Here is a 53,591-nt window from a genome sequence, read left to right on the forward strand (position 1 = left end):
AATCATCATCGGTTCGGCTCTGATGGCTCTGAACGGCCAAGACGACAACGAAATGGGCACCACTGCTGTCAAGAAGCTGGTGGAAACTCTGGACAGCTACATCCCAGAGCCAGAGCGTGCTATCGACAAGCCGTTCCTGATGCCAATCGAAGACGTATTCTCGATCTCCGGTCGCGGTACTGTTGTGACTGGTCGTGTTGAGCGTGGCATCGTCCGCATCCAGGAAGAAGTTGAGATCGTCGGTCTGCGCGACACTCAGAAAACTACCTGCACCGGCGTTGAAATGTTCCGTAAGCTGCTGGACGAAGGTCGTGCTGGCGAGAACTGCGGCGTGCTGCTGCGCGGCACCAAGCGTGACGACGTTGAGCGTGGTCAGGTTCTGGTCAAGCCAGGCACCGTCAAGCCACACACCAAGTTCGTTGCAGAAGTTTACGTTCTGAGCAAGGAAGAAGGCGGTCGTCATACTCCGTTCTTCAAAGGCTACCGTCCACAGTTCTACTTCCGTACAACTGACGTGACTGGTAACTGCGAGCTGCCAGAAGGCGTTGAAATGGTAATGCCAGGTGACAACATCCAGATGACTGTCACTCTGATCAAAACCATCGCGATGGAAGACGGTCTGCGTTTCGCTATCCGTGAAGGCGGTCGTACCGTCGGCGCTGGCGTCGTAGCCAAAGTCATCGAGTAAGTCTCTTTTAGAGTCTGCCTGATGAGTTGAAAAAGCCCCCGCTTAGCGGGGGCTTTTTTATTGGGTTGACACCTATCAGGGGCGTCTATAGAATTGCGCCTCCTTTTAACGGGCGTATTGCGCCCGGTGGGAATAGCAGCCGGAGTCTGAAATCCAATGCAAAATCAGCAAATCCGTATCAGGTTGAAGGCTTTTGACCATCGCCTGATCGACCAATCCACCCAGGAAATCGTGGAAACCGCGAAACGTACTGGTGCTCAAGTGCGTGGTCCAATTCCACTGCCTACCCGTAAAGAGCGGTTCACCGTTCTGGTCTCCCCGCACGTCAACAAAGACGCGCGTGACCAGTACGAGATCCGTACTCATAAGCGCGTTCTGGACATCGTCCAGCCAACGGATAAAACCGTTGATGCACTTATGAAGCTCGATCTTGCGGCCGGTGTGGAAGTGCAGATCAGCCTCGGCTAAGACTCGGTCTTAGTCGTGTAACGCTCTGAAATGGGCGGCCATAGCGGGTGAAAGCCCCGTACACTCATGAGGTTTACAACATGACTATTGGTGTAGTCGGTCGTAAATGCGGTATGACCCGTATTTTCACCGAAGAAGGTGTCTCCATTCCGGTCACGGTCATTGAGATCGAGCCGAATCGCGTCACCCAGTTCAAAACTGAAGAGACCGATGGCTATCGTGCAGTGCAAGTCACTGTCGGCGAGCGTCGTGCTTCGCGTGTAACAGCTGCTCAAGCTGGCCACTTCGCCAAGGCGAACGTTGCCGCTGGTCGTACCGTACTGGAATTCCGTCTTGAAGAAGGCGAGTACCAGGCCGGCGATCTGATCAACGCTGAAATCTTCGCTGCTGGTCAACTGGTTGATGTAACCGGTCAGTCCAAAGGTAAAGGCTTCCAGGGTACGATCAAGCGTTGGAACTTCCGCGGGCAAGATAACACCCACGGTAACTCCGTATCCCACCGCGTTCCAGGCTCTATCGGCCAGTGCCAGACTCCTGGTCGTGTATTCAAGGGCAAGAAAATGTCCGGTCATATGGGCGCCGAGCGCGTGACCGTGCAGTCCCTCGAAGTAGTGCGCGTGGACGCTGAACGCAATCTGTTGTTGGTCAAGGGCGCTGTTCCTGGCGCTACTGGCGGCAACGTGGTTGTACGTCCAGCAGCCAAGGCTCGCGGTTAAGGGGAAGCTGACATGCAATTAAATGTAAATGACGCTCAAGCGATCGAAGTTTCCGAACTGACATTTGGCGGCGAATTCAACGAGACGCTGGTTCACCAAGCAGTCGTGGCCTACATGGCTGGCGGCCGTCAAGGTAGCAAGCAGCAAAAGACCCGTTCCGACGTTTCCGGTGGCGGTAAGCGCCCATGGCGTCAGAAAGGTACTGGCCGTGCTCGTGCCGGTACTATCCGTAGCCCAATCTGGCGTGGCGGCGGTACCACTTTCGCAGCTCGTCCTCAGGATCACTCCCAGAAGCTGAACAAGAAGATGTATCGCGCAGCAATGCGTTCCATCCTTGCTGAGCTGGTGCGTACTGATCGTCTGGTCGTGGTTCAGGACTTCGCTGTTGAAGCACCGAAAACCAAAGATCTGCTGAACAAGCTGAACGGCATGGGCCTGACTGACGTCTTGATCGTGTCTGACGCTGTTGATCAGAACCTGTACCTGGCTGCTCGTAACCTGCCGCACGTCGATGTTCGTGACGTACAGGGTTCCGATCCGGTCAGTCTGATCGCATACGACAAGGTGTTGATCACCGTGTCGGCCGTGAAGAAATTCGAGGAGCTGCTGGGATGAACCAGGAACGCGTATTTAAAGTTCTGCTTGGCCCGCACGTTTCCGAGAAGGCTACGGTTCTGGCAGACAAGAAAGGCCAGTTCGTTTTCAAGGTTGCTACCGACGCAACCAAGCTGGAAATCAAGAAGGCCGTCGAAAGCCTGTTCAGCGTGAAAGTAGAGCGCGTGACTACCCTGAACGTTCTGGGTAAAAGCAAGCGCACTGCTCGCGGTCTGGGCAAGCGTAATGACTGGAAGAAGGCAGTTATCTCCCTTCAGCCAGGCCAAGATCTCGATTTCAGCAGCAGTGCTGAGTAAGGAAGGGGTGCATCATGGCAATCGTTAAATGCAAACCGACTTCCCCTGGCCGCCGTTTTGTGGTCAAGGTGGTCAACCAGGAGCTGCATAAAGGCGCTCCTCACGCACCGCTGCTCGAGAAAAAATCGAAGTCTGGTGGTCGTAACAACAATGGCCGTATCACTACACGTCACGTGGGTGGTGGTCATAAGCAGCATTATCGTCTGGTCGACTTCCGTCGCAACGACAAGGATGGCATCGCTGCCACCGTCGAGCGTATCGAATACGATCCAAACCGTACTGCTCACATCGCTCTGCTGCTGTACGCAGATGGCGAGCGTCGCTACATCATCGCCCCTAAAGGCGTGAGTGCTGGCGACCAGCTGATCGCAGGTGCCCTGGCACCGATCAAGCCGGGCAACGCTCTGCAACTGCGTAACATTCCAGTTGGTAGCACCGTACACGGCATCGAATTGAAGCCAGGTAAAGGCGCGCAAATCGCTCGTTCCGCTGGTGCTTCGGCTCAGCTGATCGCTCGTGAAGGTGTCTACGTGACCCTGCGTCTGCGTTCTGGTGAGATGCGTAAAGTACTGGCTGAATGCCGTGCGACCCTGGGCGAAGTCTCGAACTCCGAGCACAGCCTGCGTTCGTTGGGTAAAGCTGGTGCCAAGCGCTGGCGTGGCGTTCGCCCAACCGTTCGTGGTGTTGCCATGAACCCGGTTGACCACCCACATGGTGGTGGTGAAGGTCGTACCTCTGGTGGTCGTCATCCGGTATCGCCATGGGGCTTCCCGACTAAGGGCGCGAAGACTCGTGGTAATAAGCGTACCGACAAAATGATCGTCCGTCGTCGCAAGTAAATAGAGGGATACGACAGTGCCACGTTCTCTGAAAAAAGGTCCTTTTATTGATCTTCACCTACTGAAGAAGATCGAAGTGGCGGCGGAAAAGAACGATCGCAAACCAGTTAAGACCTGGTCGCGTCGTTCGATGATCCTGCCACAAATGGTCGGTCTGACCATCGCAGTACACAACGGTCGCCAGCACGTCCCAGTTCTCGTGAACGAAGACATGGTCGGCCACAAACTGGGCGAGTTCGCCGGTACCCGCACATACCGTGGGCACGTGGCTGACAAGAAAGCCAAGCGTTAAGGGGTAAGGAAATGGAAGTAGCCGCTAAGTTGTCGGGCGCTCGAATCTCCGCCCAGAAAGCCCGCTTGGTCGCCGACCAGATCCGCGGGAAGAAGGTGGGCGAAGCGCTCAACCTGTTGGCTTTCAGCAGTAAGAAAGCCGCCGAGATCATGAAAAAAGTGCTGGAGTCGGCCGTAGCCAACGCCGAGCATAACGAAGGCGCAGACGTTGATGACCTGAAGGTCAGCACCGTTTTCGTCAACGAAGGGCGTTCGCTGAAGCGCATCATGCCACGTGCCAAAGGCCGTGCTGATCGCATCGTCAAGCGGTCTTGCCATATCACTGTCAAGGTTGCTGACAAGTAACGGAGTCGAAGAGATGGGTCAGAAAGTACATCCCATTGGCATTCGCCTGGGAATCGTCAAGGAGCACACCTCCGTCTGGTACGCAGACGGTCGGACTTATGCGGACTACTTGTTCGCTGATCTGAAGGTGCGTGAGTATCTCCAAGACAAACTAAAAAGCGCGTCCGTAAGCCGTATCGATATCCATCGTCCGGCTCAGACTGCACGTATCACCATCCACACCGCTCGTCCAGGTATCGTTATCGGGAAGAAAGGTGAAGATGTTGAGAAACTGCGTCAGGACCTGACCAAGCAAATGGGTGTGCCTGTGCACATCAATATCGAAGAGATCCGCAAGCCGGAACTCGACGGTATGCTGGTTGCGCAGAGCGTAGCTCAGCAGCTGGAGCGTCGCGTAATGTTCCGTCGCGCTATGAAGCGCGCTGTACAGAACGCAATTCGCATTGGTGCCAAAGGCATCAAAATCCAAGTGAGCGGTCGTCTCGGCGGTGCTGAAATCGCACGTACTGAATGGTATCGCGAAGGTCGTGTGCCACTGCACACCCTGCGTGCCGACATCGACTATGCCAACTACGAAGCTCACACCACCTACGGTGTGATCGGTGTAAAGGTTTGGATCTTCAAAGGCGAAGTAATTGGTGGTCGCCAAGAAGAGCTGAAACCACAAGCACCAGCGCCTCGTAAAAAAGCTGCTAAGTAAGGGGTACGCCAAATGTTGCAACCAAAGCGTACGAAGTTCCGCAAGCAGATGACCGGTCACAACCGTGGCCTGGCATTGCGCGGTAGCAAAGTCAGCTTCGGCGAGTTCGCGCTGAAGTCTGTTGCTCGTGGTCGTCTCACCGCTCGTCAGATCGAGTCAGCGCGTCGTGCTCTGACCCGTCACGTAAAACGTGGCGGCAAGATCTGGATCCGTGTATTCCCGGACAAGCCTGTCACCAAGAAGCCACTCGAAGTTCGGATGGGTAAAGGTAAGGGTAACGTGGAGTACTGGGTTGCCCAGATTCAGCCAGGCAAAGTCCTGTATGAAATCGAGGGTGTTTCTGAAGAGCTGGCGCGTGAGGCTTTCGCCCTGGCTGCTGCAAAGCTGCCGCTCGCCACCTCCTTTGTTAAACGGACGGTGATGTGATGAAAGCGAATGAACTTCGTGAAAAATCAGCACAGCAGCTGAACGAGCAACTGCTCGGCCTGCTGCGCGACCAGTTCAATCTGCGTATGCAGAAAGCAACTGGCCAGTTGGGGCAGTCTCATCTGCTCTCGCAAGTTAAGCGTGACATCGCTCGCGTGAAAACTGTGCTCAACCAGCAGGCAGGTAAGTAATCATGGCTGAAGCCGAAAAAACTGTCCGTACGCTGACTGGCCGTGTTGTCAGCGACAAGATGGACAAAACCATCACCGTTCTGATCGAGCGTCGCGTTAAGCACCCGATCTACGGTAAATACGTTAAGCGTTCGACTAAGCTGCACGCGCACGACGAAACCAATCAGTGCCACATCGGCGACAAGGTCACTATTCGTGAAACCCGTCCGATGGCCAAGACCAAATCTTGGGCGCTGGTTGATGTTCTCGAACGCGCTGTGGAAGTCTAAGGGCTAGGGGTCGGAGAAATTATATGATTCAGACTCAATCCATGCTTGATGTGGCCGATAACAGCGGCGCTCGCCGCGTTATGTGCATCAAGGTGCTGGGTGGCTCCCATCGTCGTTACGCTGCTATTGGCGACATCATCAAAGTTACCGTCAAGGAAGCAATTCCTCGCGGTAAAGTGAAGAAAGGTCAAGTGATGACTGCTGTTGTAGTCCGCACTCGCCATGGTGTTCGTCGCGCTGACGGCTCCATCATCCGCTTTGATGGCAACGCTGCTGTTCTGTTGAACAACAAGCAAGAGCCAATCGGCACCCGTATCTTTGGGCCAGTGACCCGTGAACTTCGTACTGAGAAGTTCATGAAGATCGTCTCGCTCGCCCCAGAAGTGCTGTAAGGAGATCCGACATGCAAAAGATTCGTCGTGACGACGAGATCATCGTGATCGCCGGCAAAGACAAGGGCAAGCGCGGTAAGGTGCTCAAGGTTCTCGCTGACAACCGTCTGGTTGTTGGTGGTCTGAACCTGGTCAAGCGCCATACCAAGCCTAACCCGATGTCGGGCGTACAGGGCGGTATCGTCGAGAAAGAAGCGCCACTGCACGCTTCCAACGTCGCCATTTTCAACGGCGAAACCAACAAGGCTGACCGCGTTGGTTTCAAAGTAGAAGACGGCAAAAAAATTCGTGTCTTCAAGTCGACCCAAAAAGCGGTTGATGCTTGAACACTGCTAGGTAGAAGACCATGGCACGACTGAAAGAGATTTACCGGAAGGAAATCGCACCGAAGCTTAAGGAAGAACTTAAGCTGGCGAACGTGATGGAAGTTCCGCGCATTACCAAGATCACCCTGAACATGGGTCTGGGCGAAGCGATCGGTGACAAGAAAGTCATCGAGCACGCGGTAGCTGACCTGGAGAAGATCACCGGCCAGAAAGTCGTTGTGACTCACGCTCGCAAATCCATCGCTGGCTTCAAAGTCCGCGAAGGTTGGCCGATCGGTGTCAAAGTGACCCTGCGTCGCGATCGTATGTACGAGTTCCTGGATCGTCTGCTGTCGATCTCCCTGCCTCGGGTTCGCGACTTCCGCGGCCTGAATGCCAAGTCCTTCGACGGTCGTGGCAACTACAGCATGGGCGTGAAAGAGCAGATCATTTTCCCGGAAATCGATTACGACAAGATCGATGCTCTGCGCGGTCTGGACATTACCCTGACCACCACTGCCAAATCGGATGACGAAGGTCGCGCTCTGCTGCGTGCTTTCAAATTCCCGTTCCGCAACTGATTGGAGTAGGAAAATGGCCAAGAAGAGCATGAAGAACCGTGAGCTGAAGCGTCAGCTCACCGTTGCCAAGTACGCCACCAAGCGTGCAGCGCTGAAAGCTATCATCGTTGATCTGAACGCAAGTCCAGAAGCACGTTGGGAAGCGACCGTAGCACTGCAGAAGCAGCCACGTGACGCAAGCGCCTCGCGCATGCGTAACCGCTGCCGCCTGACTGGTCGTCCGCACGGCGTATACCGCAAGTTCGGCCTCGGCCGTAACATGCTGCGCCAAGCTGCAATGCGTGGTGACGTTCCAGGTCTGGTTAAAGCCAGCTGGTAAGCACCGTCAAAGTCTCGGTGTTCGGGATCTCAGGATCCTGACCGCCGGTGGCCTTGAAGCAGAATCAAGCCCCTTTTGGGGCTTGATTCATTTCTGGGGTATGTCTAGAATGACCGGCTCGCCTGAGCCCGTGTTTTTCATGCCCGGAGTTTCTCGGCGACACGTAGTAGCCGCAAGGCTAATTTTTTTGCATTAGGAGCGTCTAGCCCATGAGTATGCAGGACCCGTTAGCGGACATGCTAACTCGAATCCGTAATGCCCAGATGGCTGAAAAGTCCGTCGTAAGCATGCCGTCTTCCACGTTGAAGGTGGCTGTAGCAAAAGTCCTGAAGGACGAAGGTTACATCGCGGGTTATCAGATCAGCAGCGAAATCAAGCCACTGCTGTCCATCGAGCTGAAATACTTCGAAGGCCGTCCGGTCATCGAGGAAGTGAAGCGCGTTAGCCGTCCAGGCCTGCGTCAGTACAAGTCCGTCGAGGATCTGCCGAAAGTTCGCGGCGGTCTGGGCGTGTCTATCGTCTCCACCAACAAAGGTGTGATGACTGATCGTGCTGCGCGCGCTGCCGGTGTCGGCGGCGAAGTTCTTTGCACTGTGTTCTAAGGGGGGATAAGCATGTCTCGCGTCGCTAAGAACCCCGTTAAGCTGCCAGCCGGTGTCGAAGTCAAATTCGCAGGCCAACAGCTTTCGGTGAAGGGTGCCAAGGGCACTCTTGAACTGAACATCCATTCGTCCGTTGAGATCGTTGAAGAAGCCGGTGAGCTGCGTTTCGCTGCTCGCAATGGCGATCAACAGACTCGCGCAATGGCTGGTACCACTCGTGCGTTGGTAAACAACATGGTCCAAGGCGTAAGCCAAGGCTTCGAGCGCAAGCTCCAGCTGGTCGGTGTTGGTTACAAAGCGCAAGCAAAAGGCTCGGTTCTGAACCTGGCTCTTGGCTTCTCGCACCCAGTGGATTACGAACTGCCGGAAGGCATCACCGCTGAGACTCCTAGCCAGACCGATATCCTGATCAAGGGCATCGACAAGCAGCTGGTAGGTCAAGTGGCCGCCGAGATCCGCGACTTCCGTCCACCAGAGCCGTACAAAGGCAAAGGTGTGCGCTACGCGGACGAAGTCGTCCGTCGTAAAGAAGCCAAGAAGAAGTAGGGCATAGCAAATGACCGACAAAAAAGTTACTCGACTGCGTCGCGCTCGCAAAGCACGCCTGAAAATGCACGAACTCGAAGTCGTGCGTCTCTGCGTGTTCCGCTCTTCGCAGCACATCTACGCCCAGGTCATTTCGGCCGACGGCAACAAGGTCCTGGCAAGTGCCTCGACTTTGGATAAAGAACTGCGTGATGGTGCCACCGGCAACATCGACGCGGCCACTAAGGTTGGCCAGCTGGTCGCTACGCGTGCTAAAGCCGCTGGCGTCTCGCAGGTGGCTTTCGACCGCTCTGGCTTCAAGTACCACGGCCGCGTCAAGGCGCTGGCTGATGCTGCTCGTGAAGCTGGGCTGGAGTTCTAAGTTATGTCAAATAACGACCAAAAGCGCGACGAAGGCTACATCGAGAAGCTGGTTCAAGTTAACCGCGTAGCCAAAACCGTTAAAGGCGGCCGTATCTTCACTTTCACCGCGTTGACCGTGGTTGGTGATGGTAAAGGCCGTGTTGGCTTCGGCCGTGGCAAGTCGCGTGAAGTGCCTGCTGCGATCCAGAAGGCAATGGAAGCTGCTCGCCGCAACATGATCCAGGTTGATCTGAACGGCACCACCCTGCAGTACGCAATGAAGTCTGCCCATGGCGCTTCGAAGGTGTACATGCAGCCTGCTTCTGAAGGTACCGGTATCATCGCTGGCGGCGCTATGCGTGCTGTCCTCGAAGTTGCTGGCGTTCAGAACGTTCTGGCCAAGTGCTACGGCTCGACTAACCCAGTAAACGTGGTTCACGCCACTTTCAAGGGTTTGAAAGCAATGCAGTCTCCTGAATCCATTGCCGCCAAGCGTGGCAAAAGCGTCAAGGAGATCTTCTGATCATGGCTACCGTAAAAGTTACGCTGATCAAAAGCATGACCGGCCGCATCCCTAACCACAAACTGTGCGTTAAGGGTCTGGGTCTGCGTCGCATCGGTCACACTGTAGAAGTCCAGGATACTCCCGAGAATCGCGGGATGATCAACAAGGCTTACTACATGCTGCGTGTCGAGGGTTAATCGATGAAACTCAATGATCTGAGTCCAGCGCCGGGTTCCCGTCGCGAAAAGCATCGTCCGGGCCGTGGTATCGGTAGTGGTTTGGGCAAGACCGGTGGCCGTGGCCACAAAGGTCAGACCTCCCGCTCCGGTGGCACCATTGCTCCAGGCTTTGAAGGCGGTCAACAGCCGCTGCATCGTCGCCTGCCGAAGTTCGGTTTCGTTTCCCTGAAGGCCATGGACCGCGCAGAAGTGCGTCTGTCCGAGCTGGCTAAGGTGGACGGCGACATCGTCACCGTGCAGTCCCTGAAGGATGCCAACGTGATCAACCAGAACGTACAGCGTGTGAAAATCATGCTGTCGGGCGAAGTTGCTCGCGCTGTCACCATCGGAAAGGGAATCGGCGCCACCAAAGGTGCGCGTGCGGCTATCGAAGCAGCTGGCGGCAAGTTCGAGGAATAAATGGCTAAGCAAGGTGCTCTCTCTGCGCTCGGCAAAGGCGGTATGTCTGAACTCTGGGCTCGTCTGCGTTTTCTGTTCCTGGCGATTATCGTCTACCGAATAGGCGCACACATCCCGGTTCCAGGTATCAACCCGGACCGACTCGCAGACCTGTTTCGACAGAATGAGGGGACCATTCTTAGCTTGTTCAACATGTTTTCCGGCGGCGCGCTTGAGCGGATGAGCATCTTTGCACTGGGGATCATGCCGTACATTTCGGCATCGATCATCATGCAACTGATGACAGCCGTCAGCCCGCAACTGGAGCAGTTGAAGAAGGAAGGTGAAGCTGGCCGTCGCAAGATCAGCCAGTACACCCGCTACGGCACTGTCGTACTCGCTCTCGTCCAGGCCATTGGCATGTCCATTGGCCTGGCAGGGCAGGGCGTTTCGTTCACTGCTGACTTCAGCTTCCATTTCGTCGCGGTTTCCACGTTTGTGGCAGGCGCGATGTTCATGATGTGGTTGGGTGAGCAGATTACTGAGCGTGGTGTTGGCAACGGTATCTCGATGTTGATCTTCGCAGGTATCGTCGCCGGTCTTCCGAGAGCGATCGGGCAGTCTTTCGAGTCTGCGCGTCAGGGTGATATCAACATTTTCGCCCTGGTTGCCATCGGTTTGCTGGCAGTAGCGATTATCGGTTTCGTGGTGTTCATTGAGCGTGGTCAGCGTCGTATTGCTGTTCACTACGCCAAGCGTCAGCAGGGCCGCAAGGTGTTTGCTGCGCAGACCAGCCACTTGCCGTTGAAGGTGAACATGGCCGGCGTTATCCCGGCTATTTTCGCGAGCAGCATCTTGCTGTTCCCGGCTTCGTTGGGTGCCTGGTTCGGCCAGTCTGAAGGTATGGGCTGGTTGCAGGACATCTCGCAGTCGATCGCTCCTGGTCAGCCGTTGAATATTCTGCTGTTTAGTGCAGGGATTATTTTCTTCTGCTTCTTCTATACGGCGTTGATGTTCAATCCGAAAGACGTAGCGGAAAACCTGAAGAAGTCCGGTGCCTTTATTCCGGGTATCCGTCCAGGTGAGCAGTCTGCGCGCTACATTGATGGCGTTCTGACTCGCTTGACCATGTTCGGTGCTCTTTACATGACGGCCGTCTGCTTGTTGCCCCAGTTCCTGGTGGTTGCGGCAAACGTACCGTTCTACCTTGGCGGGACCTCGTTGCTGATCGTGGTCGTGGTTGTGATGGACTTCATGTCCCAAGTACAATCGCACCTCGTTTCGCACCAGTACGAATCCCTGATGAAGAAAGCCAACCTGAAGGGCTACGGCAGCGGCATGCTGCGCTGAGTAGCGTCCATAAGGTTCGAGGAGTTGGTGATGAAAGTTCGTGCATCGGTGAAAAAGCTGTGCCGTAACTGCAAGATTATTCGCCGCGAAGGTGTTGTTCGAGTAATTTGCAGCGCGGAACCGCGTCACAAACAGCGCCAAGGCTGAGTGTGATTGTGCTTTAAGCCCGGCAGCTAGTGCGCTGCCGGGTTGATTATTTGTTATTACAGCGATATTATCTCGCGCCCTATTTCTTGGCTTCCGGGGCGTAGGTAGCTGTCAATTGGAGTCCCACTGAATGGCCCGTATTGCAGGCGTCAACATTCCAGATAACAAGCATACTGTTATCTCGCTGACCTACATCTATGGTGTTGGTCGCACTACTGCGCAGAAAATTTGTGCAGTGGCTGGGGTCAACCCAGCGGCAAAGATCAAAGATCTGAGCGACGAGCAGATTGAACAGCTGCGTGGCGAAGTGGCGAAGTTCACCACTGAAGGTGACCTGCGTCGCGAAGTCAACATGAAAATCAAGCGCTTGATGGACCTCGGTTGCTATCGCGGTCTGCGTCATCGTCGTGGTCTGCCAGTACGCGGTCAGCGTACCAAGACCAACGCGCGTACCCGTAAAGGTCCGCGTAAGCCGATCCGCAAGTAATCGCCCCAGCGAATCGACAGGAATTTAATCATGGCAAAACCTGCTGCTCGTCCTCGTAAAAAAGTTAAAAAGACAGTGGTTGATGGCATCGCCCACATCCATGCTTCTTTTAACAACACCATCGTGACCATTACCGACCGTCAAGGTAACGCTCTTTCCTGGGCTACCTCCGGTGGTTCGGGTTTCCGCGGTTCCCGCAAGTCCACCCCGTTCGCTGCTCAAGTAGCTGCTGAGCGTGCTGGTCAAGCTGCGCTGGAATACGGCCTGAAAAACCTCGACGTCAACGTCAAGGGTCCAGGTCCAGGTCGTGAATCCGCAGTTCGTGCTTTGAACGGCTGTGGCTACAAGATCGCCAGCATCACCGACGTGACGCCAATCCCGCACAACGGGTGCCGTCCGCCGAAGAAGCGCCGCGTGTAATCCAGGAGATTGTAAAGAATGGCTCGTTACATTGGTCCAAAATGCAAACTCGCTCGTCGCGAAGGCACCGATCTCTTCCTGAAGAGCGGCGTGCGCGCGATCGAATCGAAGTGCAACATCGAAGCAGCACCTGGTATCCACGGCCAACGCCGCGGTCGCCAGTCCGATTACGGCACCCAACTGCGTGAAAAGCAGAAGGTCCGTCGTATCTACGGCGTTCTCGAGCGTCAATTCAGCGGCTACTACAAAGAAGCTGCTGGCAAGAAAGGCGCAACCGGCGAAAACCTGTTGCAACTGCTCGAATGCCGTCTGGACAACGTTGTATACCGTATGGGTTTCGGTTCTACTCGTGCCGAATCCCGTCAGCTGGTATCGCACAAGTCGATCAGCGTTAACGGTCAAACCGTAAACGTTCCGTCCTACCAGGTTCGTGCTGGTGACGTGGTTGCTGTTCGCGAGAAAGCAAAGAACCAACTTCGCATTGTCCAAGCTCTCGATCTGTGTGCCCAACGTGGCCGCGTAGAATGGGTAGAAGTAGACACTGAGAAGAAGTCGGGCGTTTTCAAGAACGTTCCAGCTCGCAGTGATCTGTCCGCCGACATCAACGAAAGCCTGATTGTCGAGCTCTACTCCAAGTAAGGGCTAGAAAATAGGTGCATCCATGCAGATTTCGGTAAATGAGTTCCTGACACCCCGCCATATTGATGTGCAGGTTGTCAGTCCAACCCGCGCCAAGATCACTCTCGAGCCTCTCGAGCGTGGTTTCGGCCACACCCTGGGCAACGCGCTGCGCCGCATCCTGTTGTCCTCAATGCCCGGCTGTGCAGTAGTCGAGGCCGAGATTGACGGTGTACTCCACGAGTACAGCGCCATCGAAGGCGTACAGGAAGATGTCATTGAAATCCTGTTGAACCTTAAAGGTCTGGCTATCAAGCTGCACGGTCGTGACGAAGTTACGCTGACCTTGTCGAAGAAGGGTTCGGGGGTGGTTACCGCTGCCGATATTCAGCTGGATCATGATGTCGAGATCGTTAACCCCGATCACGTAATCGCTAACCTGGCGTCTAACGGCGCCCTGAACATGAAGCTCACCGTAGCTCGTGGTCGTGGTTATGAACCGGCAGACTCGCGTCAGAGCGATGAAGACGAAAGCCGCAGCATCGGTCGCTTGCAGCTTGACTCTTCGTTCAGCCCGGTTCGCCGTATCGCATACGTGGTGGAAAACGCCCGTGTCGAACAGCGCACCAACCTGGACAAGCTGGTTATTGATCTGGAAACCAACGGTACCCTGGATCCTGAAGAGGCTATCCGCCGCGCTGCAACCATCCTGCAACAGCAGTTGGCTGCGTTCGTCGACCTCAAGGGTGACAGTGAGCCAGTGGTTGTCGAGCAGGAAGACGAGATCGATCCGATCCTGCTTCGCCCGGTTGACGATCTGGAACTGACTGTACGTTCGGCTAACTGCCTTAAGGCGGAAAACATCTACTACATCGGCGACCTGATTCAGCGCACCGAAGTAGAGCTGTTGAAGACTCCGAACCTTGGCAAGAAATCCTTGACTGAAATCAAGGACGTTCTGGCCTCCCGCGGTCTGTCCCTCGGCATGCGCCTCGACAACTGGCCGCCTGCAAGTCTTAAGAAGGACGACAAGGCGACTGCCTGATCGTCGTAATCACCGAACGTTGTGTTTGGTAAGGAATGAACCATGCGTCATCGTAAAAGTGGTCGTCACCTGAGCCGCACCAGCTCGCACCGCAAGGCCATGTTCCAAAACATGGCGGTGTCGCTGTTCGAGCACGAGCTGATCAAAACTACACTGCCGAAAGCCAAAGAACTGCGTCGCGTTGCTGAGCCGCTGATCACTCTGGCCAAGACAGATAGCCTGGCTAACCGCCGCCTGGCTTTCGACCGTACTCGTTCGAAAGCTATCGTTGGTAAGCTCTTCAACGACCTGGGCAAGCGTTACGCTACCCGTGAGGGTGGCTACCTGCGCATCCTCAAGTGCGGTTTCCGCGCTGGCGACAACGCGCCTATGGCGTACGTCGAGTTGGTTGATCGTGCTACCGGCGGTGAAGCTGTATCCGCTGAGTAAGACGGCAATATACAAAGAACCGGGCCTAGTGCCCGGTTTTTTGTGCCTGATAGAAAAGCAAAGGAACCGTTGCGGCTGGCTTCGCTATTGGCAACAGGGCAACGTTAGATAATGACTATCGACGCCCATGATTTAATAAATTTGGATACTGTCACTAACATGTTCGATACTCCTTTCCAGCCGATTAGCCGGCAGTTCGAAGACCGACCGAGGAAGATTGAGCATGAGCCAGATCAAAACGCTTACGACCGCAAGCGGCGCTCCTGTCGCCGATAACCAGAATTCTCGCTCAGCTGGCCCGCGTGGCCCGCTGTTGCTCGACGATTTCCACCTCATCGAGAAGCTTGCTCACTTCAACCGCGAGAACATCCCTGAGCGTCGTGTACACGCCAAGGGCTCGGGCGCCTACGGTACATTTACGGTAACTCGGGACATTACTCAGTACACCAGCGCCAAGCTGTTCGATTCGGTCGGTAAGCAGACACCAACGTTCCTGCGGTTCTCCACCGTGGGTGGCGAGCGCGGATCTGCCGACACCGAGCGCGATCCCCGTGGTTTTGCCCTGAAGTTCTACACCGAGGAAGGTAACTGGGACATTGTTGGTAATAACACGCCGGTTTTCTTCATTCGTGATCCGCTGAAGTTTCCAGACTTCATCCATACCCAAAAGCGCCTGCCACAAAGCAACCTGAAAAGCGCCCAGGCGATGTGGGATTTCTGGTCTCATTCTCCAGAAGCCTTGCACCAGGTCACCATTCTGTTCTCCGATCGCGGCATTCCTGACGGCTACCGTCATATGCACGGTTTCGGCAGTCACACCTACAGTCTGATCAACGCCCAAGGTGAGCGTCACTGGGTGAAGTGGCACTACAAGACCAAGCAAGGCATCAAGAACCTGGCGCCGGCTGAGGCTGCGCGTCTGGCGGGTACCGACCCGGACTACGCGCAGCGTGACTTGTTCAATGCCATCGAGCGCGGTGACTTTCCGAAATGGAGCGTTTGCATCCAGATCATGACCGAAGCTCAGGCCGCCGCCCATTACGAGAACCCGTTCGACGTGACCAAGACCTGGTCGCAGAAGGAGTTTCCGCTGATTGAAGTCGGGGAACTCGAACTCAACCGTAATCCGCTGAACTACTTTGCCGAAGTGGAACAGGCGGCGTTCGGGCCGAGCAACATGGTGCCGGGCGTAGGCCTGTCGCCGGACCGCATGCTGCAGGGGCGCGTGTTCGCTTACGCCGATGCCCACCGCTACCGTGTCGGCACCAATCACCAGCAATTGCCGGTGAATGCACCGCGCAGTCCGGTCAATACCTACCAGCGCGACGGAGCCATGGCGTTCGGCAGCAATGGCGGGGCAGCACCGAACTACGAGCCCAACAGCTACGTAGAGGCGCCGAAGCAGGCGCCGCATTATGCGGAACCAGCCTTGGCCCTTACCGGGGCGGCGGATCGTTACGATCATCGGGAAGACACTGACTACTACAGCCATGCCGGTGCGCTGTTCCGTCTGATGAGCAGCGAACAGCAGGCCCTGCTGATCAGCAACATCGCCGGTGCGATGGGCGGTGTGTCAGCGGATGTCGTCGACCGTCAGCTGCAGCATTTCTCCAGGGCGGACGCCGCTTATGGAGAAGGTATCGCAAAGGCGTTGGGCGTAGAGCTTAACTAAGTCTAAACGAGAAGCAGAACCGCCCTCATTAGGGCGGTTTTTGCGTTATTTAGCCCAGTTTTCTCAGATTTTCTTCGCATTTATTGCGATAGCACAGTGACCTGGCGGCCGGCTTGGTTCAAACTAGGGCCTTTCAAGGCTTGTGGAGATGTAGGGCGATGCAAGGTCACCCGGACGTAATCGATTACCTCAACACGTTGCTGACAGGCGAACTGGCAGCCCGTGATCAATATTTCATCCATTCGCGGATGTACGAGGATTGGGGTTTTACCGAGCTCTACGAACGTATCAACCATGAAATGGAAGAAGAAGCCCAGCATGCCGATGCGTTGATGCGCCGCATCCTGATGCTCGAAGGTACGCCGCGCATGCGCCCGGACGATCTGGACATCGGCACCACAGTGCCCGATATGCTAGCTGCCGACCTGCGCCTGGAATACAAGGTCCGCGCCGCGCTGTGCAAGGGTATCGAGTTGTGCGAACAGCACAACGACTATGTCACCCGCGAAATCCTGCGTGTTCAACTCAATGACACCGAGGAAGACCATACCTACTGGCTTGAGAAGCAGTTGGGTTTGATCAAGTTGATCGGGTTGGAAAATTACCTGCAGTCGCAGTTCTGATTGCCGGTTACCGGACGCGGAGCGTCATTGGATGCATTCCCACGCGGAGCGTGGGAACGAGCCCCTGTCGTCGATGAGATGACAGGGGCTTTTTCATGCTAGGGAATGAATCAGTCTCGATCACGTTCCAGCAACGGCTTCAGGTAGTGCCCTGTGTGGGACTGCTTCATCCCGGCGACTTGCTCAGGCGTACCCACCGCAATGATCTGGCCGCCCTTGGAGCCACCTTCCGGCCCCAGGTCTACCAACCAGTCGGCCGTCTTGATCACGTCCAGGTTGTGCTCGATGACCACCACGGTGTTGCCGTGGTCGCGAAGGCGATGCAACACGTCGAGCAATTGCTGGATATCAGCGAAGTGCAGACCGGTGGTAGGCTCGTCGAGGATGTACAAGGTTTTGCCGGTGTCGCGCTTGGACAACTCGCGGGACAGCTTGACCCGCTGGGCTTCGCCGCCGGACAGCGTCGTTGCCGATTGGCCGAGCTTGATGTACGACAGGCCGACATCCATCAATGTCTGCAGCTTGCGCGCCAGGGCTGGCACTGCGTCGAAGAACTCCCGGGCCTCCTCGATGGTCATCTCGAGGGTTTCGTGGATGTTCTTGCCCTTGTATTTGATCTCAAGGGTCTCGCGGTTGTAGCGCTTGCTCTTGCACACATCGCAAGGCACATAGATGTCTGGCAGGAAGTGCATTTCCACCTTGATCAGGCCGTCACCCTGGCAGGCTTCGCAACGCCCACCCTTGACGTTGAACGAGAACCGTCCCGGGCCGTAACCCCGGGAGCGCGATTCCGGCACGCCGGCGAACAATTCGCGGATCGGCGTGAACAACCCGGTGTAAGTCGCCGGGTTGGAGCGCGGTGTGCGGCCGATCGGGCTCTGGTCGATGTCGACGACCTTGTCCAGGTGCTCCAGGCCCTTGATGCTGTCGTGGGGGGCAGCCTCCAGGGTGGTCGCGCCGTTCAGGGCCGTGGCGCTGAGGGGAAACAGCGTATTGTTGATCAGCGTCGATTTGCCGGAGCCGGATACGCCGGTGACGCAGGTCAGCAGGCCGATCGGGATCTCCAGGTCGACGTTGCGCAAGTTGTTGCCACGGGCACCCTTGAGGGTCAGCGACAGCTTCTTGTTGCGCGGCGTCCGTTTGGCCGGCACCTTGATCTTCACCCGTCCCGACAGGTACTTGCCGGTCAAGGAGTCGGGGTGCGCCATGACTTCGGCGGCGGTGCCCTGGGCGACGATATGTCCACCATGCACACCGGCTCCCGGGCCGATGTCCACGACGTAATCGGCCAGGCGGATCGCGTCTTCGTCATGCTCGACCACGATCACCGTGTTGCCGATGTCCCGCAGGTGCTTGAGGGTGCCGAGCAGCCGGTCGTTGTCCCGTTGGTGCAGGCCAATGGACGGCTCGTCGAGGATGTACATCACTCCCACCAGGCCGGCGCCGATCTGGCTGGCCAGGCGGATACGCTGGGCTTCGCCGCCGGACAACGTGTCTGCGCTGCGGTCGAGGGTGAGGTAATCCAGGCCGACGTTCACCAGGAACTGCAGGCGCTCGCTGATTTCCTTGAGGATCTTGTCGGCAATTTCGCCCCGGCGGCCGGTGAGTTTCAGGCCGGCGAAGTAATCGGTGGCGTCGCCGATGGGCAGGTTGGTCACTGCCGGCAGTGTCTTCTCGCCCACCCACACATGACGTGCCTCGCGACGCAAACGGGTGCCGCGGCAATCAGGGCAGGGCTGGGTGCTGAGGAACTTGGCCAGCTCTTCGCGCACGCTGGCCGATTCAGTCTCGCGGTAGCGTCGCTCGAGGTTCGGCACGATGCCTTCGAACGGGTGGGAGCGCTTGACGATATCGCCACGGTCGTTCAGGTATTTGAAGTCGACGTTCTGCGAGCCGCTGCCATGCAGGATGTATTTCTGCTGATCGGCGGGCAGTTCGTTGAAGGGCTTGTCCAGGCTGAACTTGTAATGAGCTGCCAGCGACCCGAGCATCTGGAAGTAATAGACGTTGCGCCTGTCCCAGCCGCGAATCGCGCCTTCGGCCAGGGTCAGTTCGCCGTTGACCAGGCGCTTGGTGTCGAAGAACTGCTTGACCCCCAGGCCATCGCAGGTCGGGCAGGCGCCGGCGGGGTTGTTGAAGGAAAACAGCTTGGGCTCCAGCTCGCTGATGGCATGGCCGCAGATCGGGCAGGCGAAGCGCGCCGAGAAGATGATTTCCTCACCGGGCTCGTCGTCCATCGGCGCCACCAGGGCGATGCCATCGGCCAGTTTCAGCGCGGTCTCGAAGGATTCGGCCAGCCGCTGTTGCAGATCGGCCCGGACCTTGAAGCGGTCGACCACCACATCGATCGAGTGCTTCTTCTGTTTGTCCAGCTTCGGCAGTTCGTCCAGCTCGCAGAGCTTGCCATTGACCCGGGCCCGCACGAAGCCCTGGGCCCGCAGTTCCTCGAAAACCAGCAGGTGTTCGCCTTTGCGCTCGCGAATGACCGGCGCGAGCAGCATCAATTTGCTGCCTTCCGGCTGGGCCAGCACCAGGTCGACCATCTGGCTGACGGTCTGGGCTTCCAGGGGAATGTCGTGGTCGGGGCAGCGGGGAATGCCCACTCGCGCATACAGCAGGCGCAGGTAGTCGTAGATCTCGGTAATGGTGCCGACCGTCGACCGCGGGTTATGGGACGTCGATTTCTGTTCGATCGAAATGGCTGGCGACAGGCCTTCGATGGTGTCGACGTCCGGTTTCTCCATCATCGACAGGAACTGCCGGGCGTAGGCCGACAGCGATTCGACATAGCGTCGCTGGCCTTCGGCGTACAGGGTATCGAATGCCAGCGATGATTTGCCGGATCCGGACAGGCCGGTGATGACGATCAGCTTGTCCCGTGGCAGGGTCAGGTCGATGTTCTTCAGGTTGTGGGTACGGGCCCCACGAATCAGGATCTTGTCCAAAGTGGCCTCGCTCGGCGGGCATCGAAAACGTAGGAGTATACGGGCAAATACTGGATGGATAAACACTATTGAGCGTGCGATCGCAGCCATACATGAAGACTGCGCGTCAAACAGTCGCGATATACCCTCTCAATCGATGGGACTGGTAGAATCGCCGCCGGTTCAGATGAGGTTTTTCCATGCACGATCCCCACAGCGAGCGCATGAGTGGCGGCGAGACCCGGGCGGCAAGCGGGCTGGCCCTGGTGTTCGCCTTCCGTATGCTGGGCATGTTCATGGTGTTGCCGGTGCTGGCGACCTATGGCATGGACCTGGCGGGTGCGACGCCAGCCCTGATCGGGTTGGCGATTGGCGCTTATGGCCTGACCCAGGCCATTTTCCAGATCCCGTTCGGGATCATTTCCGACCGCATCGGCCGACGTCCCGTGATCTACCTTGGACTGATCGTCTTCGCCCTCGGCAGTGTGCTGGCGGCCAACGCCGACTCGATCTGGGGTGTGATCGCCGGACGGATCCTGCAAGGCGCGGGGGCGATTTCCGCTGCCGTCATGGCCTTGCTCTCGGACCTGACCCGCGAACAGCATCGGACCAAGGCCATGGCCATGATCGGCATGACCATCGGTCTGTCGTTCGCCGTCGCCATGGTCGTCGGCCCGTTGCTGACCCGCGCTTTCGGTTTGTCGGGCCTGTTCCTGGCGACCGGCGGCATGGCGCTGGTGGGTATCCTGATCGTGGCGTTCATGGTGCCCCGTTCCACCGGGCCGCTGCAGCACCGTGAATCCGGGGTGGCGCGCCAGGCGCTGATCCCGACCCTAAAGCACCCGGACCTGCTGCGCCTGGACCTGGGTATTTTCGTGCTCCACGCCATGCTGATGTCCAGTTTCGTCGCCTTGCCGCTGGCCTTGGTCGAGAAGGCCGGACTGCCCAAGGAGCAGCATTGGTGGGTCTACCTGACGGCGCTGCTGATTTCGTTCTTCGCCATGATTCCGTTCATCATCTATGGCGAGAAACGACGCAAAATGAAACGAGTTTTGCTCGGCGCCGTCGTGACGCTGATGCTCACTGAGCTATTCTTCTGGCAGTTCGGCGACAGCCTGCGAGCCCTGGTGATCGGCACGGTGGTGTTCTTCACCGCGTTCAACCTGCTGGAGGCGTCGCTGCCGTCGCTGATCAGCAAGGTTTCACCGGCGGGCGGCAAGGGCACGGCAATGGGGGTTTATTCCACCAGCCAGTTCCTGGGTTCGGCTTTGGGCGGGATTCTCGGTGGTTGGCTGTTCCAGCATGGCGGTTTGTCGGTTGTCTTCCTGGGATGCGCCGCGCTGGCTGCACTTTGGCTGGTCTTTGCTGTTACCATGCGCGAACCACCGTATGTGACGAGCCTGCGCTTGCCGTTATCGCCCGAAGCCATTCGCGAAGCAGGCCTGGTCGAGCGCCTCAGGGCCGTCGTTGGCGTAACCGATGCAGTGGTGGTCGCCGACGAAGCGGCCGTTTATATCAAACTGGACACCGAATTATTGGATCGTGCGACCCTCGAGCGCCTGGTGAACAACCCGGCCCCGACTGCGTGCGAAGCCTAGGAGAACGTTATGGCCCGTGGGGTTAACAAAGTCATATTGGTCGGTACGTGCGGCCAGGATCCCGAGGTTCGCTACCTGCCTAATGGCAACGCCGTGACCAACCTGAGTCTGGCGACCAGCGAACAGTGGACCGACAAGCAGACCGGCCAGAAAGTCGAGAAGACCGAATGGCATCGGGTGTCGATGTTCGGCAAAGTGGCTGAGATCGCCGGCGAATACCTGCGCAAGGGTTCGCAGGTGTACATCGAAGGCAAGCTGCAGACGCGCGAGTGGGAAAAAGACGGCATCAAGCGCTACACCACTGAAATCGTGGTCGACATGCAGGGCACCATGCAATTGCTGGGCGGCCGTCCACAGGGTGACCAGCAGCAAGGTGGCAACAACTACCAGCAGTCGGCCCCACGTCAGCAGGCGCCTCGCCCGCAATCGGCGCCACAGCCACAACGCGAGCGCCCGGCCCCACAACAGGCCGCGCCGCAACCGGCTCCGGATTTCGACAGCTTTGATGACGATATCCCGTTCTAAGGCTGCGTCTCAGGCCTAGCCTGCCCGGTATCGCCCCGAAAGCCCCAGAGCCCCGTGCCTGGGGCTTTTTGTTTCGACGCTGGTCAGATCGGGCTGGCTCCTGCGTCCAGGACCGATCACAAATCCAAATCCAAGACCTCCTGCATCTTTTCGCCAATGGACTGCCGTAACCAGGTTGAATGAAACGCCATGTCCTTGAGTGGAATGTGCATCCAGAACCGGACCTCCATCGGCTTGCCATTGTCCCCGGTGAAGCACACCACCAAATGACAGGCGTGAGCGATAGAGTTTTCCACGCAGGGCGTGATGGAATAGATGTCGCTGTAGGGCACGCACTCTTCGGTGGGCGCGCGTGCTGGGCGGCGCTGGGTGAAGGTGAGGCGTTGCTGGCGTTCGTCAAAGCAGAAGCCAAGCACTTGAGGGCCGGAGAAAAGCCAGTAAAGCAGACCGGTGGCCGCTAATGCGCTGACGCACATGAGTGTCAAAAACAGAGGATCCTCGATCGTCCTGGTATGAGTGCTCGACAGGCCTTCGGTGGAGAACAGCTCGATCGATACCACCACCAGCCCGTAGACCGGCAAGGCAAGCAATAGCATCACGGCGTACAGCAGGGTACCCAGGTATCCTGTTGTGGATATTTCGCTTGGGTAATCCCACGTGGGAGGATGTTGTGGCGTGGGTGCGGCGGTATCGGTCGGGACTGGGGAGGAAACCAGGCGCGACGGGTGTTTGCGTTTCATGCGGCTGGCTCTTGGGAAACTCAGCGGCCATTCTTATCGTTATTCCTCAACTACGCCTAGTGGAAATCGGTAATCGTCAGTTTCTAATGAAAAACCGCGCCTCGGTGCTCGAAGCGCGGTTTGTTTTTGCCTGGGGCTCAGTGGCTGGCCGCCAGAAATTGCTCCGTGCTCACTACCTTCGCATAAGCAAACCCCAACGCCGCCATGAAGGCCGCGTGGACCTGGGCTGCCGGAACGACGACGCCGTTGAATTCCAGGTCCAGGGTTGCGCAGGCGTCGTGGATCACCGTGACGTCGTAGCCCAGGTCCGCCGCGGCCCGAGTGACACCGTCGATGCACATGTGGCTCATGCTGCCGACGATGACCAGTTGAGTGATGCCGTGATGGTCGAGGAGGGATTGCAGTTCGGTTTCGCGGAATGAATTGACGAAGTGCTTGAGCACTACCGGTTCATTGGCCTGGTTAAGGACCTTGGGGTGCAGTTTCGCGCCTTCGGAGCCCGGGGTGAAGAATGGCGCGTCTTCGGAGGTGAACTCGTGGCGGATGTGCACCACTTGATTTCCTGCCTGGCGAAAGGCTGCGATCATTCGTGCGGCGTTGTCCGCGGCGGTTTCGACGCCACTCAGGGGCCATTTACCCTGGGGGAAGTAGTCGTTCTGGATATCGACTACGATGAGCGCTTGCTTGGACATGAGTGCTTCCTTGATCAATGAGGGGTGAAGCCAGTATTGGCTTTTGCCATCGGTTCGAGGATTGGCCGCAACGACAATAGGCGGGGGAAAACTGACAAATGACGCAGGAGAAGGCGGTTGCCGAGCTTGGGGTGCTGATCTATCCCGGTGCGCAACTGGCGGCGGTGCATGGCTTGACCGATCTGTTCTGCGTGGCGGACCGGATCGCGACCGAGCATGCCGGCGCACAGTTGCCGCGGTTGCGGGTCAGTCACTGGCAGGCACAGGAGGGTGGGGCGCCGTCGCGGGTATTCGACAGCGCACCCGGTCCGGACGGGCCGCTGGCGGCATTGCTGATTCCACCGGCCCTTGGCGGTTTCAGCAAAAGCCAGTCCTCGGCGCCGCTGATGGCTTGGCTGCGGGCCCGGCACGGCGCTGGCACCGTGTTGGGCGGGGTGTGCGTAGGGTCGATCCTGCTGGCTGAAAGCGGCTTGCTCGATGGGCGTAGCGCCACCACCCACTGGACGTCGGCCAAGACCTTTGCCGAGCGTTACCCGAAGATCAAGCTCGACGCCGACAAGCCGATTGTCGACGACGGCGACCTGATCACCACCGCTGGGCTGATGGCCTGGGCGGAGTTGGGGCTGCGGCTGGTGAATCGCTTGCTGGGCCCCAGCATCGCGACGCGCACGGCGCGGTTCCTGGTGATCGAGCACAGTGACAGCGCCAGCGAGTGCGGCAGCAATTTCGCGCCGATCCTCGGGCACGGCGACGGGGCGATTCTCAAGGTGCAACACTGGCTGCAAGGCAGCGGCGCGGTAGACGTCTCCCTGGCCGCGATGGCCGAGCAGGCGGGCCTGGAGGAACGCACCTTCCTGCGCAGGTTCCGTAGCGCCACCGGGCTCAAGCCCACCGAATACTGCCAGCACCTGCGGGTCGGCAAGGCTCGGGAAATGCTGGAGTTCACCAACGGCACCATTGACCACATCGCCTGGACCGTCGGTTATCAAGACCCGAGTGCCTTTCGAGCGACGTTCAAGAAAATCACCGGGCTGGCGCCGAGCGATTACCGGGCAAAGTTCGGAGTCAGTCCGCCAAGCGCTTCGAAACAGTAATGGCTCCCTCACTAGAGGGGGGTATGAGATTCAAATCATCGTGCAATTTGCGGGATCCCCGTCACGGATCGTGCAGAATGAGACAGGCTCGATGCTACCCATCTTCCGAAATTCGCCCGTTTCCTTGGCCGTCCACCAGCGTCACCCTGTTGGCCTGATCTCTGCACCCGTTTACCCACAGCCATGAGCGCAGGTAAAAGGGCAACGCATGACGCCAGTCAATCGCAACAAAACCGTGGTGGCCCATTCGGTCAACCCTCACGCGCCACTTCATGAAGTGGAAACCAATCGTGCCCTGGCCCGTTGGCTGGCGCAGATCCTCGGCATGGAATACGGCGGCAGCTATGACAGCCAGCAGCATGCCGGGCGCGATTTGTATCTGTTACCCACGCAAACCCTGATAGGTCCGGAAGCCGCGCGGCATTTGGGTGTCTCGGGGCCGGACGATCTGTGGGGCGGTTACGTCGAGCATGATTTCATCTGCACCAAGGCCATCACCCACGGTCTACTGAATAAGGATGCCGTCGCCCCCATCGGCTGGTCGCCGTTGTTTGCCAAGCTCGCCCGTAGCGTGGTGCTCGATGGCGTGAGTGTTTTTTCACTCAAGGACGCACGTCTGGCCGCCGAACATCTGCTGTACACCGGACCGATCCGCTTCAAGCCGATTCATGCTTGTGCCGGGCGCGACCAGCGGGTGATCGAGAACCTTGCACAGTTCGATGAAATCGCCGCTGATCCCGAGGCCCAGGCCGTGTTTCGCGACGGTGTGGTGCTGGAGCAGAACCTCAATGAGGTCAGGACCCAGAGCGTTGGCCAGAGCGCTATCCATGGCAAGAGCCTGAGCTATTGCGGCGTGCAGCACCTGACCCGGGACAGCCAAGGGCTGGAAGTGTACGGCGGCTCGGACCTGTTGGTGGTGCAGGGCGGCTACATCGAGTTGCTCAGGCTTGAGCTGCCCGATGAAGTACGCGAAGCGGTGAGGCTCGCGCAAGTGTTCGACGATGCCGCCAATCAGGCCTATCCCGGTTTCTTTGCCTCTCGGCGCAACTACGACATTGCTCAAGGCATCGATACTGGCGGCCAGCCCCGTGGCGGTGTGCTGGAGCAATCCTGGCGCATGGGCGGGGCCAGCAGTGCGGAACTGGCGGCGCTACAAGTATTCGTTCAGGAACCGTCGACCAGCGTGGTCCGCGTGTCTTCGGTGGAAACCTACATCGACCAGCCGTTGCCTCCCGGCGCCATGGAGGTGTACCGCGGCCCGGCGCACAACGGTGATTTCCTACTCAAATACGTAACGGTTCATTCCCATGACGGCTAGAAGTGAAATCATTCAGATCGAGATCGACGACGAGCACATGAACGGCACGTTCCTGAGCCCCAAGTCGAAAGTCCCTGGCGTGTTGTTCGTGCACGGATGGGGCGGCAGCCAGGAGCGTGACCTGGAACGGGCCAAGGGCATTGCCGGCCTGGGTTGCGTCTGTCTGACCTTTGACTTGCGTGGGCACACCGGTGGTGCGGGCATTCCGCTGTCCCGGGTGACACGGGAAGACAACTTGCGGGATCTGCTGGCGGCCTACGACCGGCTGCTCGCTCATCCCGCCTTGGACACTTCAGCAATTGCGGTGGTCGGCACCAGCTACGGCGGTTACCTCGCCTCGATTCTGACCTCGCTACGCCCGGTACGTTGGCTGGCGTTGCGGGTACCGGCGCTGTACCGCGACGAACAATGGCACACGCCCAAGCGCGACCTGGACAAGACCGACCTGCTGGATTATCGCAGTACGCTGGTGCACGCCAGCACCAACCGCGCGTTACACGCCTGTTCACAGTTCACCGGTGATGTGCTGTTGGTGGAGTCGGAAACCGACGACCATGTGCCCCATGCCACCATCATGAGCTACCGCGCGGCGTGCCAGCAGACCCATTCGTTGACCCATCGAATCATCGATGGCGCCGACCATGCCTTGAGCGACCCCGTATCACAACAGGCCTACACCTCGATCCTGGTGGACTGGATCACGGAAATGGTGGTGGGAGAGCGGTTGAGCATCATTCAGGAGCGGTAGACTTCATTGTCTATGCGGGCGCCATCGCGAGCAGGCTCGCTCCCACATGGGCTCGCATTCCCCCTGTGGGAGCGAGCCTGCTCGCGATAGCGTCGGTTCAGACAATGATCATCTGAGCTCGGGCTTCTTGAGCCCGGGCTTGACCCGCAACGCCTTGGCCTTCGCCTCGATCACCAGGTACATCACCACCGTGACCAGCAACGGCAGGATGAAATAGATTGCCCGATAGGCAATCAACCCCGCCAGAAGGCTGCCCCGGGACGCGTCGTGTTGCAGCAGCGCGATGAAGACCGCCTCCAGCACGCCGAGCCCCGCCGGAATGTGCGTAATGACCCCGGCAATGCTGCTGATTAGCAATACCCCAAGCACCACCGGGTACTCCAGTTTGCTGGGCAGCAAAGTAAAGATCACCGCCGCCATCAACGACCAGTTCAGCGCCCCCAGCGCCAGTTGCAACACCGCCATGCGCAGCGAGGGCAAGTTGATTTCCATGCCGCGGATCGTCCAGGCACGACGCTTGGAAAACCGGCAGGCCAGCAGATACCCGGCACTCGCCAATAGCAACAGCGCGCCCACGCCCTGCAAGGCATCGCTGCTCAGTTTCCAGCCCGGCGGCATCGTCACCAGACCGCTGCTGAACACCACCCCGGCCAGGGTCATGTAGCCGAACCAGTTCGTGGCCAGGCTCAGGCCGAGGATCTTGGCGATGTTGCCGTTGCTGACCCCCAGCCGGGAATACAGCCGGTAACGCATGGCGATGCCACCGACCCAGGCGCTGAGGTTGAGGTTGAAGGCGTAGCTGATCACCCCCACGGGCAGGATCTGTCGCCAACCCAGTTTCTGGCGGATGTAGGTGCGACCGATCAGGTCGAAGCAGGCGTAGGTAAGGAAGCTGGCGACGGTCAGCGTGGCGGCGATGATCAAGGTCCGCACCTTGAAGTCGGCCAGGGTGTCGAATACCTCGGACCAGTCGATGCGCCGGGCCAGGGTCGTGAACAGCACGATCAGCAGCAGGAAGAACGCCAGGGTCAGCGGTCTTTTCCAGCGGCTCCAGCGGCTCCAGCGGCTCCAGCGTGACTTGGGTTTGCTCTCGTCCCGGACACGGGCATCGCTTGGCGCGGTGTGCGCCTCAGAGTGATTCATGGGGCTCGCTCCGAACCGCCGTCGGCGGCGAAAAAGGTTTCAGGCGCGGTTTATGGGCCGGCAGCCATCCGGCCCAGGCCGGGAAGTGACGCAGGAAGTGGAACACCATGAAACCGATGGTCATGCGCCAGAGCAGGCCCCGTGGGGCGCGACTGGCGGGCATGGCGGTGCAGTGCTCGCGGCTCAGGTAATCGAGGCGCTGGAACAGTTCGCGGTTGAACCCCCGGTCGCGGATCAGCACGTTGGCTTCCAGGTTCAGCGACAGGCTCAGGGGGTCGAGGTTGCTCGAACCGACGGTACTCCAGTCCTCATCCACCAGGGCGACCTTGCCATGCAGGGGCCGCTCGCAATATTCGTGGATCGTCACGCCGGCTTTGAGCAGGTAGTCGTACAGCATCCGCGCCGCGAGCTTGGCGATCATCATGTCTGGCTGGCCCTGCAGGATCAGCCGCACCTCCACGCCACGTCGCGCCGCATTGCGGATCTCCCGCAGCAACCGATAGCCGGGGAAGAAATAGGCATTGGCGATGACCACGCGCCGTTTGGCGCTGCGCAGCACTTGCAGGTAGACCTCTTCGATGTCGGTCTGGTGTTCGTGGTTATCGCGGTAGACCAGGCGTACCTGGCCGTCGTGGTCACTGAAGGCCAACTCGCTGCGCCGACTACGGCGGCGCTGCCACCAGTACTTGGCCCGGGCCGGCCGGCCGCTTTGCATCAAGGCGAAGTGATGGATATCGACCACTGCCGGACCTTTGACCTCCACCGAATAGTCCTGCTTGGCCTCGGGGCCGAAATCGCCCAGATGGTCGGCGGAAAAATTGATCCCGCCAATGAAGGCGATCACGCCGTCTATCACCACCACCTTACGGTGCAAACGGCGGAACCAGTTGGTACGAATGCCCAGGTGAAGAGGGGCCGGATCGAACATTTGCAGGCGCACACCCGCGTCGCTCAACGAGGCCAGGAAGTTCGGTGTCAGCTCCCCGCAACCGAAGCCATCCAGGCTCAGGGTGACTCGCACGCCCCGTTGGGCGGCGTCCACCAGCACGTCGCGCAATTCGTTGCCGACCTTGTCCTCGAACAAAATGAAAGTCTCGATGAGGATTTCATTTTCGGCTCGACGGATAGCCTCGAACACTCGGGGGAAATATTCCTCGCCATTTTCCAGCAGGGTGATGCGGTTGTTGCCATGCCAGCCGTATTCGACGTCTACCAGCGCCGGGTCGCGCTCAGTGGGCGGCGTCTCGACCTTCTCCACTGCTGCCTTGTTCATCGTCGCGCTCATAGTTCGATCTCCACCGACAGCGGGGCGTGGTCGGACAGGTGCGACCACGGGCGTACGCTCAACACCTTGGCCTGATTAGCCTTGAGGTTGCGCACATAGATTCGGTCCAGGCGCAGGATTGGCAGGCGCGCGGGAAAACTGCGGGCCGGCTTGCCCCATTGTTCAGCAAACACTTCCCGCAGGCCGCAGGGTTCGAGCAGGTCGGTGGCCTTGCCGCGCCAATCATTGAAGTCCCCGGCGACGATCACCGGTGCCTCGGGCGGCAGCTCGCTCAAGCGCTTGCACAACAACTTCAGTTGTTCGACACGATGACTTTCGCGCAAGCCCAGGTGAACACAAATGGCATGGACCTGCGGACCGTTACCCCCTGGCAGGCGCAACACGCTGTGGAGCATGCCCCGGCTCTCATGGCCGCTGATGGACACGTCCAGGTTGTCGTGGCGAATGATCTGGAACTTCGACAGCAGTGCGTTCCCATGGTCGCCCGCCGGATACACGGCGTTGCGCCCGTAGGCGAACTGCGGCCAGAGACTGTCGGCCAGGAATTCGTATTGCGGCATGCTCGGCCAGTTGGAGAAGCGCTGGGGGTGCTGTTCGTGGGCACCATGCACTTCCTGCAGGAACACCACGTCGGCGGACACGCTGCGCACCGCTTCGCGCAGCTCCGGCAGGATGAAGCGCCGGTTCAGGGCGGTGAAGCCCTTGTGGGTGTTGACCGTCAGGACCGTGAAGCGGCTGATCCGGTCGAGGTCGTGCGCCAGGTTCTGGGGAGCGTCGGTGGTTGCGTCGCGGGTCGCCTCGGTAGGGCCTGGCGTGCTCATGGCAACACCCCCTCGGCCGGGCGTTCGCCGGGCGTGGTCGCGAGGTCCTTGTCCAGGTCGAAACGCTCCAGCAAGTGGCGCGCGTCATAGGGCGCGCGGACCTTGATGTCGTTGTCGAAATAGCAGAACACTTCCCGGCTCTTGCGCGCCCTGGGTTTTTTATTCGGATCGATCAGTTGGGCGTCCTGCGGTTGTGTGCCGTGGCTCCAGGCCTCGATCCGGTCGCCCCAGCGTTGTAACGCCTCGTCGGTGTAGCCGCTGGCGTAGAGTTCTTCGGCACCGTGCAGGCGCAGGTAGACGAAATCGCTGGTGACGTCTTCGCGGTAGGGCCACTTGCCGGCGGTGTCTGCGATCACCAGCGCAATGTCGTAGCGCTTGAGCAAGGCGACGAAATGCGGGTCGACGAAGCTTTCATGGCGGATCTCGACCGCGTGGCGCAATGGGCGCTTCTTATCGGTTTCGGTGCTGGCGTGGCCGTCCAGGCGCGGCTCGTGCTCCCGGGCCAGAGCGGCGGCACTGACAGTGTCATGGGGCAGTTGCTTGAGGAAGTCTTCGAACAGCTCGGGGTCGAATTTGAAGCTGGGGGGAAACTGCCAGAGGATGGCGCCGAGCTTTTCCTTGAGCTCCAGCACCCCGGACGCGAAGAAATTGGCCAGCGGCTTATGGATATCCCGCAGGCGCTTGATGTGGGTGATGAAGCGCGGTGCCTTGACGCTGAACACGAAGCCCGGCGGCGTCTCGGCATACCACTGGGCATAGCGTTCGGGACGTTGGAGGGCATAGAACGAGCCGTTGATTTCGATGCTGTTGACCGCTCGCGAGGCGAACTGCAATTCACGCTTCTGGGTCAGCCCCTTGGGGTAGAAATCCCCCCGCCAAGGCGTGTATCGCCAACCGGAAATGCCGATGTGGATCGCCGTCATGTGTCCCTCCCGTGCCAAATGACCTCGTACTGCCGGTGTCTTGCTGATGACTGTCGGGCGGCGCAGAAAGTTTCGACGAAGTGCCCGGTGGCGAAAGCGGTGGGGTTCTTGTGGCGAGGGTTTTGTATTGGTCTTGAGCGAACTTGCCTGCCTGATATGGATCAGTTCCTTACCGATCCCCATCAAGGAGCCTCGCGTTTTGTCTCGATTGAGCCGTGTATTCCTGCTGGTATTGCTGGCGCTGACCGGCGGCATCGCCCACGGCGCAGCCGCTATTCCCGGCATGCCCGCGCCCAGTGAAGCGCCTGCCGAACCCGAACCCCTGGTCCAGGGTGGTTTGCTCGGGGCGATCAGTTCGAGCATCGATGACGTCCAGGACAAGCTCGACCTCAACCAGAGCCTGATCGATGCCTGGCGCTTGCGGGCGGACCGGGCGGCGGATGAGGTGGACCGGCTCGTGGACCAGACCTCCCGATCTTCCTGGCGGGTGGCAGGGGATTTCCTGCTGCTCTCCGGCGCCTGGCTGGGCGCCTTCGGGCTGATCTGGGCCGGCGCGCGGCTGCTGGTCCATCACCTCGGCCGACGCCGTTGGCTGCGCACCCGCCAGCGGGTGCTGGACCTGCTCGGCTACCTGTTGCCCTACACCGTGCCGGCGCTGGTCTGCTTGCCGCTGACCCTGTACGTCAGCCACTTCCTGCAAGTGTCGGTCGGTCGTGCCCTGGCGCTGTGCTTCGCCTATGCCACCAGCAGCGGCGTTTTCTCGACCTCAGTGCTGCTGTGTCTGATCGTGATGTTCAACGCCGGCCACAAGCGCCGGGCGGTGGCGATCATTCGCCATTTCAGCCCGCGGCCGTTGTTCCTGATCGGTTTCCTCGCCGCCCTGAGCGATGCGCTCACCAGCCCGCAGATTGCCCGGCAATTGGGTAGCAACATCACCAGCAGCGTGGCGGTGTTCACCGGGTTGCTGGCCTCGGTGATCTTTGGCTGGCTGGTGATTCGCATGCGCCGGCCGGTGGCACACCTGATCCGTAACCGGCCGCTGGCCCAACGCCTGAAACAGCCCGCCCTGCAGGAGTCGCTGCGGATCTTTTCCGGGCTCTGGAACTGGCCGATCCTGTTGATGGTGCTGGTGTCGGCGGTGAGCCTGATCGGCGTCGGCGAAGACAACCAGAAAGCCCTGCGTTGCGCGCTGTTCACCACCATCCTGCTGATCGCCACGGTGTTTCTCAGCACCGTGCTCCAGCATGTGTTCAAGTCGCCCAAGGCCGAAACCATCCAGCGCAACAGTGCCTACAAGGGCCGGCTGCTGAGCCTGTTACACGCCTTGCTGCGGATCGTCATGGCGGTGGCGTTCATTGAAATCCTCGGACGGATCTGGGGGATCTCGCTGTTCGAATTCGCCTCGCGCAATGCGGTGGGGCGGGCGATCAGCGATTCCCTGAGTCGCATCGGCTTGATCTTCCTGGTGACCTGGCTGATGTGGGTGGTGCTCGACACGGCGATCCAGGAGGCTCTGAAACCGCCGATGAACAAGCGCGGCGCACGTCAGCCCAGCACTCGGATCAAGACCATCCTGCCGCTGTTGCGCAACGCGGCGAAAATCATCCTGGTGGTGATTTGCGCCATCACCACCATGGCCAACCTGGGCATCAACGTTGCGCCGCTGCTGGCGGGCGCCGGGGTGGTGGGATTGGCGATCGGCTTCGGTTCGCAGCAACTGGTGCAGGACGTGATTACCGGGCTGTTCATTATCATCGAAGACACCCTGTCCATCGGCGACTGGGTGGTGCTCGACTCCGGCCACGCCGGCACCGTCGAGGGCCTGACGATCCGCACCCTGCGCCTGCGCGACGGCAAGGGTTTCGTGCATTCGGTGCCGTTCGGCCAGATCAAGGCAGTGACCAATCAGTCCCGGCAGTTTGCCTTTGCTTTTTTCTCGGTGCAGTTCACCTACGACACCGACGTGGACCAGGCCATCGAACTGATCCGCGAAGCCGGGCGTTCGATCTCGGAAGACCCGTTTCTGAAGTTCAACCTGCAAGGGCCGCTGGACGTGTTCGGCGTGGACCGGATGGACCTCAATGGTGTGGTGCTCACGGCGCAGTTCCGCACCGTTTCGGGTGGGCAGTATGCAGTGAGCAGGGCGTTCAACCAGCGCTTGAAAAAGCTTGTGGATAACCACCCGGCGGTGCATTTCGCGCAGATTTATCCACAGCAGGTGATGTTGCCGAAGCGATTGGTGGAAGATCCGGTGGAGGGGGCTGAGGTGCCTGATCGTCCTCAGTAGAAGCTGGCTTTGTAGTGGGGTTGCTGGCCCCATCGCGAGCAGGCTCGCTCCCACAGTTGAAATGCATTCCTCGGTGAAATTGCATTCCCCTGTGGGAGCGAGCCTGCTCGCGATAGGGCCCGCCCAGCCACCTCAATTTCTCTGGATAAGCTTGCTGCGGATTTCCCCCATCGCCTGCACATCCAGCTCCATCCAGAAATGCAGCTTCCCGGCAATCTGCGCCGCCACCGGCATTCCATCGCGATACACCAGCCGATTGCTCGCCAGCGCCGGCACTTTTGCCCCAGGCAGCAATGTCCCGGCCAGGTTCAGCGGGTCGACGCCGCACACCGCAATCACGCTGCCGTCAGTGGGACGGCGACGGACTTCGCGCAGCAGCGGGATGGCTTCGGGCAGGGCGAACTGCTCTCCGGCCAGACCGCTGACAAAGCGCCCGCCACGGATTTCGCCGCGTGCCTCCAGGCGATGGAACGTGCGCAGCAACTCGCGCCAGCTCGGCAGCCAATCCGCCTCCCGCTCCAACAAGCGCCAGAACACCACGCCGTAACGGCGCAGCAGGGTCATTGCGATGTGCTCCAGGGTGTCGGGCGGTGTGGGCGCGGGTCGGTTGCCTTCGGTCGGTGCTGGCTGGCTGCGGCGCAACAAGGCCCAGCGCCCGGCATCGTCCATGCCACCGACAAACGCCCCGCGCCCACGCCGACTGCTGCGGGCCTGGCGTTTGCTGGCGGGTGTGATCAATGCCCGCAGCCCGGCGAAGCTGTCGGCATTCACCAGGCCGGCACCCACCAGCTCTTGCAAGGCGATTTCCAGTTCGGCGCGCAGCAGGTGGGCTTCGTGCAGCAACTCGTCGAAAAACAGCGCGCCATGTTCGCTGAGGGCCTGGTGGACTTTTTGCGTCTTGAGGGACAGTTCGCTCAGTGGTGTCTGCTCTGTCAGGCTGCTCCACAGGGAGACCTGACTGCGCGGCAGCAACACCACCGGCGTGCTGCGCAGGGCCGTGGCGGAGGCTTTCTGCCGGGCGCTGAGGCGAGTCCAGACCAGCTTGCCGCTGCGACACAGTTCGTCGAGCCAACTGGCGGAGTAGTCCTTGATCCGCGCCGGCAAGAGGTCGCTATCCCAGGCCGAGGCCGCAGCGGGGTAGCCTTCGAACTGGCTGACGATCGACGGCAGCACGGCGCTGCCCCGGCCCTGGGTCGACGGCGACAGGTGTTGCCAGTCGAACAGGAACCGCATGAAATCCTGCAGCATCACCGGTTCGATTTCCCGGCGCAGGCGCTTGACGGTGTAGCGGTGGATGCGGGCCAGCAGATGCCGTTCGCACCATTCCTCCTGACTGGTGCCCGGTGTGAAGCGGCCGCGCAGCACGTAGCCTTGTTGTTCAAGGTGCGCCAGGGCCTGGGTGGCTTGCGCTGTCGATAATCCCAACGGATAGGCGATGGCAGTGAGTGGCAACGGGCCAAAGGCGCTGAGCCGGGCGCGGAGCACTTCCACCACGGCTTCGTCGCTGTCCCACGCTTCATCGACCCCGGCCAGGGGTGTCAGCGCGGGCTGCCATTGGGCCTGTGGATAAATCCCTTGTAGGCAGGTCAGTCGCTCCAGTGGCACCCACAGGCCGCGCTCGGCGCTGATCTGCACATGGCTGGCCCGCCCGCGTTCGGCCAACGCTTGCAGCCAGCCCGGCCACGATTCGTGGGCGCGTGCTTCGCTGTCGGCGATGCAGGCCAGGCTCATCAGCGCTTCGTGCATTTCATCGAGATTGGCGGGCGTCGGCCAGGCTTCCTCCCTGACCGACTGGATGGCCTCGGCGTCCAGCGCACCGAGGTCGTCAGTGGATTGCGGATCGCTCCAGCGCCGGTTGATGACCGCCTGGGTTCGGCGCTCTTCCAGCGGCGCGTCGTCGAGGAAGGTGTAGGGGCGGGCGCTGAGGATTTCTGCCGCCAGGGGCGACGGGGCAGGCAGGTCGCGACTGATCAGGCGAACTTCGCCCGCCTCCATGCGCCGCAACAGCGCCAGCCAGCCTTCGCTGTCCATGGCTTCGTGCAGGCAGTCATCGAGGGTCTGTTCCACCAGCGGGTGGTCGGGGATTTCCCGCTCGCCGGCGAGGTTCTCCAGGCAGGCGATCTGATCAGGGAACACGCTGGCGATCAGGTCTTCGCTTTTCATCCGCTGGATTTGCGGGGCGACCTTGCGTCCGCCGGTGTAGCGCGGCAAGGCCAGGGCTACCCCGGCATTCCAGCGCCAGCGCACGCCGAACAGCGGCGCATCCAGCACCGCCTGTACAAGGATCTGTTCGGCGCTGTGACTGTTGAGGTAACGCCAGACCTCATCCAACTCGAAACTGTGGCTGGTGGACAGCGACAGCACGATGGCGTCTTCGCTGGCGGCGGCCTGCAATTCGAAATTGAAGGTGCGGCAGAAACGCTTGCGCAGGGCCAGCCCCCAGGCGCGGTTGATGCGGCTGCCGAACGGCGTATGGATGATCAGTTGCGTGCCGCCGGACTCATCGAAGAACCGCTCCATGACCAGCGTGTCCTGCGACGGCAGGGCGCCGAACGCCAGGCGGGCCGGGGCCAGGTAATCCACCAGTTGTTCGGCGCTGGCCAGGTTCAATTGCAGGGTGCCGGTCAGCCAGTCGAGGGCCGGCTGCAGATTGCCGGGGGTGGCGCCGAGCAGTTGATCGAGCTGTGCTTGCAGGCGGGCCACGGCCAGGGACAGTTCGGCGCTGCGCCCCGGGGCCTCGCCGAGCCAGAACGGAATGGTTGGCGGCTGGCCCTGGGCGTCCTCGACCCGCACGCGGCCGGTCTCGACGCGAATGATGCGGTAGGAGGTATTGCCGAGCTGGAACACGTCGCCGGCGATGCTTTCCACCGCGAAGTCTTCGTTGACGCTGCCGATGTTCAGGCCCTGGGGTTCGAGCAGCACGCTGTAGTCGGCGTTGTCCGGAATGGTGCCGCCGCTGGTCACGGCGGTCAGTTTGCTGCCCCGGCGCCCGCGCAGGGTACGGGTGACTGCGTCACGGTGCAGGTAGGCGCTGCGCACGCCCTGGCGACCGTTGAGGCCTTCGGCGAGCATCTGCAACAGTGCCTGGTAATGCCCTTCGTCCAATTCGGCGTAGGGCGCAGCACGGCGAAAGGTGTCCAGCAGCGCCTGTTCCTGCCATTCCTGGCAACTGACCTCGGCGACGATCTGCTGAGCCAGCACGTCCAGCGGTGCCTTGGGGATGTGCAGGATGTCCAGTTCACCCCGGCGTACGCAATCGAGCAGGGCGGCGCACTCGATCAGGTCGTCGCGGGTGGTGGCGAACAGGCGTCCCTTGGGCGTGCCGCCGACCTGGTGGCCGGAGCGGCCAACCCGTTGCAGGAACGCCGAAATCGAGCGGGGCGAGGCGATCTGGCACACCAGGTCGACGTCGCCGATGTCGATGCCCAACTCCAGGGACGCGGTGGCGATCAGCACCTGCAATTCGCCGCGTTTGAGCCGCTGCTCGGCATCGAGGCGAAATTCTTTCGCCAGGCTGCCATGGTGGGCGGCCACGGCGTCCTTGCCCAGGCGCTCGCTCAAATGGCGGCTCAGGCGTTCGGCCAGGCGCCGGGTATTGACGAACACCAGGGTGGTGCGGTGTGCCCGGGCGAGCTCGGCGAGGCGGTTGTAGACCAGTTCCCACACATCATTGGCCATCACCGCCGAGAGCGGCACCGGCGGCACCTCGATGTCCAGGTCGCGGGGACGGGCATGGCCGATGTCGACGATTTCGCACGAGCGACCTTCGCCCACCAGAAAGCGTGACACTGCTTCGATGGGTTTTTGCGTGGCGGACAGGCCGATGCGCACCAGCGGCTCGCTGCACAGCGCTTGCAGGCGTTCCAGACTCAGGGCCAGGTGGCTGCCGCGCTTGCTGGCGGCGATGGCGTGGATTTCATCGACGATCACCGTGCGGGTACTGGCGAGCATCTGCCGGCCGGAATCGGAACCGAGCAGCACGTAGAGCGATTCGGGCGTGGTCACCAGAATGTGCGGCGCGGTCTTGCGCATCGCCGTGCGTTCTTTCTGCGGTGTGTCGCCAGTGCGTACGGCGGTGGTGATTTGCAGGGCTGGCAGGCCCATCTGCCGCAATTGTTCGGTGATGCCGGCCAGCGGGGTTTGCAGGTTGATCCGGATATCGTTGCTCAGGGCCTTGAGCGGCGAGACGTAGACCACCAGGGTCTGGTCCGGCAGGCCGCCCTGTTCCAGGCCCCGGTGCACCAGCTCGTCAAGCACGGCGAGAAACGCCGTGAGGGTCTTGCCCGAACCGGTGGGCGCGGCCACGAGGGTCGAACGACGCTGACCGATCAACGGCCACGCCCGGGCCTGGGCGGCCGTGACCGCCGGGAAGGTCTGGCCGAACCAGGCACGGACGGCGGGGTGAAAGCCTGCCATGGCGTGGTCGGCTGCAAGGGGCAGATTCATAGGGGCAGTTATGCGGGTGGGATGGGGAAGATGCAAGTACTGGCTGATATCTCCGTTGCCTGGCAGGCCCCATCGCGAGCAGGCTCGCTCCCACAGGATGGAGCACCACAGAGCCATTGTGGGAGCGAGCCTGCTCGCGATGGGGCCCTGAAGCGCGGCGCAAAATCCCCGATCTGCACTTTACGGATGACGGTTGCGCACTAAACCCGCAAAATGCAACGATTCCGGCAACGCCTGCGGGTGTTGTCGATCAAATTCTTGTGCCAACAGACTGGGCCTGCGAACTTTATGCGAATGCGCCTTATGTTACTGGGCGGCGGAAATGCCCTTGGGCAGGCGCTGATTCGCCTCGGTGCGGAAGAAGACATCGGTTTTCTCGCCCCCCGCCCCCCCGAAGATGGCTGGGATGCCGCGAGCCTGACGCAGCTGCTCGACGACACCCGTCCGGACGCCTTGATCAACCTGGCGTACTACTTCGACTGGTTTCAGGCCGAGGTCGTCAGCGAGCAGCGCCTGGCCAGCCAGGAGCGCGCGGTCGAGCGCCTGGCCGAATTGTGCCAGCACCACAATATCGTCTTGCTGCAACCGTCGAGCTATCGCGTGTTCGACGGCTCCCGCGCCACCGCCTACAGCGAAAAAGACGAGCCCGTGCCCCTGGGCCTGCGGGGTCAGGCCTTGTGGCGGATCGAGCAGAGTGTGCGCGCCACGTGCCCGCAACATGTCCTGCTGCGCTTCGGCTGGCTGCTGGACGACAGCGCCGACGGCATCCTCGGACGTTTTCTCGCCCGGGCCGAACAGCCCGAGGAGCTGTTGCTGGCCGATGACCGTCGAGGCAACCCGACGCCGGTGGACGACGCTGCCCGGGTGATCATCTCCGTGCTCAAACAACTCGACTGCGCCGCGCCGCTGTGGGGCACTTACCATTACGCCGGACATGAGGCGACCACGCCGCTGGCGCTGGGCCAGGCGATCCTCACCGAAGCCCGCGCCCTGCATCCGCTGGCAATCGAGTCGCCCACGCCCCAGGCCCACGCCGCACGACCGGATGCCGCGGAAGAACCGCAGCATGCGGTACTGGCCTGCAAGAAAATTCTGCACACTTTCGGGATCAAGCCCCGCGCCTGGCGCGCCGCACTCCCGGGCTTACTGGATAGGTTTTATCGCCATGGCTGACGGCCCTGTTTTAATCACCGGCGGTGCGGGTTTCATTGGTTCACACCTGACCGACGCCTTGCTCGCCAAGGGGCATTCGGTGCGCATCCTGGATGACCTGTCCACTGGCAAGCGCAGCAACCTGCCGCTGGACAATCCCGCTGTCGAACTGATCGAAGGCGACGTCGCCGACGCCGCCCTGGTGGCGCGGGCCATGGTCGGCTGCAGCGCCGTGGCGCACCTGGCCGCAGTGGCTTCGGTGCAAGCCTCGGTAGACGACCCGGTGCGTACTCACCAGAGCAATTTCATCGGCACCCTGAATGTCTGCGAAGCCATGCGCCAGGCCGGCGTGAAACGGGTGCTGTTCGCCTCAAGCGCAGCGGTCTATGGCAACAACGGCGAAGGCCAGTCCATCGACGAAGAGACCCCCAAGGCCCCGCTAACGCCCTATGCCTCGGACAAACTGGCCAGCGAGTTCTACTTCGACTTCTACCGCCGCCAGCACGCGCTGGAGCCGGTGGTGTTCCGCTTCTTCAACATCTACGGCCCGCGCCAGGACCCGTCATCGCCGTATTCCGGGGTCATCAGCATCTTCAGCGAGCGGGCACAGAAAGGCTTGCCGATCACCGTGTTCGGCGATGGCGAGCAGACCCGGGATTTCGTCTACGTCGAAGACCTGGTGGATTTGCTGGTGCAGGCCATCGAGAAGCCTGAGGTGGAAGTCGGGGCGGTGAACGTCGGCTGGAACCAGGCCACGACTCTCAAGCAAATGCTTCAGGCCCTGGCCACGGTTGTCGGTGACCTGCCTCCGGTCAGCTACGGCCCGGCGCGTTCGGGGGACATCCGCCATTCCCGGGCCGATAACCATCGGCTGTTGCAGCGCTTCAGCTTCCCGCAACAGACGCCGATGAGTGTGGGGCTGGCGCGGCTGTTGGGTCGCTGAGTTTCCAATAGGCACAAAAAAACTGTGGGAGCGAGCCTGCTCGCGATAGCGGCATGACAGTCACTGAAGAGGTGAATGTCAGGCCGCCATCGCGAGCAGGCTCGCTCCCACAGGGGCATCTTATGTTCTGGTTCGGTTAGAACTTGTAACCCAACCCCACCATGTAGATCCACGGATCCACATCGACATTCACCTTGGCCCGGGTGCCACCGGCCACGGCGTTGTTGTCGACATACGCCGTGGTGTCGATGTCGATGTAACGGATCTGGCCGTTGATCATGATGTTGTCGGTCAGCATGTAGTCAGCGCCCACTTGCCATGCCATGCCCCAACTGTTGCTCGCCCGGAAGTTGCTGAAGCCGTTGGCGCTGGCTTCGCTGCCGACATGTTCGTCGTAGATCCAGGTGTAGTTGATGCCGGCGCCGACATACGGTTGGAATGCCGATTTGGCCTCGAGTGGGTAGTAGACCAGGCTCAGGGTCGGTGGCAGGTGCTTGAGGGTGCCGAGCTTGCCGTTGGCCGCGCCCAGGGCGGTGCCCTTGATCTTCACGTCGTGCTCGAACGGCGAGGCTGCCAACAGCTCGATGCCCAGGTGGTCGGTCATCATGTAGGCAAAGTTCAAGCCCAGTTGCGTGTCGCTGCTCATGGTCGCTTTGCCACCTAGATCGGCACCGGCTAGGGGGCCACGGTCGACCTTGACGCTGGAACTGTCGGCTTCCGGATTGACGGTGATGGCGCCGGCGCGAACGATGATATCGCCGGCCGTATGGGCCTGGGCGAGAGGGGCTGTGAGCGCGAGGGCGACGAGGGAAGCGCTGAGCAAGGACTTGTGCATGGGGGCTCCAGAGGACATTTCAAAAGGATGTCCCATGGTACGGAGGCGTCTGGTTCCGTCTTTTGACTCAGCTCAATGAAAGTGTGATGAGCCCTTTGAGGGCCTCATCGCGAGCAGGCCCGCTCTTACACTGATCGTGAGAACACCAACGATCCCATGTGGGAGCGAGCCTGCTCGCGATAGCTATTTCACAGACAATGCATGACCACCGGATTCACTCCGGCAGCTCATACACATAAATCTTCTCAGCCTCCATCTGATACCCGGCATCGGCCAGTTCGCTGGTGGACGGCTTGACCTGCATCGGCCCTTCGACCCAGTACGGTTGATACAGCTCATCGAGCTTCACCCCGACTTCGCTCTTCACATGCACGATCTGGTTCGAAGGCGGTGGCGGCACATGGATACAGGCACCGAAATACGGCACCAGCAAGAAGTCCGTGGTGCGGCCTTCCTCGCTCACTTCCAACGGCACGATGTAGCCCGGCAAACGAATCTGCTGGCCATCGAGCGCCTTGACCACCGGTGCGTTGGGCAGGTCCTGTTTGGCGGCCGGGGCGGATTCGGCGGACAGTGCAGTGCTCATCTGCGACAGGTCATGCAACGGGGTCATGTTCGGCACTTCCGGCGGCGCGTCGGGCGGGATCATTTCCGACCAGGCCAGGTCCCTCGGCTCGGCCGCCCACAGTGGCAGGGCGACCATCATCAACAGCGCAAACAGGGCGCGGGGCATCTTCAATGTCCTCATAAACGGATCGACAAGCCGTCGGCCAACGATTGGCGATAGGCGCGCCAGGCCGGCACGCTGCCCATCAGCAGGGCGGCGATCAGGATGCCAGCCATGAGCGTCCATTCATATTCGCTTGGCCAGCTCAACGGCAGGTATAAGCCGTAGGCCGACTGTACGTAACCCTGGGCGCCGCCGATGCCGATGTACAGCAAGGCCAGCCCGGCGGCGACCCCGGTCAATGCCAGGGCAAAGGCTTCCAGCACCAGCAGGCTCGCGATGTGCCACGGCCGCGCGCCCACCGAGCGCAAGATCGCCATCTCCCGACGACGCTCGTTGAGACTGGTTAGGATCGCCGTGAGCATGCCGATCAACCCGGTCAGGACGACGAACAGCGAAATCACGAACAAGGCTTTTTCCGCCGTGCCCATCAGGCTCCACAACTCTTGCAGGGCCACGCCGGGCAGGATCGCCAGCAATGGCTCGCCCCGGAACTCATTGATTTCGCGCTGCAAGGCAAAGGTGGAGATCTTGCTGTTGAGGCCGAGCATGAACGCGGTGATGGCCTGGGGCGTGAGGTCCATATTGCGGGCCTGGTCGGCGCTTATGCGACCGTTGCCCTGGGCCGGCACGCCGTTCTTCCAATCGATGTGGATCGCTTCCATGCCGCCGAGGCTGATGTGCAGTGTGCGGTCCACCGGGGTGCCGGTGCGCTTGAGAATGCCGACCACGGTGAAGGGCTTGTCGTCATGCTTGACCAGGCTGATGGCCGCTACGCCGTGGGCCAGCACCAGTTTGTCGCCGAGCTTGTAATGCAGCGCCTCGGCCACTTCGGCACCGAGCACCACTTCAAACGGGTCGCTGGCGAAAGCCCGGCCGTCGGCCAGTTCCAGGTGTTGCTGGCGGCCGTACTGGTAATGCTCGAAATAGGCCTCGGTGGTGCCCATTACTCGGTAGCCGCGATGGGAATCACCGAGCGACATGGGGATTGCCCACTTCACTTTCGGGTTGCTGGCGAAATGTTCGAAGCTGTCCCAGCGAATGTTGTTGGTGGCGTTGCCGATGCGAAACACCGAGTACAGCAACAGGTTCACCGAGCCGGAACGGGCGCCGACGATCAGGTCGGTGCCGCTGATGGTGCTGGCAAAACTGGCTTTTGCCTCGGTGCGCACCCGCTCCACCGCCAGCAGCAGGCAGACCGACAGGGCGATGGCGAAGGCAGTGAGGATCGCAGTGAAACGGCGGTTTGCCAGGCTGGCCATGGCTAGACGGAACAAATACATCTCAGACCTCGAGTGGCTTGGCGGCACGATTGAGATCGGCCAGCGAGAGGTTGCGGTCGAACAGCGGCGCCAGGCTCTGGTCATGGCTGACGAACAGCAGGCTTGAGCTGGCCTCGCGGCATTCGGCGAACAGCAGCCGCAGGAAGTTTTCCCGGGCGTCGTAGTCCAGGGCCGAGGTCGGTTCGTCGGCGATCACCAGTTCCGGCTGGCCGATCAACGCCCTGGCGGCGGCGACCCGTTGCTGCTGGCCGATGGACAGCGAGTCGGCGCGGCGCTCCAGCAGGTTCGGGTCGGTCAGCCCCAGGTGAGTCAGCAGCGTGGCGGCGGCCTGATCGATGCTGCCGTGGCGCTGGATGGCTCGTTGGGCCCGCAGCCTGGAAAAATGGCAGGGCAGCTCGACGTTCTCGCGCACCGAGAGAAACGGCAGCAGGTTGAATTGCTGGAAGATGTAGCCGGTGTGGTCCACGCGAAAGCGGTCGCGGCTGCCGGCACCCAGTTCGGTGAGCGGCTGGCCGAGCAGGCGGATGCTGCCGCGATCCGGCGTCTGCACCCCGCCCAGCAGCCCTAGCAAGGTGGTTTTGCCACTGCCGCTGGGCCCTTTGAGGAACAGGGTTTCGCCGGCTTCGAGGCGAAAGGCCGGGATGTCCAGCAGTGGCGGATGCCCGGGCCAGCTGAAGACCAGGTCGGACAGTTCGATGAGTGCTTGGGTCATGGTGGCTGATATCAGGATGATGGAAGCCCCTGTGGAGTACCTGTGGGAGCAAAGCTTGTCCACGATGGGCTTGTCACATTCAACGTCGATGTCGACGGTCGGACCGCTATCGCGAGCAAGCTTTGCTCCCACAGGCTTCCACCGCAGGGCGTGCAGTGTATTCAGAACTTCAGCGATGGCGCCTTGGCCGTCACTTCCACGCCTTGCTGGCCGCTCGGGCTGATCAGTTGTACCTGAATTTTCTGGGTGGCCGGGAAGGTTTTGAACAGCGTCGCCAGGTCGAGGTTCTTCAAGGCACCGGGTGTGGCGCAGGTGAACTGGTAGTGGGCGTGGATTTCGCTGTGCTCGTGGTGGTGCTCGTCACCGTCGGTGTCTTCGTCTTCGTCATGCTGTTCATGATCCGGTTCATCACCGAACAACGGGCTTTCCAGTTCCTGCTGGGCCAGGGTGCATTGGGCGGCGGCCGGCAGGTTGAACAGTGCCAGTGGCTTCTCAAGACGCGCCCGGGCCGCTTCGACCTTGGCCTTGTCGGCATCGCTGGTGGCTTCGTGTTCAAAGCCGACCAGGTTCATGGCCGGGCTCTCCAGCTCGAGCTCCAGGGTCTGGCCGTCGAGCGCAGCGTTCAGGCGGCCAACGCCGTGTTCATGGGCACCCAGGCTGCCGTGCTCATGATCATGGTCGTGCTCGACCGCCGCATGAGCAACGGCCAATGGCAGCAGGGCGAACGGCAAAGCAAGAAGCAGACGACGCATGACGAGTCTCCAGACAAAGTGAATATTTTGTTATGTAATCTTATAACGAATTTGCACAGAGTTTGACCGTCTGCTTGGCGTCGCGCAAGGCCCATGGGAGCATGGGAACATTAAATCTTCAGGAGCACGGTGATGTTGCGCATACGCGGAACCGTCGGCGATTGGCCGGTGGACTTGTCGATCGAAATGGACGAGGGCGACTGGGCGCAGCTCGGCGCGCAGTTGCAGGTGGTCAAGCCGGAGGGCGCGGCGATGACGGCGGCCAAACCGGCGAATCAGGACGATGCGCTGTGGCAGATCGCCAGGGAGTTGCTGCGCAAGGCCGGGCAGTTGAGTGGCCCGGACCTGCTGGAACAACTGGAAGGCCTTACGGGCAGTGCTCCGGCGGGCAAGCGCCTGTTGGTGCGCTTGCGCCACAGCGCCGAGGTCAAGGTGCTGAGCGGCGGTGATACGCCGCTCTACAGTTGGGTGGGGGCTGAGGCTTAGTACAACGCGGCAAACAGCTTGCGGCGATAGGTCGTCACCAACGGATGATCGTTGCCCAACAGTTCGAACACTTGCAGCAGCGTCTTGTGCGGCAGACCCTCGCTGTAGCCCCGGTTACGGCTGAACAGCTTGAGCAGTGCGTCGAGAGCCGGCTCATATTGCTGGCGCGCCAGTTGCTGGATCGCCAGTTGATACACCGCTTCATCGTCCTGTGGGTCTTTTGCCAGGCGGGCCTTGAGGTCGGCGGCGTCTGGCAGATGCTTGGCCAGGCCGAGGAACTGGATCTGCGCCTTGGCCCCGGCCAGTGCGGCCTTGTGCTCGTCGCTTTTCACCGAGTCCAGCACGGTCTGCGCTTCGCCCAGCTCGCCGCGTTCAGCCAGGCAACGGGCAAACAGGATCAGCGCCTTGGCGTTGGTGTTGTCTTCACCCAGCAGCACGGTGAGCAGGGCTTCGACATCGGCGAAACGCCCGTCGTCGAACAACGCCTGGGCCTGCTCGAGCGGATCGGCCGCGGCGGGAGGCGGCATCTGCACATGGGGTTCGAGCATCGCCCGCACCGCCGATTCCGGCTGGGCCCCGGCGAAACCGTCGACGGGCTGGCCGTCCTTGAACAGCACCACCGTCGGCAGGCTGCGGATGCCGAAGCGGGCGACGATGTCCTGCTCGATGTCGCAGTTGACCTTGGCCAGCAGCAACTCGCCCTGATAGCTCTCGGCAATACCTTGCAACATCGGCATCAGCGCCTTGCACGGCGCACACCACTCGGCCCAGAAATCCACCAGCACCGGTTTGTGGAAAGAGTTCGCGATCACCGACTGATCGAAATCGGCGGTGGTGGCGTCGAAGATGTAGGGAGTGTCCTGGGTCATGGGAATCTCTTAGAACGCTTGAATGAGGCAACTATACGCGGGGTCTTGCGGTGCCTGGTAGGTCGCTATCGCGAGCGGGCTCGCTCCCACGGTTTGATCGCGTGCTATCTGAAAAAAACTCGATCACCTGTGGGAGCGAGCCTGCTCGCGATGCCTTTCAGGGCGAACGCCGCGCGTGATACAGGCTCACATGCCGAAACTCCTCGGGCTCGGCCAGGTCCGGCAGGGTCATGGCTTCGAGCAGTTCGATACGTCGGTACAGTGGATGCTGGAAATCCCGTACCCGGGAGTCGGCCACCAGGGCCTCGCGGCCGCGGCTGAGGAACTGGTCCAGCAGTGGCAGGTTGGCCCGGTCGTAGAGCACATCGGCGACCAGGATCAGGTCGAAGCGATCCGCTTCGGCGAAGAAATCCGTCGAATAAGTCAGCGCCACGTTATTGAGCAGGGCATTGGCCCGGCATGCCGCGATGGCCAATGGATCCAGGTCGCACGCCACCACTTCCAGCGCCCCGGCCTTGATCGCCGCGATGCCCGCCACGCCGGAGCCGGCACCGAAGTCCAGCACCCGCTTGCCCTCGACCCACTGCGGTCGCTCGGCCAGGTAGCGCGCCATCGCCAGGCCGCTGGCCCAACAGAAGCTCCAGTAAGGCGGTTCATGGAGGATGCGCCGGGTTTCCTCCGGGCTGAAGGCGCGGTCCATGTTATCGCCGTCGATCAACCACAGCTTCAAATCAGTGCCGGGTAACGGGCAGTCCACCAGGTGCGCGTCTCCCAGCAACTCGCTCAGCGCGTGTTGCAGGTCCTGCGGTGCATTCATGGCGCTTTGACTAACTGCAAGGCGCCCAACGCCTGGGTGGTTGGTTGCGCGATGCGCTGCTCCGGCAGGTGCAGGATCAATTGGCCCGACTGGCTGGCACGGCCACGCAGTTCCACGCGGGCGCCGACCGGGAAGGCATCGGGGTTGAAACGCAGGCGGAAGGGCAGGGCGCGGTTGGTACCAATCAGGCTGGAGCTGGCGAGCAATTGCTGTGGACGGCCCTTGTCGTCGATCACCAGCAGCGCCAGTTCGACCTCGGCCCCGGTCGGTACGCCTTCGAGGGTGCCGCTCAGTTCCCGCTGGTACGCTGGCAATGGTCCCAACTCGGCGGCTTGCCGGGCTTTATCCTGGGCCTGTTTCGGTGCGGGCGCCGGTGCGGGCGCGGCGGGCTTGGGAGCGTCACTGCTGCACGCCATCAACAGGCTGAAAAGACTGAGCAAAACGAGCGATCGTAGCGGCATGTGCGGCTCCAACAGGGGTGAATTCCATGGATCTGACGGTAAGCCCGTCTGTATACCGTAAACCCTATGGCTTGTCTTGCCAGTGGGATGCGCTACCATGGCCCTCCCATTTTTTGTTGCCTGCCACCATGCACTGTCCCTTCTGCGGTGCCAACGACACCAAAGTCATCGACTCGCGACTGGTCGCCGAGGGCGAACAGGTCCGCCGTCGGCGCGAATGCCTGGCCTGCGGCGAACGTTTCACCACGTTCGAGACCGCTGAACTGGTGTTGCCGCGCCTGATCAAAACCGACGGCAGCCGCCAGCCGTTCGACGAAGAAAAACTGCGTGCCGGCATGCAGCGAGCCCTGGAAAAACGCCCGGTGAGCGTCGAGCGCCTGGAAGCGGCGCTGGTGCACATCAAGCACAAGCTGCGGGCGACCGGCGAGCGGGAGGTCAAATCCCTGGTGGTTGGCGAGCTGGTGATGGCCGAGCTGCAGAAGCTCGACGAAGTCGCCTACATCCGTTTTGCCTCGGTGTACCGGCGCTTCCAGGACCTGAACGAGTTCCGCGAGGAAATCGACCGCCTGGCCCGCGAACCGGTGAAAGAATGACCGTCCCGGCACAGCAGGCCGTCCTCGACGCCCATTACATGGCCCGCGCCCTGGAACTGGCGCGGCGCGGTCACTACACCACCCATCCCAATCCGCGGGTGGGTTGCGTGATCGTGCGTGACGGGCAGATTGTCGGCGAAGGCTGGCACATCCGCGCCGGTGAACCCCATGCCGAAGTCCATGCCTTGCGCGCCGCCGGTGAACTGGCCCGGGGCGCCACCGCCTACGTGACCCTCGAACCCTGCAGTCACCACGGCCGTACGCCGCCTTGTGCCGATGCGCTGGTCAACGCCGGTGTTGCCCGGGTCGTGGCGGCGATGCAGGACCCGAACCCGGAAGTCGCCGGTCGCGGTTTGCAACGGCTGGCCCAGGCCGGTATCGCCACCGAAAGCGGCGTACTGGAAGGCGAGGCCCGTCAGCTCAACCAGGGTTTTCTCAAGCGCATGGAGCACGGCTTGCCATTCGTGCGGGTCAAGCTCGCCATGAGCCTCGATGGCCGCACCGCCATGGAGAGCGGCGAAAGCCAGTGGATCACTGGCCCGGCGGCACGTTCAGCGGTGCAACGGCTGCGAGCCCAGGCCAGCGTGGTACTGACCGGCGCCGACACGGTGCTGGCGGATAGTGCCCGGCTGACCGTACGCGCCGATGAGCTCGGGCTGGATGCCGATCAGACAGCATTGGTCATGAGTCGTCCGCCGCTGCGGGTACTGGTGGACGGTCGCTTGCGGGTGCCGCTGGATGCCCCCTTCTTCAAGGCTGGCCCGGCGCTGGTCGCCACGTGCATGGCGGTGGAAGAACAGTACGCCAACGGTCCCGAATGCATGATCGTGGCAGGCGATGATGGCCAGGTCGACCTGCGGCGCCTGCTGGTGGAGCTGGCGGCTCGTGGCGTCAATGAGGTGCTGGTGGAAGCCGGCCCACGCCTGGCGGGGGCATTCGCCCGGCAAGGCTTGGTGGACGAATTCCAGATTTTTATCGCCGGCAAGTTCCTGGGATCTTCGGCGCGACCCCTGCTGGATTGGCCGCTGGCGCACATGAAAGATGCCCCGGCGCTGAAAATCACCGAAATCCGCGCCGTGGGCGATGACTGGCGAGTCATCGCCGTTCCCGTTCCGCCGGCCAGCGTATAATTCCCGGCCTTCGCTCAAGCGGCGGCCTGTTCTCGAGGAGGACTCCATGTTTACCGGCATTATCGAATCCATCGGCAGTATCCGTGCACTCACCCCCAAGGGCGGCGACGTGCGGGTTCACGTCGAAACCGGCAAGCTCGACCTGAGCGACGTCAAACTGGGCGACAGCATCGCCGTGAACGGTGTCTGCCTGACTGCCGTCGAACTGCCCGGCAATGGTTTCCTGGCGGACGTCAGCCGCGAAACCCTCGACTGCACCGCCATGAACGACCTCAAGAGCGGTAGTCCGGTCAATCTGGAGAAAGCCCTCACGCCCACCACCCGGTTGGGCGGGCATCTGGTCAGCGGCCATGTCGACGGCGTCGGCGAAGTGGTTTCGCGCACCGATAACGCCCGGGCCGTGGAGTTTCGCATCCGTGCGCCGAAGGAGCTGGCCAAGTACATCGCGCACAAGGGCTCGATCACCGTCGACGGCACCAGCCTGACGGTCAACGCGGTGGATGGCGCCGAATTCCTGTTGACGATCATCCCGCACACCTTGAGCGAAACCATCATGGCTTCGTACCGGCCTGGGCGCCGGGTCAACCTGGAAGTCGACCTGCTGGCCCGTTACCTGGAGCGCTTGCTGCTCGGTGACAAGGCCGCAGAGCCGACGTCCGGCAGTAACATCACCGAAAGCTTTCTGGCCGCCAACGGCTACCTCAAATCCTGACCCAAGGGGGTGCCGCGTGGCGCTCAATAGCATCGAAGAGCTGGTTGAAGACATCCGCCAAGGCAAGATGGTCATCCTCATGGATGACGAAGACCGCGAGAACGAAGGCGACCTGATCATGGCCGCCGAATGCTGCAAGGCCGAACACATCAACTTCATGGCCAAGCACGCCCGTGGCCTGATCTGCATGCCGATGAGCCGCGAGCGTTGCGAGCTGCTGAAGCTGCCGCTGATGGCTCCGCGCAACGGTTCCGGCTTCGGCACCAAGTTCACCGTGTCCATCGAGGCCGCCGAGGGCGTGACCACCGGCATTTCCGCCGCTGACCGCGCACGCACCGTGCAAGCCGCCGCCGCGAAGGACGCCAAGGCCGAAGACATCGTCAGCCCTGGCCATATCTTCCCGCTGATGGCCCAGGCCGGCGGTACCTTGGCCCGCGCCGGCCACACCGAGGCAGCGTGCGACCTGGCGCGCATGGCCGGTTTCGAGCCCAGCGGCGTGATCTGCGAAGTGATGAACGACGACGGCACCATGTCCCGTCGCGCGGAACTGGAGGCCTTCGCCGCCGAACACGACATCAAGATCGGCACCATCGCCGACCTCATCCATTACCGGATGATCCACGAACGTACCGTTCAGCGGATTGCCGAGCAGCCGCTGGACAGCGAGCTGGGCCATTTCAACCTGGTGACCTACCGCGATTCGGTGGAAGGCGACGTGCACATGGCACTGACCCTGGGCACCGTCTGCGCCGAAGAGCCGACCCTGGTCCGCGTGCATAACATGGACCCGCTGCGGGACCTGCTGATGGTCAAGCAACCCGGCCGCTGGAGCCTGCGGGCCGCGATGGCCGCGGTGGCGGAGGCCGGCAGCGGCGTGGTGCTGCTGCTCGGACACCCCCTCGATGGCGATGTGCTGCTGGCGCATATCCGCGAAACCGGCGAGCAATTGCCGGTGAAGAAGACCACCACTTACAGTACGGTCGGCGCCGGTTCGCAGATCCTGCGTGACCTGGGCGTACGCAAAATGCGCCTGATGAGCGCACCGATGAAATTTAATGCGATATCCGGTTTCGATCTGGAAGTTGTAGAATACGTGCCCTCCGAATAATGACCTCGTTCAGTTAAGGAGGTCTTCCCCCTGTGGGAGCGAGCCTGCTCGCGAAAGCGGTGCATCAGGCGACATTAATGTCTCTGAGCTGACGTCATCGCGAGCAGGACCGCTCCCACTAGGGGTGCAGTTTCCTGGAATGAACGGCTGGCCCTGTAATTCGTGGCTAAATATCACCGAGGAGCGCGCACCGAGCGCGTTCCGGCTCTTTAAGAGAATTGACGAATGACCCTGAAGACCATCGAAGGTACCTTCATCGCCCCCAAAGGCCGCTACGCTCTGGTAGTGGGCCGTTTCAACAGCTTCGTGGTCGAGAGCCTGGTTGGCGGTGCGGTCGATGCCCTGGTTCGCCATGGCGTGAGCGAAAGCGACATCACCATCATCCGTGCCCCTGGCGCCTTCGAAATTCCGCTGGTTGCGCAGAAAGTCGCTCAAAAAGGCGAATATGCAGCAATCATCGCCCTGGGCGCGGTCATTCGTGGCGGTACTCCGCATTTCGAGTACGTGGCTGGCGAGTGCACCAAGGGCCTGGCCCAGGTGTCCATGGAGTTCGGCGTGCCGGTGGCTTTCGGCGTGCTGACCGTTGATTCCATCGAGCAAGCCATCGAACGTTCCGGCACCAAGGCCGGTAACAAAGGCGCCGAAGCCGCCCTGTCCGCCCTGGAAATGGTCAGTCTGCTGGCGCAGTTGGAGGCCAAGTGATTAGCGACGAAAGCGATCGTTTCAACCCGCGCGATCCCAAGCCTGCCGATGCCGGCAAGCCTTCGAAAAGCGTCAAGCGTCGCGAAGCCCGTCAGCTTGCGACCCAGGCGCTGTATCAATGGCACATGGCCAAGCAGTCGCTGAACGAGATCGAAGCGCAGTTTCGTGTCGATAACGATTTCAGCGATGTTGACGGCGCGTATTTCCGCGAGATCCTCCACGGAGTTCCGGCGCACAAGACCGAAATCGACAAGGCCCTGGCACCTTGCCTGGACCTGACCATCGAAGAGCTGGACCCGGTTGAACTGGCGGTGTTGCGCCTGTCCACCTGGGAACTGATGCAGCGCGTCGACGTACCGTATCGCGTAGTGATCAACGAAGGGATCGAGCTGGCGAAGGTCTTCGGTTCCACCGACGGACACAAATTCGTCAACGGTGTGCTCGACAAGCTCGCCCCGCGTCTGCGGGAAGCTGAAGTGAAGGCGTTCAAGCGCTGAATGGGTGAGTTTGAGCTGATCCGCAGCTATTTCGCCGCAGCGCCTTGTGCGCAGGGCGGCGACGGCGTTGCGTTGGGGATCGGCGACGATTGTGCCTTGCTGGCGGTTCTTCCCGGGGAGCAGTTGGCAGTGTCCACCGACACGCTCGTGGCCGGTGTGCATTTTCCAGATCCTTGCGATCCATTCCTGCTCGGCCAGCGCTCGCTGGCCGTGGCGGTCAGCGATCTCGCCGCCATGGGCGCCAGGCCCCTTGCCTTTACCCTCGCCCTGACCTTGCCGACGGTGACAGCCGATTGGTTGCAAGCCTATGCCCGTGGTTTGAACCAGATGGCCCAGGCTTGTGGCGTTGCGCTGGTGGGTGGTGACACCACTCGCGGGCCGCTGAGCCTGACCATGACCGTGTTCGGTCGCGTGCCGTCCGGCCAGGCGTTGACCCGGAGCGGCGCGCAGCCTGGCGATCTGCTGTGTGTCGGTGGTGAACTGGGCAATGCTGCCGGTGCATTGCCGCTCGTGCTTGGCCAGCGTCACACTGAGCCGGCCGTCGCCGAGCCGTTGCTGGCGCATTATTGGTCACCGCGTCCGCAGACCAGCCTGGGGCTGGCGCTACGGGGCAGGGCCAGTGCGGCCATGGATATTTCCGATGGTCTGCTGGCCGATTGCGGGCATATCGCATTGGCGTCCGGCGTGGCCATCCAGGTTGAACGGGAGCGCTTGCCGCTGTCCAACGCTTTGCTGGCCTTCCTCGGCCGAACGGACGCGGAGCAGGCCGCGCTGAGCGGGGGTGACGATTATGTGCTGCTGTTCAGCTTGCCACCGGTCCGATTATCGGCGTTGCAGGCCGAAGGCTGGCCAATCCACGTGATCGGCAGTGTCATGGCAGGGCAGGGTGTCATGCTGGTGGACGCCGATGGAAGCGACATCACCCCGCAAATCCGGGGTTATCAACATTTTCGGGAGACACCGTGACAGATCATCCCAACCAGGTTCCAGCCGAATTCGTCCCCCCCTCGGTCTGGCGTAATCCCTGGCATTTCCTGGCATTTGGCTTCGGTTCGGGTACTTTGCCCAAGGCGCCAGGTACATGGGGCTCGCTGGTTGCGCTACCCTTCATACCGTTGTGGCAGATGTTGCCGGACTGGGGCTACTGGCTGATGCTCGGCATCACCATGCTGTTCGGCTTCTGGTTGTGTGGCAAGGTGGCGGACGACCTGCGTGTGCACGATCATGAAGGGATCGTCTGGGATGAAATGGTCGGGATGTGGATTACCCTGTGGCTGGTGCCGGAAGGCTGGTACTGGCTCTTGGCGGGTTTCCTGATGTTCCGCTTCTTCGATATTCTCAAGCCATGGCCGATCCGGTGGATCGACCGGCATGTCCACGGAGGCGTCGGTATCATGCTCGACGACATCCTGGCCGGGGTGTTTGCCTGGCTGGCAATGCAAGGACTGGTGTGGTGTCTTACCTGAGGGATCCAGGCATGAGCGTAAGTCGAGCGCTGTTGCTGGTGTTGTGTCTGGGCGTGAGTCTCGGCGCCCTGGCGGTGGAGCCGACGCCATTGCCCGGCAAGATCCGCGCCGCCAGCGAGGAATGGGCCGACTACACAGAAGCCGACGGGCGGGGCATGGCCTGGGACATCCTGCGCGAAGTGTTCGAGCCCGAGGGCGTGAAGCTGGAGACCCGCACCGTGCCCTACACCCGTTCGATCGGCTTGGTACAGCGTGGGGAGGTCGACGTGCAGGTCGGTGCCTATCGCGATGAAACAGAAGGGCTGCTCTACCCCTACTGGCACTACGACGTTGATCACATCTATGCCCTGGGGCTGGCCTCCAAGCCGACGCCCACGCTGGAGACGATCGGCAACTACCGGTTGGTATGGATGCGCGGCTACGAATACAACAGCTACTTGCCCAACATCAAACGCTTCAATGAAATCCATCGTGCGGTAGGAATCTTGCCGATGCTGGCCCATGACCGGGCGGATTTCTACATCGACGCCTTGATGGAAATCCAGGGCGTGCTCGCCAAGGCCGACAATCCCCAGCAATTCAAGCTCTCGCCGTTGATCAACCTGCCGCTGTACCTGGGCTTCGCCAATAATGAAAACGGACGGGCCCTGCGTGCGCTGTTCGACCGGCGTATGGAAGTGTTGGTGAAAAGTGGTCGGTTGAAACCGATTTTCGAGCGTTGGAAACAACCTTATCCTTTCGACGAGCACGGTAAGCCACCGAAGCCGTAATCAATCTCTTCGATAGTAATAGTCGACAATTCAGCCTAAGCGTCTGCCGGGACCTGCTGTTACAATGCTCTCCTCTGCGAATCTCCAGTACTAGATCAGGAGCACACCGGTGCCTGTCGTTTTTGTTGCCGCTTCCAAGCTGCCAACGCCCTTTGCGCAATTCACCATGCATGGTTTTCTGGATGAGG

The 53,591-nt window shown here is 60.7% G+C and carries 66 protein-coding genes (1 of these 66 running past the window's edge); 50 read left to right on the top strand and 16 right to left on the bottom strand.

The annotated features are described in order from the left end of the window. The 31 genes from FGE05_RS28170 to bfr all read left to right on the top strand — a co-directional run. Positions 1-688: EF-Tu/IF-2/RF-3 family GTPase (locus FGE05_RS28170; protein ID WP_257225744.1), on the top strand; the 688-nt coding region annotated here is incomplete at its 5' end. A gap of 156 nt (positions 689-844) precedes the next feature. Continuing rightward, positions 845-1,156, top strand: a complete 312-nt coding sequence (gene rpsJ / locus FGE05_RS28175) for a 30S ribosomal protein S10 (RefSeq protein ID WP_003186070.1) — start codon at positions 845-847, stop codon at positions 1,154-1,156. Between the two features lie 80 nt (positions 1,157-1,236). Beyond that, a complete protein-coding gene (gene rplC, locus FGE05_RS28180) occupies positions 1,237-1,872 on the top strand; it encodes a 50S ribosomal protein L3 (protein ID WP_041022493.1) in 636 nt (211 codons plus the stop codon). A gap of 12 nt (positions 1,873-1,884) precedes the next feature. Further along, the gene (gene rplD, locus FGE05_RS28185) at positions 1,885-2,487 is read left to right on the top strand and encodes a 50S ribosomal protein L4 (protein WP_003186057.1); all 603 of its coding nucleotides are present in this window, start codon (positions 1,885-1,887) and stop codon (positions 2,485-2,487) included. Then, a complete protein-coding gene (gene rplW / locus FGE05_RS28190) occupies positions 2,484-2,783 on the top strand; it encodes a 50S ribosomal protein L23 (protein WP_002555488.1) in 300 nt (99 codons plus the stop codon). The genes rplD and rplW overlap by 4 nt, the downstream gene beginning before the upstream one ends. A 14-nt stretch (positions 2,784-2,797) precedes the next feature. Continuing rightward, positions 2,798-3,622 (top strand): 50S ribosomal protein L2, encoded by an 825-nt coding sequence (gene rplB / locus FGE05_RS28195; protein ID WP_007924198.1) that lies wholly within the window; start codon positions 2,798-2,800, stop codon positions 3,620-3,622. Positions 3,623-3,638: 16 nt separating this feature from the next. Next, complete coding sequence (rpsS, locus tag FGE05_RS28200; RefSeq protein ID WP_002555486.1) at positions 3,639-3,914, top strand: 30S ribosomal protein S19; 276 nt, start codon at positions 3,639-3,641, stop codon at positions 3,912-3,914. Positions 3,915-3,925: 11 nt separating this feature from the next. Beyond that, positions 3,926-4,258: a 50S ribosomal protein L22 gene (gene rplV, locus FGE05_RS28205; protein WP_003103908.1), complete on the top strand. Its 333-nt coding sequence runs from the start codon at positions 3,926-3,928 to the stop codon at positions 4,256-4,258. 13 nt (positions 4,259-4,271) lie between these two features. Further along, positions 4,272-4,958 carry a 30S ribosomal protein S3 gene (gene rpsC, locus FGE05_RS28210; protein ID WP_024778328.1) on the top strand — a complete coding sequence of 229 codons (687 nt, stop codon included), beginning with the start codon at positions 4,272-4,274 and terminating at the stop codon, positions 4,956-4,958. 12 nt (positions 4,959-4,970) lie between these two features. Continuing rightward, positions 4,971-5,384, top strand: a complete 414-nt coding sequence (gene rplP, locus FGE05_RS28215; RefSeq protein ID WP_003186052.1) for a 50S ribosomal protein L16 — start codon at positions 4,971-4,973, stop codon at positions 5,382-5,384. Further along, a complete protein-coding gene (gene rpmC, locus FGE05_RS28220; protein ID WP_002555481.1) occupies positions 5,384-5,575 on the top strand; it encodes a 50S ribosomal protein L29 in 192 nt (63 codons plus the stop codon). The genes rplP and rpmC overlap by 1 nt, the downstream gene beginning before the upstream one ends. Positions 5,576-5,577: 2 nt before the next feature. Beyond that, the gene (gene rpsQ, locus FGE05_RS28225) at positions 5,578-5,844 is read left to right on the top strand and encodes a 30S ribosomal protein S17 (RefSeq protein ID WP_003194644.1); all 267 of its coding nucleotides are present in this window, start codon (positions 5,578-5,580) and stop codon (positions 5,842-5,844) included. Between the two features lie 23 nt (positions 5,845-5,867). Beyond that, complete coding sequence (gene rplN / locus FGE05_RS28230) at positions 5,868-6,236, top strand: 50S ribosomal protein L14 (protein ID WP_024778329.1); 369 nt, start codon at positions 5,868-5,870, stop codon at positions 6,234-6,236. A gap of 11 nt (positions 6,237-6,247) precedes the next feature. Beyond that, entirely contained in the window at positions 6,248-6,562 is a 315-nt protein-coding gene (gene rplX, locus FGE05_RS28235; RefSeq protein WP_003186046.1) for a 50S ribosomal protein L24, read from the top strand. A gap of 20 nt (positions 6,563-6,582) precedes the next feature. Then, positions 6,583-7,122 carry a 50S ribosomal protein L5 gene (gene rplE, locus FGE05_RS28240; RefSeq protein WP_024778330.1) on the top strand — a complete coding sequence of 180 codons (540 nt, stop codon included), beginning with the start codon at positions 6,583-6,585 and terminating at the stop codon, positions 7,120-7,122. Positions 7,123-7,135: 13 nt separating this feature from the next. Further along, a complete protein-coding gene (rpsN, locus tag FGE05_RS28245) occupies positions 7,136-7,441 on the top strand; it encodes a 30S ribosomal protein S14 (protein WP_003186042.1) in 306 nt (101 codons plus the stop codon). 209 nt (positions 7,442-7,650) lie between these two features. Further along, complete coding sequence (gene rpsH / locus FGE05_RS28250) at positions 7,651-8,043, top strand: 30S ribosomal protein S8 (protein WP_017848802.1); 393 nt, start codon at positions 7,651-7,653, stop codon at positions 8,041-8,043. 12 nt (positions 8,044-8,055) lie between these two features. Beyond that, positions 8,056-8,589 (top strand): 50S ribosomal protein L6, encoded by a 534-nt coding sequence (rplF, locus tag FGE05_RS28255; RefSeq protein WP_024077677.1) that lies wholly within the window; start codon positions 8,056-8,058, stop codon positions 8,587-8,589. A 10-nt stretch (positions 8,590-8,599) separates the two neighbouring features. Continuing rightward, on the top strand, positions 8,600-8,950 hold the full coding sequence (rplR, locus tag FGE05_RS28260; RefSeq protein WP_003186037.1) for a 50S ribosomal protein L18: 351 nt from the start codon (positions 8,600-8,602) through the stop codon (positions 8,948-8,950). Positions 8,951-8,953: 3 nt separating this feature from the next. Further along, entirely contained in the window at positions 8,954-9,454 is a 501-nt protein-coding gene (gene rpsE / locus FGE05_RS28265) for a 30S ribosomal protein S5 (RefSeq protein ID WP_003186035.1), read from the top strand. 2 nt (positions 9,455-9,456) lie between these two features. Continuing rightward, complete coding sequence (gene rpmD, locus FGE05_RS28270) at positions 9,457-9,633, top strand: 50S ribosomal protein L30 (RefSeq protein ID WP_003176408.1); 177 nt, start codon at positions 9,457-9,459, stop codon at positions 9,631-9,633. 3 nt (positions 9,634-9,636) lie between these two features. Then, positions 9,637-10,074: a 50S ribosomal protein L15 gene (rplO, locus tag FGE05_RS28275; protein ID WP_003186032.1), complete on the top strand. Its 438-nt coding sequence runs from the start codon at positions 9,637-9,639 to the stop codon at positions 10,072-10,074. Continuing rightward, entirely contained in the window at positions 10,075-11,403 is a 1,329-nt protein-coding gene (secY, locus tag FGE05_RS28280; RefSeq protein WP_139650135.1) for a preprotein translocase subunit SecY, read from the top strand. A 30-nt stretch (positions 11,404-11,433) separates the two neighbouring features. Then, positions 11,434-11,550, top strand: a complete 117-nt coding sequence (rpmJ, locus tag FGE05_RS28285) for a 50S ribosomal protein L36 (protein WP_002555468.1) — start codon at positions 11,434-11,436, stop codon at positions 11,548-11,550. Positions 11,551-11,680: 130 nt separating this feature from the next. Further along, positions 11,681-12,037, top strand: coding sequence for a 30S ribosomal protein S13 (rpsM, locus tag FGE05_RS28290; RefSeq protein ID WP_024778332.1), 357 nt, complete (start codon positions 11,681-11,683; stop codon positions 12,035-12,037). A 30-nt stretch (positions 12,038-12,067) separates the two neighbouring features. Further along, entirely contained in the window at positions 12,068-12,457 is a 390-nt protein-coding gene (gene rpsK / locus FGE05_RS28295) for a 30S ribosomal protein S11 (protein ID WP_002555466.1), read from the top strand. Positions 12,458-12,475: 18 nt separating this feature from the next. Next, positions 12,476-13,096 (top strand): 30S ribosomal protein S4, encoded by a 621-nt coding sequence (rpsD, locus tag FGE05_RS28300; RefSeq protein ID WP_003176404.1) that lies wholly within the window; start codon positions 12,476-12,478, stop codon positions 13,094-13,096. A gap of 22 nt (positions 13,097-13,118) precedes the next feature. After that, positions 13,119-14,120, top strand: coding sequence for a DNA-directed RNA polymerase subunit alpha (locus FGE05_RS28305; RefSeq protein ID WP_003186012.1), 1,002 nt, complete (start codon positions 13,119-13,121; stop codon positions 14,118-14,120). A 42-nt stretch (positions 14,121-14,162) separates the two neighbouring features. Continuing rightward, a complete protein-coding gene (rplQ, locus tag FGE05_RS28310) occupies positions 14,163-14,549 on the top strand; it encodes a 50S ribosomal protein L17 (protein WP_024778333.1) in 387 nt (128 codons plus the stop codon). 223 nt (positions 14,550-14,772) lie between these two features. Next, a complete protein-coding gene (locus FGE05_RS28315) occupies positions 14,773-16,221 on the top strand; it encodes a catalase (protein ID WP_139650137.1) in 1,449 nt (482 codons plus the stop codon). 158 nt (positions 16,222-16,379) lie between these two features. Then, positions 16,380-16,844, top strand: a complete 465-nt coding sequence (bfr, locus tag FGE05_RS28320) for a bacterioferritin (protein ID WP_024778335.1) — start codon at positions 16,380-16,382, stop codon at positions 16,842-16,844. Positions 16,845-16,954: 110 nt separating this feature from the next. Here the strand turns inward: bfr and uvrA are convergent, their stop codons facing one another. After that, positions 16,955-19,789 (bottom strand): excinuclease ABC subunit UvrA, encoded by a 2,835-nt coding sequence (gene uvrA / locus FGE05_RS28325; protein ID WP_139650139.1) that lies wholly within the window; start codon positions 19,787-19,789, stop codon positions 16,955-16,957. Between the two features lie 179 nt (positions 19,790-19,968). On the opposite strand from uvrA, the gene FGE05_RS28330 reads away from it, so the two are divergent. Then, positions 19,969-21,366, top strand: a complete 1,398-nt coding sequence (locus tag FGE05_RS28330; RefSeq protein ID WP_139650141.1) for an MFS transporter — start codon at positions 19,969-19,971, stop codon at positions 21,364-21,366. Between the two features lie 9 nt (positions 21,367-21,375). Next, a complete protein-coding gene (locus FGE05_RS28335) occupies positions 21,376-21,891 on the top strand; it encodes a single-stranded DNA-binding protein (protein WP_024778338.1) in 516 nt (171 codons plus the stop codon). 116 nt (positions 21,892-22,007) lie between these two features. Here the strand turns inward: FGE05_RS28335 and FGE05_RS28340 are convergent, their stop codons facing one another. Together FGE05_RS28340 and FGE05_RS28345 are read right to left on the bottom strand one after the other, a co-directional pair. Next, positions 22,008-22,631 carry a hypothetical protein gene (locus FGE05_RS28340; protein WP_176563044.1) on the bottom strand — a complete coding sequence of 208 codons (624 nt, stop codon included), beginning with the start codon at positions 22,629-22,631 and terminating at the stop codon, positions 22,008-22,010. A gap of 137 nt (positions 22,632-22,768) precedes the next feature. Continuing rightward, complete coding sequence (locus tag FGE05_RS28345) at positions 22,769-23,323, bottom strand: cysteine hydrolase family protein (protein WP_139650143.1); 555 nt, start codon at positions 23,321-23,323, stop codon at positions 22,769-22,771. 98 nt (positions 23,324-23,421) lie between these two features. On the opposite strand from FGE05_RS28345, the gene FGE05_RS28350 reads away from it, so the two are divergent. The 3 genes from FGE05_RS28350 (at position 23,422) to FGE05_RS28360 (ending at position 26,483) form a co-directional block, all read left to right on the top strand. Beyond that, entirely contained in the window at positions 23,422-24,417 is a 996-nt protein-coding gene (locus tag FGE05_RS28350; RefSeq protein WP_139650145.1) for a GlxA family transcriptional regulator, read from the top strand. 208 nt (positions 24,418-24,625) lie between these two features. Beyond that, complete coding sequence (locus FGE05_RS28355) at positions 24,626-25,735, top strand: DUF3182 family protein (protein WP_139650159.1); 1,110 nt, start codon at positions 24,626-24,628, stop codon at positions 25,733-25,735. Next, complete coding sequence (locus FGE05_RS28360) at positions 25,725-26,483, top strand: S9 family peptidase (RefSeq protein WP_139650161.1); 759 nt, start codon at positions 25,725-25,727, stop codon at positions 26,481-26,483. The genes FGE05_RS28355 and FGE05_RS28360 overlap by 11 nt, the downstream gene beginning before the upstream one ends. Before the next feature lie 108 nt (positions 26,484-26,591). Here FGE05_RS28360 and FGE05_RS28365 read toward each other — a convergent pair whose 3' ends face one another. Genes FGE05_RS28365 through FGE05_RS28380 form a run of 4 tightly spaced genes read right to left on the bottom strand, consistent with a single transcriptional unit; the run spans position 26,592 to position 30,655 of the window. After that, entirely contained in the window at positions 26,592-27,626 is a 1,035-nt protein-coding gene (locus FGE05_RS28365; RefSeq protein WP_139650163.1) for a lysylphosphatidylglycerol synthase domain-containing protein, read from the bottom strand. After that, on the bottom strand, positions 27,613-28,911 hold the full coding sequence (gene clsB, locus FGE05_RS28370; protein WP_139650165.1) for a cardiolipin synthase ClsB: 1,299 nt from the start codon (positions 28,909-28,911) through the stop codon (positions 27,613-27,615). The genes FGE05_RS28365 and clsB overlap by 14 nt, the downstream gene beginning before the upstream one ends. Continuing rightward, positions 28,908-29,732, bottom strand: a complete 825-nt coding sequence (locus FGE05_RS28375; protein WP_241801722.1) for an endonuclease/exonuclease/phosphatase family protein — start codon at positions 29,730-29,732, stop codon at positions 28,908-28,910. Before FGE05_RS28375 ends, clsB begins: the two co-directional genes overlap by 4 nt. Beyond that, positions 29,729-30,655: a DUF72 domain-containing protein gene (locus tag FGE05_RS28380; RefSeq protein WP_139650167.1), complete on the bottom strand. Its 927-nt coding sequence runs from the start codon at positions 30,653-30,655 to the stop codon at positions 29,729-29,731. Before FGE05_RS28380 ends, FGE05_RS28375 begins: the two co-directional genes overlap by 4 nt. 199 nt (positions 30,656-30,854) lie before the next feature. Between FGE05_RS28380 and FGE05_RS28385 the strand changes: the two genes are divergently transcribed. Further along, entirely contained in the window at positions 30,855-32,942 is a 2,088-nt protein-coding gene (locus FGE05_RS28385; protein ID WP_139650168.1) for a mechanosensitive ion channel family protein, read from the top strand. A 132-nt stretch (positions 32,943-33,074) separates the two neighbouring features. Here the strand turns inward: FGE05_RS28385 and FGE05_RS28390 are convergent, their stop codons facing one another. Beyond that, positions 33,075-37,388 carry a DEAD/DEAH box helicase gene (locus tag FGE05_RS28390; RefSeq protein ID WP_139650170.1) on the bottom strand — a complete coding sequence of 1,438 codons (4,314 nt, stop codon included), beginning with the start codon at positions 37,386-37,388 and terminating at the stop codon, positions 33,075-33,077. Positions 37,389-37,676: 288 nt separating this feature from the next. Here FGE05_RS28390 and FGE05_RS28395 point away from each other — a divergent pair, with 288 nt between their 5' ends. Both FGE05_RS28395 and FGE05_RS28400 read left to right on the top strand, forming a co-directional pair. Further along, positions 37,677-38,561 (top strand): sugar nucleotide-binding protein, encoded by an 885-nt coding sequence (locus FGE05_RS28395; RefSeq protein ID WP_024778348.1) that lies wholly within the window; start codon positions 37,677-37,679, stop codon positions 38,559-38,561. After that, entirely contained in the window at positions 38,554-39,483 is a 930-nt protein-coding gene (locus FGE05_RS28400; RefSeq protein ID WP_139650172.1) for an NAD-dependent epimerase/dehydratase family protein, read from the top strand. The genes FGE05_RS28395 and FGE05_RS28400 overlap by 8 nt, the downstream gene beginning before the upstream one ends. Before the next feature lie 136 nt (positions 39,484-39,619). Here the strand turns inward: FGE05_RS28400 and FGE05_RS28405 are convergent, their stop codons facing one another. From FGE05_RS28405 to FGE05_RS28425, 5 genes are all read right to left on the bottom strand, one after another. Then, entirely contained in the window at positions 39,620-40,318 is a 699-nt protein-coding gene (locus FGE05_RS28405) for an OmpW family protein (protein WP_139650174.1), read from the bottom strand. Between the two features lie 214 nt (positions 40,319-40,532). Next, complete coding sequence (locus FGE05_RS28410) at positions 40,533-41,051, bottom strand: DUF3299 domain-containing protein (protein WP_139650176.1); 519 nt, start codon at positions 41,049-41,051, stop codon at positions 40,533-40,535. 11 nt (positions 41,052-41,062) lie between these two features. Continuing rightward, the gene (locus tag FGE05_RS28415; protein WP_139650178.1) at positions 41,063-42,328 is read right to left on the bottom strand and encodes an ABC transporter permease; all 1,266 of its coding nucleotides are present in this window, start codon (positions 42,326-42,328) and stop codon (positions 41,063-41,065) included. Between the two features lies 1 nt (position 42,329). Beyond that, positions 42,330-43,040 (bottom strand): ABC transporter ATP-binding protein, encoded by a 711-nt coding sequence (locus tag FGE05_RS28420; protein ID WP_139650180.1) that lies wholly within the window; start codon positions 43,038-43,040, stop codon positions 42,330-42,332. A 161-nt stretch (positions 43,041-43,201) separates the two neighbouring features. Beyond that, a complete protein-coding gene (locus tag FGE05_RS28425) occupies positions 43,202-43,792 on the bottom strand; it encodes a DUF2796 domain-containing protein (RefSeq protein WP_139650182.1) in 591 nt (196 codons plus the stop codon). A gap of 132 nt (positions 43,793-43,924) precedes the next feature. Between FGE05_RS28425 and FGE05_RS28430 the strand changes: the two genes are divergently transcribed. After that, positions 43,925-44,278 (top strand): hypothetical protein, encoded by a 354-nt coding sequence (locus tag FGE05_RS28430; protein ID WP_139650184.1) that lies wholly within the window; start codon positions 43,925-43,927, stop codon positions 44,276-44,278. Here the strand turns inward: FGE05_RS28430 and trxA are convergent. The 3 genes from trxA to FGE05_RS28445 form a co-directional block, all read right to left on the bottom strand. Next, the gene (trxA, locus tag FGE05_RS28435) at positions 44,275-45,147 is read right to left on the bottom strand and encodes a thioredoxin (RefSeq protein WP_139650186.1); all 873 of its coding nucleotides are present in this window, start codon (positions 45,145-45,147) and stop codon (positions 44,275-44,277) included. The genes FGE05_RS28430 and trxA overlap by 4 nt on opposite strands. Before the next feature lie 157 nt (positions 45,148-45,304). After that, positions 45,305-45,964, bottom strand: a complete 660-nt coding sequence (locus tag FGE05_RS28440; RefSeq protein ID WP_139650188.1) for a methyltransferase — start codon at positions 45,962-45,964, stop codon at positions 45,305-45,307. After that, a complete protein-coding gene (locus FGE05_RS28445) occupies positions 45,961-46,425 on the bottom strand; it encodes a hypothetical protein (RefSeq protein WP_139650190.1) in 465 nt (154 codons plus the stop codon). The genes FGE05_RS28440 and FGE05_RS28445 overlap by 4 nt, the downstream gene beginning before the upstream one ends. A 128-nt stretch (positions 46,426-46,553) precedes the next feature. Here FGE05_RS28445 and nrdR point away from each other — a divergent pair, with 128 nt between their 5' ends. From nrdR to ribA, 10 genes are all read left to right on the top strand, one after another. Further along, a complete protein-coding gene (nrdR, locus tag FGE05_RS28450; RefSeq protein ID WP_013694316.1) occupies positions 46,554-47,018 on the top strand; it encodes a transcriptional regulator NrdR in 465 nt (154 codons plus the stop codon). Then, entirely contained in the window at positions 47,015-48,148 is a 1,134-nt protein-coding gene (gene ribD, locus FGE05_RS28455; protein WP_139650194.1) for a bifunctional diaminohydroxyphosphoribosylaminopyrimidine deaminase/5-amino-6-(5-phosphoribosylamino)uracil reductase RibD, read from the top strand. Before nrdR ends, ribD begins: the two co-directional genes overlap by 4 nt. A gap of 46 nt (positions 48,149-48,194) precedes the next feature. Further along, positions 48,195-48,860, top strand: coding sequence for a riboflavin synthase (locus FGE05_RS28460; protein ID WP_139650196.1), 666 nt, complete (start codon positions 48,195-48,197; stop codon positions 48,858-48,860). Between the two features lie 16 nt (positions 48,861-48,876). After that, positions 48,877-49,968 carry a bifunctional 3,4-dihydroxy-2-butanone-4-phosphate synthase/GTP cyclohydrolase II gene (ribBA, locus tag FGE05_RS28465; protein WP_024778362.1) on the top strand — a complete coding sequence of 364 codons (1,092 nt, stop codon included), beginning with the start codon at positions 48,877-48,879 and terminating at the stop codon, positions 49,966-49,968. Positions 49,969-50,193: 225 nt separating this feature from the next. After that, positions 50,194-50,670: a 6,7-dimethyl-8-ribityllumazine synthase gene (gene ribE, locus FGE05_RS28470; protein ID WP_003206025.1), complete on the top strand. Its 477-nt coding sequence runs from the start codon at positions 50,194-50,196 to the stop codon at positions 50,668-50,670. Next, positions 50,667-51,167 carry a transcription antitermination factor NusB gene (gene nusB / locus FGE05_RS28475; RefSeq protein WP_024778364.1) on the top strand — a complete coding sequence of 167 codons (501 nt, stop codon included), beginning with the start codon at positions 50,667-50,669 and terminating at the stop codon, positions 51,165-51,167. The genes ribE and nusB overlap by 4 nt, the downstream gene beginning before the upstream one ends. Beyond that, entirely contained in the window at positions 51,168-52,133 is a 966-nt protein-coding gene (gene thiL, locus FGE05_RS28480; protein WP_139650199.1) for a thiamine-phosphate kinase, read from the top strand. It begins immediately after the preceding gene. After that, positions 52,130-52,633 carry a phosphatidylglycerophosphatase A gene (locus tag FGE05_RS28485; RefSeq protein ID WP_139650201.1) on the top strand — a complete coding sequence of 168 codons (504 nt, stop codon included), beginning with the start codon at positions 52,130-52,132 and terminating at the stop codon, positions 52,631-52,633. Before thiL ends, FGE05_RS28485 begins: the two co-directional genes overlap by 4 nt. A gap of 11 nt (positions 52,634-52,644) precedes the next feature. Then, complete coding sequence (locus FGE05_RS28490) at positions 52,645-53,403, top strand: ABC transporter substrate-binding protein (RefSeq protein WP_139650204.1); 759 nt, start codon at positions 52,645-52,647, stop codon at positions 53,401-53,403. A gap of 109 nt (positions 53,404-53,512) precedes the next feature. Beyond that, positions 53,513-53,591, top strand: partial view of a GTP cyclohydrolase II gene (gene ribA, locus FGE05_RS28495; RefSeq protein WP_139650205.1) — the 5' end (the start) only. The gene runs 539 nt beyond the window's last position; only the first 79 of its 618 coding nucleotides appear in the window; it begins with the start codon at positions 53,513-53,515; its stop codon lies beyond the right edge, outside the window.

It is taken from the genome of Pseudomonas sp. ICMP22404 (assembly GCF_006227205.1).
In the GTDB taxonomy this organism is placed as follows: domain Bacteria; phylum Pseudomonadota; class Gammaproteobacteria; order Pseudomonadales; family Pseudomonadaceae; genus Aquipseudomonas.

What these genes read in the sequence shown, in the direction of transcription:
- FGE05_RS28335 (WP_024778338.1), top strand. Translation starts at nt 21,376, where the DNA reads ATGGCCCGTGGGGTTAACAAAGTCATATTGGTCGGTACGTGCGGCCAG.
- trxA (WP_139650186.1), bottom strand. Translation starts at nt 45,147, where the DNA reads ATGACCCAGGACACTCCCTACATCTTCGACGCCACCACCGCCGATTTC.
- rplQ (WP_024778333.1), top strand. Translation starts at nt 14,163, where the DNA reads ATGCGTCATCGTAAAAGTGGTCGTCACCTGAGCCGCACCAGCTCGCAC.
- rplD (WP_003186057.1), top strand. Translation starts at nt 1,885, where the DNA reads ATGCAATTAAATGTAAATGACGCTCAAGCGATCGAAGTTTCCGAACTG.
- rpsC (WP_024778328.1), top strand. Translation starts at nt 4,272, where the DNA reads ATGGGTCAGAAAGTACATCCCATTGGCATTCGCCTGGGAATCGTCAAG.
- FGE05_RS28410 (WP_139650176.1), bottom strand. Translation starts at nt 41,051, where the DNA reads ATGCCCCGCGCCCTGTTTGCGCTGTTGATGATGGTCGCCCTGCCACTG.
- rplF (WP_024077677.1), top strand. Translation starts at nt 8,056, where the DNA reads ATGTCTCGCGTCGCTAAGAACCCCGTTAAGCTGCCAGCCGGTGTCGAA.
- FGE05_RS28445 (WP_139650190.1), bottom strand. Translation starts at nt 46,425, where the DNA reads ATGCCGCTACGATCGCTCGTTTTGCTCAGTCTTTTCAGCCTGTTGATG.
- FGE05_RS28340 (WP_176563044.1), bottom strand. Translation starts at nt 22,631, where the DNA reads ATGAAACGCAAACACCCGTCGCGCCTGGTTTCCTCCCCAGTCCCGACC.
- rpmD (WP_003176408.1), top strand. Translation starts at nt 9,457, where the DNA reads ATGGCTACCGTAAAAGTTACGCTGATCAAAAGCATGACCGGCCGCATC.
- nrdR (WP_013694316.1), top strand. Translation starts at nt 46,554, where the DNA reads ATGCACTGTCCCTTCTGCGGTGCCAACGACACCAAAGTCATCGACTCG.
- rplV (WP_003103908.1), top strand. Translation starts at nt 3,926, where the DNA reads ATGGAAGTAGCCGCTAAGTTGTCGGGCGCTCGAATCTCCGCCCAGAAA.
- rpsH (WP_017848802.1), top strand. Translation starts at nt 7,651, where the DNA reads ATGAGTATGCAGGACCCGTTAGCGGACATGCTAACTCGAATCCGTAAT.
- FGE05_RS28415 (WP_139650178.1), bottom strand. Translation starts at nt 42,328, where the DNA reads ATGTATTTGTTCCGTCTAGCCATGGCCAGCCTGGCAAACCGCCGTTTC.
- rpsE (WP_003186035.1), top strand. Translation starts at nt 8,954, where the DNA reads ATGTCAAATAACGACCAAAAGCGCGACGAAGGCTACATCGAGAAGCTG.
- rplB (WP_007924198.1), top strand. Translation starts at nt 2,798, where the DNA reads ATGGCAATCGTTAAATGCAAACCGACTTCCCCTGGCCGCCGTTTTGTG.
- FGE05_RS28315 (WP_139650137.1), top strand. Translation starts at nt 14,773, where the DNA reads ATGAGCCAGATCAAAACGCTTACGACCGCAAGCGGCGCTCCTGTCGCC.
- FGE05_RS28360 (WP_139650161.1), top strand. Translation starts at nt 25,725, where the DNA reads ATGACGGCTAGAAGTGAAATCATTCAGATCGAGATCGACGACGAGCAC.
- FGE05_RS28420 (WP_139650180.1), bottom strand. Translation starts at nt 43,040, where the DNA reads ATGACCCAAGCACTCATCGAACTGTCCGACCTGGTCTTCAGCTGGCCC.
- rplO (WP_003186032.1), top strand. Translation starts at nt 9,637, where the DNA reads ATGAAACTCAATGATCTGAGTCCAGCGCCGGGTTCCCGTCGCGAAAAG.
- FGE05_RS28405 (WP_139650174.1), bottom strand. Translation starts at nt 40,318, where the DNA reads ATGCACAAGTCCTTGCTCAGCGCTTCCCTCGTCGCCCTCGCGCTCACA.
- rpmJ (WP_002555468.1), top strand. Translation starts at nt 11,434, where the DNA reads ATGAAAGTTCGTGCATCGGTGAAAAAGCTGTGCCGTAACTGCAAGATT.
- FGE05_RS28490 (WP_139650204.1), top strand. Translation starts at nt 52,645, where the DNA reads ATGAGCGTAAGTCGAGCGCTGTTGCTGGTGTTGTGTCTGGGCGTGAGT.
- rplW (WP_002555488.1), top strand. Translation starts at nt 2,484, where the DNA reads ATGAACCAGGAACGCGTATTTAAAGTTCTGCTTGGCCCGCACGTTTCC.
- FGE05_RS28460 (WP_139650196.1), top strand. Translation starts at nt 48,195, where the DNA reads ATGTTTACCGGCATTATCGAATCCATCGGCAGTATCCGTGCACTCACC.
- FGE05_RS28400 (WP_139650172.1), top strand. Translation starts at nt 38,554, where the DNA reads ATGGCTGACGGCCCTGTTTTAATCACCGGCGGTGCGGGTTTCATTGGT.
- rpsN (WP_003186042.1), top strand. Translation starts at nt 7,136, where the DNA reads ATGGCCAAGAAGAGCATGAAGAACCGTGAGCTGAAGCGTCAGCTCACC.
- rpmC (WP_002555481.1), top strand. Translation starts at nt 5,384, where the DNA reads ATGAAAGCGAATGAACTTCGTGAAAAATCAGCACAGCAGCTGAACGAG.
- rpsJ (WP_003186070.1), top strand. Translation starts at nt 845, where the DNA reads ATGCAAAATCAGCAAATCCGTATCAGGTTGAAGGCTTTTGACCATCGC.
- rpsM (WP_024778332.1), top strand. Translation starts at nt 11,681, where the DNA reads ATGGCCCGTATTGCAGGCGTCAACATTCCAGATAACAAGCATACTGTT.
- FGE05_RS28355 (WP_139650159.1), top strand. Translation starts at nt 24,626, where the DNA reads ATGACGCCAGTCAATCGCAACAAAACCGTGGTGGCCCATTCGGTCAAC.
- rpsK (WP_002555466.1), top strand. Translation starts at nt 12,068, where the DNA reads ATGGCAAAACCTGCTGCTCGTCCTCGTAAAAAAGTTAAAAAGACAGTG.
- bfr (WP_024778335.1), top strand. Translation starts at nt 16,380, where the DNA reads ATGCAAGGTCACCCGGACGTAATCGATTACCTCAACACGTTGCTGACA.
- ribD (WP_139650194.1), top strand. Translation starts at nt 47,015, where the DNA reads ATGACCGTCCCGGCACAGCAGGCCGTCCTCGACGCCCATTACATGGCC.
- FGE05_RS28345 (WP_139650143.1), bottom strand. Translation starts at nt 23,323, where the DNA reads ATGTCCAAGCAAGCGCTCATCGTAGTCGATATCCAGAACGACTACTTC.
- FGE05_RS28440 (WP_139650188.1), bottom strand. Translation starts at nt 45,964, where the DNA reads ATGAATGCACCGCAGGACCTGCAACACGCGCTGAGCGAGTTGCTGGGA.
- FGE05_RS28430 (WP_139650184.1), top strand. Translation starts at nt 43,925, where the DNA reads ATGTTGCGCATACGCGGAACCGTCGGCGATTGGCCGGTGGACTTGTCG.
- rplE (WP_024778330.1), top strand. Translation starts at nt 6,583, where the DNA reads ATGGCACGACTGAAAGAGATTTACCGGAAGGAAATCGCACCGAAGCTT.
- rplR (WP_003186037.1), top strand. Translation starts at nt 8,600, where the DNA reads ATGACCGACAAAAAAGTTACTCGACTGCGTCGCGCTCGCAAAGCACGC.
- thiL (WP_139650199.1), top strand. Translation starts at nt 51,168, where the DNA reads ATGGGTGAGTTTGAGCTGATCCGCAGCTATTTCGCCGCAGCGCCTTGT.
- ribE (WP_003206025.1), top strand. Translation starts at nt 50,194, where the DNA reads ATGACCCTGAAGACCATCGAAGGTACCTTCATCGCCCCCAAAGGCCGC.
- FGE05_RS28395 (WP_024778348.1), top strand. Translation starts at nt 37,677, where the DNA reads ATGCGAATGCGCCTTATGTTACTGGGCGGCGGAAATGCCCTTGGGCAG.
- secY (WP_139650135.1), top strand. Translation starts at nt 10,075, where the DNA reads ATGGCTAAGCAAGGTGCTCTCTCTGCGCTCGGCAAAGGCGGTATGTCT.
- FGE05_RS28350 (WP_139650145.1), top strand. Translation starts at nt 23,422, where the DNA reads ATGACGCAGGAGAAGGCGGTTGCCGAGCTTGGGGTGCTGATCTATCCC.
- rpsD (WP_003176404.1), top strand. Translation starts at nt 12,476, where the DNA reads ATGGCTCGTTACATTGGTCCAAAATGCAAACTCGCTCGTCGCGAAGGC.
- rplN (WP_024778329.1), top strand. Translation starts at nt 5,868, where the DNA reads ATGATTCAGACTCAATCCATGCTTGATGTGGCCGATAACAGCGGCGCT.
- FGE05_RS28380 (WP_139650167.1), bottom strand. Translation starts at nt 30,655, where the DNA reads ATGACGGCGATCCACATCGGCATTTCCGGTTGGCGATACACGCCTTGG.
- FGE05_RS28390 (WP_139650170.1), bottom strand. Translation starts at nt 37,388, where the DNA reads ATGAATCTGCCCCTTGCAGCCGACCACGCCATGGCAGGCTTTCACCCC.
- clsB (WP_139650165.1), bottom strand. Translation starts at nt 28,911, where the DNA reads ATGAGCGCGACGATGAACAAGGCAGCAGTGGAGAAGGTCGAGACGCCG.
- FGE05_RS28365 (WP_139650163.1), bottom strand. Translation starts at nt 27,626, where the DNA reads ATGAATCACTCTGAGGCGCACACCGCGCCAAGCGATGCCCGTGTCCGG.
- FGE05_RS28425 (WP_139650182.1), bottom strand. Translation starts at nt 43,792, where the DNA reads ATGCGTCGTCTGCTTCTTGCTTTGCCGTTCGCCCTGCTGCCATTGGCC.
- rpsQ (WP_003194644.1), top strand. Translation starts at nt 5,578, where the DNA reads ATGGCTGAAGCCGAAAAAACTGTCCGTACGCTGACTGGCCGTGTTGTC.
- rplC (WP_041022493.1), top strand. Translation starts at nt 1,237, where the DNA reads ATGACTATTGGTGTAGTCGGTCGTAAATGCGGTATGACCCGTATTTTC.
- FGE05_RS28305 (WP_003186012.1), top strand. Translation starts at nt 13,119, where the DNA reads ATGCAGATTTCGGTAAATGAGTTCCTGACACCCCGCCATATTGATGTG.
- FGE05_RS28375 (WP_241801722.1), bottom strand. Translation starts at nt 29,732, where the DNA reads ATGAGCACGCCAGGCCCTACCGAGGCGACCCGCGACGCAACCACCGAC.
- rplX (WP_003186046.1), top strand. Translation starts at nt 6,248, where the DNA reads ATGCAAAAGATTCGTCGTGACGACGAGATCATCGTGATCGCCGGCAAA.
- rplP (WP_003186052.1), top strand. Translation starts at nt 4,971, where the DNA reads ATGTTGCAACCAAAGCGTACGAAGTTCCGCAAGCAGATGACCGGTCAC.
- FGE05_RS28330 (WP_139650141.1), top strand. Translation starts at nt 19,969, where the DNA reads ATGCACGATCCCCACAGCGAGCGCATGAGTGGCGGCGAGACCCGGGCG.